The organism is Collinsella sp. OM04-5 (assembly GCF_003439125.1).
In the GTDB taxonomy this organism is placed as follows: domain Bacteria; phylum Actinomycetota; class Coriobacteriia; order Coriobacteriales; family Coriobacteriaceae; genus Collinsella.
In genome coordinates this window covers 114,946-172,616 of sequence record NZ_QSUU01000004.1, presented here as the reverse complement: position 1 = coordinate 172,616, position 57,671 = coordinate 114,946, and the positions used below count along the sequence as shown (strand labels likewise).

Sequence of the window (57,671 nt, the reverse complement as noted above, 5' to 3'; positions counted from 1 at the left end):
AGGGCTACGAGAGCGACCTGATTCCCGTCGAGATCAACGTGGGCGAAAACGTGACGGCGACCCTGCGCGGTAACGAGAACTTTGACTGGGTTGTCCTCAACGACCGCGATAAGGCGATTGAGGGCGTTAAGTCGGGCACATACTATGCCGCCGTCGTTATCCCCAAGACGTTTAGCGCCGACATGATGACGCTTTTCTCGACCAACGTGAAGCACGCCGACATCGAGTTCTACGAAAACCAGAAGGCTAACGCCATCGCCCAGATCGTGACCGAAAAGGGTTCGAGCGCCGTCCAGAGCCAGGTGAATGAGACCTTTACCAAGACCATCACGACCATCGGCCTTAAGACCGTGTCCAGCCTGCTCGATTACATGAGCACCGATCAGGTCAGCAGCTTTATCGCCAACCTGTCCTCGACACTGGGCGATTCGGTCGAGGACCTGCAGGACGTTCAAGCCAACGCGACTTCGCTGGCGGGCATTTTGAGCTCGACCTCCGATTCGTTGACGTCGGCGAGCGGTATGCTCCAGCAGACGGGTAAGGTCGATGAATCTACCAAGCAGTTGATGGAGCACGCCGAGAGCGGCATTAGTGATTCCAAGGAAGCACTCAAGGCCGCCAACGACGCCATCAACGCCGCGATTGACGGAAGTGCGGGCTCGTTTGACAACGTGTCCGCCGAGCTCGCGAAGGCTTTCGACGCCGCAAACCAGCATGTCAACGTTACGGTGACCCAGCTCAACGAAGCCGCGTCGGCACTCGAATCGCGCGCCAAGGAAATCGACGACACGGCCGACCAGCTCCGCAGCTTTGCCGATCAGGTGAGTGACGAAAAGCTCCAGGACAACCTCAAGTCTGTGGCTACATCGCTGGGCAGGATCGCGACGGAGTATCGTAACAATGCCAACGACCTGAGGGCAACCGCAAAGTCCCTTTCCGACAGCATGGCAGAGGTCAACAGCACGCGTGCCGAGGTCGACCAGGCCATCGCCGATGCCAAGGCGGGCATCTCGGGCGCTAAGTCCGACTACGATTCCACGTTCTCGGTCAAGGCCAAGGAGCTCAAGAAAACTATTTCGGGCGTTCTGGATTCGCTCGACGGCATCTCGGGCGACCTGGATAGCGCTGTTGCCGGCCTGACCGACGCATCCGGTTCGCTGGCAAAGGGTCTCTCCAAGGCCGCAAAGCTGGTCAACAAGGCTTCCGATCAGCTGGGCGAGGCGTCGGACAAGATCAGCGCGTTCAAGGACGAGCTCGACGGCGCCCTGATGTCGGGTGACCTGGCGACGATCAAGACGATGATCGGCAACGACCCCGAGGGCCTGGCCGTGTCGCTTTCCGGCCCCGTTGCGCTCGACCGCAAGCCGGTCTATCCGATCCGCAACTACGGTTCGGCCATGGCGCCGTTCTATACGATTCTGTCGCTGTGGGTCGGCTCGATCGTGCTGGCGGCCATGATGAAGGTATCGGTTGACGATGAGCTCATCAACGAGCTGATCCCCGTGCGCCTGCACGAGATCTACCTGGGCCGCTACCTGTTCTTTGGAGGTCTGGCCCTGCTGCAGGCGACACTCGTGTGCGCGGGCGACATCCTGTTCTTTGGCATCCAATGCGACAACCCGCTGCAGTTTGTGCTGGCGGGCTGGGTCGCGAGTCTCGTGTTCTCCAATATCGTCTACACGCTCACGGTTTCGTTTGGCGATATCGGCAAGGCGCTCGCTGTCGTGCTGTTGGTCATGCAGGTCGGCGGTTCAGGCGGTACGTTCCCCATCGAGATGACCGGCCCCGTGTTCCAGGCGATCTACCCGTTCCTGCCGTTTACCCACGGCATCAACGCCATGCACGCCGCCATGGCTGGCGCCTACCATATGGAGTACTGGATTGAGCTGGGTATCTTGGCGAGCTACCTGATTCCGTCGCTGGGCCTGGGCGTCGTCTTCCGCCGCCCGGTCATCAAGGCCAACGACTGGATCATCGAAAAGCTGGAGTCGACCAAATTGATTTAGCGCGACAATGTGGCGTTGACGGAACATCGAGGCCTTCCGGCTCGACGCTTTAGCGTAGTGAATTGCGTGGGTTGCTTGGTTGTTGCTACAGTAGCGGGGCGTACCGGGGGTCCGGTGCCCCCCGTTTTTATTTGACCATGAGGCGGCATGCGGTCACGCGCGTGCGGACACCACGCCCAGATTGAGCGCGAGGATGTTCCATGGCCCAATACGCTGCCAACGAAATCGAAAACATGCCCGATAGCCCTGTAGCCCGTGAGGATTTGGGCGCGGGTGGTATTCCCCGGGGTGCCGGCGCACGCTCGCCGTTGTTCTGGAAAGTTCTACTGCTTTCGGTGGCGATTATCTGGGGCTACTCCTTTACCACTATGAAAGACGCACTCGACACCATTCCGGTGTTTGAACTGCTCTACGTGCGCTTTCTGCCTGCGGCGTTGGTCATGTTTGTCATCTTCCACAAGCGCATCATCGCGCACCTCAACGCCCGCAATCTTATCGTCGGACTTGGAATGGGCACACTTATGTGGGCCGCCTACGTCCTGCAGACGGTCGGTCTGGCGCACACCACGGCGGGCAAGAACGCGTTTTTGACGGGTACGTACTGCATCCTCGTGCCCTTTGCGAGCTATTTTCTGAGCGGCGAAAAACTCACCCGCTATAATCTGGGCGCGGCACTGCTGTGCTTGGCGGGCATTGGCCTGGTGGCGCTTGATAGCGTCGAGTTCAACATCGGCGATGCCATTACGCTGGGCGGCGCGGTTTTCTTCGCCATCCAGATGGCGGTGACCGCCAAGTACGGTCGCAAAATGGACATCAACGTCATCACGTTTTGGATGTTTGTGGGCAATGGCGTGCTGAGCCTGATCTCGTCGCTGCTATTCGAGACCCAGGCGCCTCTGTCCGTGTGGACGCCGAATTTTATCTGTGTGATGGCGTTTCTCTCGGTGGGCTGCACATGCGTGGCTCTGCTCATCCAAAACGTCGGCCTGGCGCATGTCCCGGCTTCGACGGGCTCGCTGCTCCTTTCGATGGAGTCGCCTTCGGGCGTGTTGTTTTCGGTGCTGCTGATGGGGGAGGCGCTCACCTCGCGCCTGCTCGCCGGCTTTGTGCTTATCTTCCTGTCGATTATCTTGAGCGAGACTCACTTCGATTTTTTGCGTCGAAAGCCGCGCCCGCAATTGTAAACAACTTGTTGCGCCGCCCTCCTGGGGCGGCATTTTTTATACCTCGCCCTTAAAGTTGTACCTTGCGCTTTACGCTATCAAAGTGCTTACTGCAAAAACGTTACTGGAGGGCATTTATGGCACCAGCTCAGTCCGATCTTCAACCGCAATCAGCGCCCAAGGCCACCGCGGCGGCGCAGGCCGCTATCGGTGACGGTCTTGTTGCAGAAGCTCAGGCGTTTGCCAACGAGCTTGCCGCATGGCGCCATGATCTCCATCAAACGCCTGAGCTCGGTAACAACCTTCCGCAGACGTCCGCCTTTATCCAGGCGCGTCTGGACGAGATGGATATTCCCTATGCCGTGCTTGTTGACGGCACCTGTGTCGTTGGCCTAATCGGTGCCGGCGCGGCAGCTGCTGCTCGGGGTAACGGTACGTGCACGGACAAACAGGCCGGTACGGTCATCATGCTCCGTGGCGACATGGATGCCCTGCCTGTTGCTGAAGAGTCAGGCGAGCCTTTCGCCTCTACGAACGGCTGCATGCACGCATGCGGACACGATATGCACGCGACGGCGCTGCTTGGTGCGGCGCGCCTGCTCAAGGCCCGCGAGTCCGAGCTTGTCGACGCCAACGCCACGATTAAGTTGCTGTTCCAACCGGGCGAGGAAACCTTTGAGGGTGCCCGCGCCGCCATCGCCGACGGTCTGCTGCAGAACCCGCGTCCCCAGGCCGCCTTCGCCATACATGTCAATAGCCAGTCGCCGCTTGGCCTGGTGCTCTACGGCAGCCCGGCGCTCTCGGGCGTGTACGGTTTTCGCATCACGCTTCAGGGCAAGGGCGGCCATGGCTCGAGCCCCGAGATCTGCATCGACCCCATCACGGCCGGCGTCCATGTGCATCTGGCGCTTCAGGAGCTCATCTCCCGCGAGGTGCCGGCGGCCAAGGAGGTCGCGCTTACCATTGGCAAGTTCGCCGGCGGTCAGGCCGCAAATGTCATTCCCGACACTTGTGTGCTTGAGGGAACGCTGCGTGGCTTCGACGTCGAGCTCATGGAGCACCTCAAGACCCGCATCGCCGAGGTCGTCAACGGCGTGGCCGCAACGTATCGCACGCCGGCGACTATCGAGACGCTTTCGGATGTTCCGCCGCTGGTACTCGACGACGGCATGACGCAGGCGTCGCTTGGCTACGTGGGCGCGGTGCTGCCCAAGGCTGCCTTCCTGCCGCTGTTCCACGCCATGGCGAGCGAGGACTTCGCGTTGATCTCGAGCGAGATCCCGAGTGCGTACTTTACCGTGGGCGCTGCCGTGACTGATACGGACGAGCACTTTGCTCAGCATCATCCCAAGGCACGTTTTAGCGATGCCGAGCTTCCCCTTGGCGCCGCGGCTTATGCCGCCGTCGCTTTGGGCTACATCGCCGACCACCGGTAGCACCCAATCTTGCTACTCGTTCGTTAAAAAGGAGCAGTATGTCCCGGCAGCATAAATTCTTCCCCGGTTGGCTCGTCGTGGCCTCCGGCTTTGTCATCATGGCCACGTGCTACACGATTTTCGTTAACTGCATGAGTCTGTTCCAGCCGCTCATCGTCAGCGACTTGGGCATTTCTCTTGCGCAGTACAACATCTCCAACGCCATCTCCACCGTGGTGAGCGTTATCGGCTCACTTGTGATCGGTCATGTGGCCGATAAAGTGAGCGGTCGCGTTTTGGGCTCCCTCACTGTTATCGCCACCTCTGCCGTTCTTGCCGGCATGAGTTTTGTCGGTGAGCTGTGGCAGGTCTACGTGCTCTTTGCCGTCTCGGGCTGCTTTGCCGTCGCCTCGACCCGCCTGCTCATTAGCCTTGTGACCGCCAACTGGTTTACGGCCAAGCGAGGCCTTGCCATCTCCATCGCACTTTCGGGCTCGGGCTTTGGCGGCGCTATTCTGTCTCCCATCGTGAGCTCGCTTATCGTGAGCGTTGGCTGGCGTTCCGCCTTCCTAGTGCTCGCGGCTATCTGCATGGTGGCGGCGCTGCCCATCACGGCCTATTCCTTCCGCACCAAGCCTTCCGAGATCGGCCTTAAGCCGCTCGGCGAGAACCCGGGCGATCCGTCCGTCTCGACGGCTGGCGACAAGGATGAGCACACGGCGCCTGAGGTTAACGTTGGCTGGTCTCGCATCAAGAAGAGCCCGGCGTTTTGGCTGCTTGTCGTCGCCTTCCTCTTTATGGGACTCGTTAACGGCGCCATCTTGCCCAACCAGGTCACCAACATGACGAGCGTTACCGTCAACGGCGCCAAGATCGTTACGGGCGGCCACGACCCCATGTGGGCCGGTACGGTGCTTTCTGCCTACATGGTCACGGTTGTTATCGCCAAGATTTCGCTCGGCGCCATCTACGATCGCTTTGGTTTGCGCTTTGGCAACGTGCTGGGTTCCGTTGCGTGTATTGTCGCCTGTGTGGCGCTGTGCTTCCCGACGACGGACCTTGGTCCTATTGTGGCCGCTGTGAGCTTTGGTATCGGAACGTGCATGGGCACCATCACGCCCACCATTGCCGCGTCAAAGCAGTTTGGCATGGCCGACCTCGGCAAGGTCACGGGCACCATTACCTCGCTCGAGATGGTCGGCGGCACCGTGGGCGCCATCGTTTCGGGCGTGCTGTTCGATGCCACGGGCTCTTTTGCGAGCACCTGGATTGTGTGCCTGGCGTGCTCCGTGGTCATGCTCGTGTTCCTGCTGGCATCCGAGCCCATCGCCGCCAAGCTGCGCGCGAGCGTGGCGGGGGAGTAAGCACGCTGCCGCGTTTGCCGGCTCACCCTGCTCTGTCCGCGGCGGTCTTGGGAGCCGAATGGATGCTCGTACCATCATTCGGTTTCCAAGGTCGCCACGGGCCTACGAAATGATCCGTTTTCCTCCGTCCCCAACAGATCACGTGATCCGAAGGGGACGGAGGAAAACGGATCACAAACAGCGGCGGCGCGTCTGGCCGAACGAGTCCCCATACCCTCGTTCGGTCAGACGCGCCGCCGCGTTGCTGCTTTGTGCCGTATAATGTCCTGTACCTATGACGCGATACAAAAGAAAGGTGTTTGCCCATGCAGGCACAGAAGGCGGAGGGAACCCGCGACCTTATCGGCGCCGAGATGCGCGCTTGGCAAAAAATGCAGCAGATTGCGGCCGGCGTATTCGAGCCGTTTGGCTTTAAGCCCATCGAGACGCCCGCCATCGAGCAGGTGGACGTGTTTGTCCACGGCATCGGCCAGTCGACCGACGTCGTGCGCAAGGAGATGTTCCGCGTGTTTAGCGGCGCCAACCTGGAGCGCGTCTTTACCGAGGGTACCGATAGCAAGCTCAAGCCCAAGCAGCGCCTGGCGCTTCGTCCCGAGGGCACGGCCGGCGTGGTGCGCGCCGTCGTGGAGAACAACTTGGTGCCTCAGGGCTCCACGCCGTTTAAGGCCTACTATGCCGAGGCCATGTTCCGCGGCGAGCGTCCTCAGAAGGGTCGCCTGCGTCAGTTCCACCAGGTGGGCATCGAGTGGCTCGGTGCTCCCGATCCGGCGGCAGACGCCGAGTGCATCATTATGCTCATGGAGTTCTACAAGCGCCTGGGCTTCGATCTTTCCAAGCTCCGTCTGCTCATTAACTCGATGGGCGATGCCCAGTGCCGTCCGGCCTATCGCGAGCAGGTTAAGCAGTTCATTCTCGACCACGCCGACGAGATGTGCGACGAGTGCCGCGAGCGCGCCGAGCTTAATCCGCTGCGCGCCTTCGACTGCAAGAACGACCATTGCCGCGAGATCATGGCCGAGGCCCCGTTGATGGGTGACAACCTGTGCGACGAGTGTCGCGAGCACTACGAGCAGGTCAAGCGCTATCTGGATGCCGCTGGCATCGAGTATGTCGAGGACCCCACCCTGGTGCGCGGCCTGGACTACTACACCCGTACCGTCTTTGAGGTCGAGGCTCCCGGCGCCGGCGTCGGTTCCATCGGTGGCGGCGGTCGCTACGATGGTCTGGTTGAGCTCGAGGGCGGCAAGCCCACGGCCGGCGTCGGCTTCGCCGTCGGTTTTGAGCGCGCCCTGTTGGCCCTGCAGGCCTTTGGCAGCGACCTGGGCGCCGATGAGGCCCCGTGTGTCTACGTCGCCAATGCCGGCAAGGAACTGCGCCAGAACGTGTTTGCCATTACGCAGCAGCTTCGCGCCGCAGGTATCGTGACCGAGGCAGACTATCAGGGCCGTTCGCTCAAGGCCCAGTTTAAGCAGGCCGACAAGGTGGGCGCCAAGCTCATTTTGGTCTTGGGCGGCGACGAGCTTGCTGCCGGCAAGGTTAAGGTGCGCGACATGCAGAGCCATGACGAGGTTCTCGTCGATTTGGCCAATGTGGTCGAGGCGGTTCGCGAGCGCCTGTAGCGCATCTTTTTGAGCTGCGGGCCTGCTAACGTGCCCTGCTCATGGAGAACGATTGTTACGGGGGTGTTTCGCTTTTATGCGGAATGCCCCCGTTTGTATATGCCGCCTACCGAGAAATACGACCATTTAGGGCAAAAACCCTTGCAATGCAGAAAATACTTTTGTGTGGTAAAGCGCAATCAGCGTCGAAAGTTTTTGCCGAGTGCCTATAATGGATACCGCATGTTACGTGCATAGAAGGAGGAATGGGAGGAAACGTGGCTGAGAACCCAAGCAACCAGTCTGTACCCGAAGCCGCGGCGCGTGTCGCTGCCGTGGTCAACCGCCTCGTTAACCGAATCGGCTTGAATGCCGAGTCCAAGGAGCGTCTCGCCGAGATCGAGATCCCCGAGGAGCTGCGCGACAATCTGGCGCTGTTCTTGCGCCTGGAGCGCCGTGTGCTTAGCGAGTATGATCCCGAGATCGCGGACCTGTTCGACAAGATTTTGACAGCCGAGATTGTGGCCAATGCCGGCAACCCCGGTAGCCGTGCTGCCGACGAGTCCGTCGACGAGCAGGGCGTGCCCACTGCCGACGAGCCCACCGCCGTGGCGTTTCGCGAGGTTGTCGATATGATCGACAGCCTGCCGCTCGATAAACAGCAGGTTATCGTCCGCGCCTTTACGAGCTTCTTCCATCTGGCAAACCTGTCGGAGGAGAATTACCGTGTGGCGCAGCTGCGCGAGCGCGAGGCCGGCGCATCGACCGATACCGAGGTCGATCCTGCCAACGAACTCACCGTCGCCTATCACCAGTTGGTAAACGAGATGGGTGTCGAGGGCGCCAACGAGCTGCTCGGCAAGCTCGAGTTCCACCCTGTCTTTACCGCACATCCCACCGAGGCCCGTCGTAAGGCCGTCGAGGGCAAGATTCGCCGTATCTCCAACCTGCTGGAGGAGCGTCCGCGTCTGGGCGGTTCCGACCTGGTGGAGAACGAGCGCCATATGCTGCAGGAGATCGACGCCCTGGTGCGTACGAGCCCCATCGCGCTCAAGAAACCCACGCCGGTCGAGGAAGCCGATACCATCATCGACATCTTCGATAACACGCTGTTCGACGTTATTCCCGTCATCTATCGTCGTTTTGATGACTGGGTGCTGGGCGATAAGGCCGGCACCGTGCCGCCGCTGTGCCCGGCGTTCTTCCACCCCGGCAGCTGGATCGGTTCCGACCGCGACGGTAACCCCAACGTCACCGCCAAGGTGAGCCGCGAGGTCGCTGCCAAGTATTTCACCCATATGGTGCTCAAGCTCGAGGACAAGTGCCGCCGCATCGGCCGCAACCTCACGCTCGAGGCCACCTACAGCAAGCCGTCTGCCGAGCTCATCAACCTGTGGAACCATCAGGTCGAGATGAGCACTCAGTACACCGCACGTGCTGAACTAATCTCCGAGCACGAGCCGCATCGCGCCGTCATGCTCGTCATGGCCGACCGACTCAACGCCACCGTGCGTCGCATCACCGACACCATGTACCACAGCGCCGATGAGTTCCTGGAGGACCTGCGCGTCGTCCAGCGCTCGCTGGCCGCCTGCGGTGCCGTCCGTGCTGCCTACGGCCCGGTCCAGACCATCATCTGGCAGGTCGAGTCCTTCGGCTTCCACATGGTCGAGATGGAGTTCCGTCAGCACTCCGTGGTGCACGCCCGCGCCCTCAAGGATATCCACGAGAACGGTATCCATGGTGATCTGCAGCCCATGACGCGCGAGGTCATCGATACCTTCCGCGCTATCGGCTCCATCCAAAAGCGTTACGGCAAGAAGATGGCGCACCGCTACATCATCTCGTTCACCAAGAGCGCCCAGCATGTGGCCGACGTCTTTGAGCTTGCCCACCTGTCCTTTGCGCATGAGGAGGATGTCCCCGAGCTCGACGTGATCCCGCTGTTCGAGCAGCTCGAGGACCTCGAGGGCTGCGTCGACGTGCTCGACCAGATGCTTACGCTGCCCGTGGTGCAAAAGCGCCTTGCCCAGACCAACCGTCGCATGGAGGTCATGCTGGGCTATTCCGACTCCTCCAAGGATGCCGGTCCTACCACGGCTATGCTCGCGCTGCACTCCGCACAGGAGCGTATTGCCAAGTGGGCCGAGAAGAACGATATCGATCTGGTGCTCATGCACGGTCGCGGCGGTGCCGTGGGCCGTGGTGGCGGCCCGGCCAACAAGGCCGTGCTGGCGCAGCCCAAGGGTTCGGTCAACTGCTTCTTTAAGCTCACCGAGCAGGGCGAGGTCATCTTTGCCCGTTACGGTAACCGCACGCTGGCTCAGCGCCATGTTGAGTCCGTTGCCGCTGCAACGCTTTTGCAGTCGGCCCCGAGCGTCGAGAAGACCAACACCGAGACCACGCAGAAGTTCTGGGATATGGCCGAGAAGCTCAACGCTGCAAGCCACGAGCGCTATCTGGATCTGCTGAACACCGAGGACTTTACACCGTGGTTCTCGACCGTGACGCCGCTGACCGAGGTCGGTCTGCTGCCGATCGGCTCGCGCCCGGCCAAGCGCGGTCTGGGTGCCAAGTCGCTCGACGACCTGCGTACCATTCCGTGGATTTTCAGCTGGAGCCAGGCTCGCATTAACCTGGCCGCTTGGTACGGTCTGGGTACCGCCTGCGAGCAGCTGGGCGATCTTGACCAGCTCAAGGCTGCCTACCAGGAGTGGCCGTTCTTCCGCACGTTCATCGACAACATCGAGATGTCGATCGCTAAGACCGACCAGCGCATCGCCAAGATGTATCTGCACCTGGGCGATCGCCAGGATCTGTCCAAGAAGGTCTTCACCGAGATGCAGCTCACGCGTAAGTGGGTCCTTGCCATCGTCGGTGACGAGTGGCCGCTACAGCGCCGTCGCGTGCTTGGCTGCGCCGTTCGCGTGCGTAACCCCTATGTCGACGCCCTGTCCATCGCTCAGGTCCGCGCCCTTCGCGAGGTGCGTATGAACCAGGACGAGATGGCCGAGGAGAAGAAGGCCGAGTACATGAGCCTGATTCTTTCGACTGTGACCGGCGTCTCGGCAGGATTGCAGAACACGGGGTAATCGATAACCCTGTAGTCGTCCGGGTCCGCCATCAGTTTACTTTTAGGCACGTCCTCGGACATGCAAGAAGCCCTCGCTGCGCACTTCGTGCGGCGAGGGCTTCTTGCGTCCTGCGGAGTGTGCCTAAAAGTAAACTGATGGGGCCCTACGATGTCCGGTCTTCGGCGGATTACTGCTGGGGAAAAGATAGCGCGCTTCGCGCGTTTTGGATGGGGTCTGTCTCGGCGGCGCGTTTGGCGCTTCTCGCCTTGCGACTGTAGCGCCCGCGGTCCTCATTGGGACCACGGCCGTTTTGTTATGGGTCAAATATGAACGTTGTGTTAATGAGTCGGTGGACGGTGGTGTTTTTCGGTGAGCGGCGTATCCTTCCAACGGTTTGACTAGTGTGTCAGTTGAAAGGAAGAGGGCGCTCGTCAATGTTTGAATGTGAACTACCGTTTGACCACAAGACGTTGCATCTGGAGCTCGAGGACAAGAACTTCGCGGGTGTGATGGAAGGTCATCAAAACGAGTTTAAGACTACAAAATCGCAGGAAGAGCTGGTAGAGGAGTCGCTTGCCAACCCTTATGGCTCGCCTTCGCTCGAGGAGCTTTGTGCTGGCAAAAAGGATATCGTAATTATCAGCTCTGACCATACGCGTCCCGTTCCTTCGCGTGTGACGATGCCTATTCTGCTGCATCACATTCATGCCGCTGCGCCCGAGGCCCGTGTGCGTATTTTGGTTGCTACGGGTATGCACCGTCCGTCGACGCACGAGGAGCTCGTCAATAAGTATGGCGAGGACATCGTTGCCAACGAGGAAATCGTTATGCATGTCGCGACCGACGACAGCATGATGAAAAAGATCGGCACCCTGCCTTCTGGTGGCGAGTGCATCATCAACAAGATTGCGGCCGATTGCGATCTGCTGCTTGCCGAGGGCTTTATTGAGCCGCACTTCTTTGCCGGTTTCTCTGGTAGCCGCAAGTCCGTCCTGCCTGGCATCGCCAGCTACAAGACCATCATGTACAACCACAACGGTCAGTTTGTGAACGATTCCCACTCGCGTGCCGGCAACCTGTGCCACAACCACGTGAGCGAGGACATGTTTGCCGCCGCCGAGATGGCTCACCTTGCCTTTGTGCTCAACGTGGTGCTCAACGGCAAGCACGAGGTCATTGGCTCCTTTGCCGGCGACATCCACAAGGCGCACGAGGCTGGCTGCGAGTTCGTGAAGAGCCTTGCCGGCGTTGAGCCCGTCGAGTGCGAGATCGCCATTACCACTAACGGCGGCTACCCCCTCGATCAGAACATCTATCAGGCTGTGAAGGGCATGTGCGCTGCCGAGGCCACGCTTCCCGAGGGCGGCGTGATCATCGACGTCGCCGGTTGTGCCGACGGTCACGGCGGCGAGGGCTTCTATCACAACATCGCCGACAACGATCCGGCAGAGTTTGAGCGCGCCTGTATCGATCGTCCTAAGGACGAGACCCTGCCCGATCAGTGGACGAGCCAGATCTTTGCCCGCATCCTGGCGCATCACCCCGTGATCATGGTCACCGACCTGTGCGATCACCAGATGCTCAAGGATATGCACATGACGCCGGTCAACACCCTCGAGGAGGCGCTCAAGCTCGCCTTTGAGATGAAGGGTGCCGACGCCAAGGTCGCCGTCATCCCCGATGGCCTGGGTGTTGTCGTCGCGCAGCACTAGTGCGCGGCTTAAACGAATCGTTTATAACCGACAAGAAAGATAAGGTTTTATGCTTACCAAACTCCTCTGCGAATTCGGCGCGACGGCCCTCATGATCGTCTTTGGCGTGGGCGTGCACTGCGATACCGTGCTCAAAGGCACCAAGTATCAGGGCTCCGGCCATATGTTTGCCATCACCACCTGGTCTTTTGGCATCTCGGTCTGCCTGTTTGTCTTTGGCGGCGCCGTGTGCATGAACCCCGCTATGGTGCTTGCCCAGTGCATCGTCGGTCTGGTGCCGTGGGGCAACTGCATCCCCTTCATGCTTGCCGATATGCTCGGCGGCTTTGTGGGTGCCGTGATCGCTTGGTTTATGTATGCCGATGAGTTCAAGGCTTCCGAGGGTGTCGTCGATCCCATTGCCCAGCGCAACATCTTCTCGACCAACCCCACCACCGAGGGTACGAACTATGCCCGCAACTTCTTCTGCGAGGCAATCTGCACCTTTGTGTTCATTAGCGCCATCCTTGCTGCTGCTAGCCGTGCTGGTGAGGACGTTTTGATGCTCGCCATCTGCGTCGGCCTGATTGTCTGGGCCGTTGGCATGGGCATGGGCGGCATCACCGGCTTCGCTATGAACCAGGCACGTGACCTTGGTCCCCGCCTTGCTTATCAGGTGCTGCCGATTAAGAACAAGGCTGACAACAACTGGAAGTATGGTCTGCTTGTTCCTGGCATCGCGCCGTTTGTCGGTGCTATTGTGGCCGCGCTGTTTGTGCATGGCTTCTTGGGCATGTTCTAGTCCAAGGCTACATAGGTTGTCAGCCGTCCGCATGGGGTAACTTCCCAGCGCGTCCTCGGACATGCAAAAAGGCTCGCTGCGCACTTCGTGCGGCGAGCCTTTTTGCGTCCTGCGGAATGCGCTGGGAAGTTACCCCATGCGGACGGCTGTGGGATCTTTGCTGCGCTCGAGTAAGCAACCCAACATATATATCTGAATATGGATGGGAGGGGCTTGTTGCTGATAGGGGCGTTGAGCTGTTGTTGACACTTTGGGATGCGTGGCGCCCTGGGTTGGGGTGATGCTTTGGGATGAGCTTCTTACTTAGTTGAAGAGGGGCGCTATGGCTGAGAGGTAGTTTTTGGCTACGTTGGATTTGTTGGCTTGGAAGTTGTGCCAGGCCCACCATTGGACCATTCCTACGAAGCTTGAGGCTATGTGGTGTAGTAGGAAACTGCGGTCCATGGTGCCGGCGGGGCCTGCGGGGTCGACGGGGACGGTTTCGGCTGCGCGCGACATGATGGTCTTGCGGAGACAGTCGGCGAAGACGCGTGAGCCGGCGCCGGCTACGAGGGCTCGAACGCCCTGGCGGCGTTCCCAGAGATTGTTGAGGATATGCTCGACCTGCACGAGTGGGTCGTCGAGCGGTGTGCCATCGTCGTCAAGAGCGTGGGTGCAGATGTCGCTCACGAGTTCGGACAGTAGGTCGTCTTTGCTCTTAAAGAGACCGTAGAATGTCGCGCGGCCTACGTGAGCGCGAGCGATGATGTCGCCGACGGTGATCTTGCCGTAATCTTCCTCGCGCAGGAGCTCGGAGAACGCCGCAACGATGGCGGCGCGGCTTTTTGCCTTGCGGGCATCCATGGCTATGCGTCCGCGTGAACGAGCAGGCAGCGGAGCGTGCCGGAGCAACCCTCGTAGGGGCGTTTGCCGGCGCCGTAGCCGACAGCTTCGATGCGGTAGCGTGAGGGCAGTTGGTCGGACGTACGCAGGGCGGTGACGATGGCGGCGCCTGTGGGCGTTACGAGCTCGCCAGCGACCGGTGCAGGCGTGAGAGCGATATTGCCCGCCTGGCACAGGTTGACGACAGCGGGGACGGGAATGGGCATGAGGCCGTGTGCACAGCGGATGGTTCCGTGGCCCTCGGAGAGCGACTCGACCACGATGTCCTCAATGCCCAGGTCATCGAGGCAGATGGCGACAGAGCAGACGTCGACGATGGAGTCGATGGCGCCCACCTCGTGGAACATGACGGTCTCGGGCGTTTTGCCGTGAGCCTTGGCCTCGGCAGCGGCGAGTGCGGTAAAGATGGCGAGGGCGCGACGCTTGGCGCCATCGCTTAGCTGCGAGCCATCGATAATGGCGGTGACGTCCGCCAAAGACCGGTGGTGATGGTGGTGGGCGTGATGATGCCCCTCGTGGCCATGGCCGTGGATCTCATGGTCATGGTCGTGTGTGTGCTCGTGCTCATGCTCGTCATGGTCATGATGATGGTGGTGCTCATGCTCATGCATATGCTCGACAGCTGCTTCGTTGCCGTAGAGCCAGGCCATATCGTGGTCGTGGTTCTCGAGCTCCTCTGCCAGCTGAACGTCAAAGTCGCAGGCGTCGATGCCGTGCTTGTTTACGCGCGTGACGGCGATCGAAAAGCCATCGACCGGCAGCGTGGCGAGCTGTTCGCGCAGCTGCTCCTCACTGGCATCCAGGTCGAGCAGGGCCGCAACGGTCATATCGCCGCTGATGCCCGAGGTGCCGTCGATGATAAGCGTGTGCTGATGGTTGGACATGGGATGCTCCTTAGCGGGCGCAGGGCGTGCCGGCGCTCAGATGATTGATAAGACTTGCCTGGTAGGCGGCACCAAAGCCGTTGTCGATATTGACGACCGAGACGCCGCTGGCGCAGGAGTTGAGCATGGCGAGCAGCGCGGCCACGCCACCAAAGTTCGCGCCGTAGCCCACGCTGGTGGGAACGGCGATGACCGGGCAACTCACCAGGCCGCCGATGACGCTCGCCAGGGCGCCTTCCATGCCGGCGATGGCGATGACCACCTGCGCCTGGGCAAGTTCCTCGGCATGCGCAAGCAGGCGGTGCAGCCCGGCGACGCCCACGTCGTAAAGGCGATCGACTTCGTTGCCATAGAACTCGGCCGTCAACGCGGCTTCCTCGGCGACGGGCAGGTCGCTCGTGCCGGCGCAGGCGACAACGATGCGTCCGTTGCCGGTAGGGGAGGGCTTGCCGCCCACGAGGGCGAGCTGCGCGTCCGGGACATATCCCAGGTCGATGCCGTTGCCGAGAAGCTCCGAGGTGCGGGCGGCCTTTTTGGCGTCCAGGCGCGTGACCAGGATGCGCTCCTGGCCGGCATCGCGCAGCGCTTTGATAATGGCGGCAATCTGATCGGCGGTTTTACCGGCACCGTAGACAACCTCGCCGGCTCCCTGGCGCACCCCGCGCGAAAGATCGAGCTGCGCAAAGCCCAAATCGGCGGTCGGAGCCGTCTGGATGCGCGTGAGGGCGACGGCCGGGGTGACTGCCCCGCCGGCAACATCGCTCAGTAACTGCTCAAGATCTCGCTTATCCATATATGTTCCCTTCGACGGCGCAAAGTCTAGCACTCAAAGGGTATGTTTCCGAACATTAAGACAAAATTGTTCGGAAACTATAGGACAGACTGATTCAATTGTTAGACGGATCGACTAGTCACGCAGGATGATGTCCATGGCGAGCATCAGATTGCGCTCGTCGATGGCAAACGGGGCGGCCTCGCGCGTCTTGGGCTTGGCACAAAACGCGATGCCCGTGCCCGCGGCCTGAATCATGGGGATGTCGTTGGCACCGTCGCCGATCGCGACGGTGTGGGCCATGTCGACGCCGCACTCAACTGCCCAGTCCAGCAGCTGGATGAGCTTGGACTCCTTGGTCACAATGTCGGCAGCCAACTTACCGGTGAGCTTGCCGCCTACGACCTCCAGACGGTTGGCCAGGCAAAAGTCGATTCCCGCGGCGGCCACGATCTTGTCGGCAACCTCGTGGAAGCCGCCACTTACGACGCCGACCTTCCAGCCCTTGCTGTGCGCCGAGCGCACAAGCTCCAGCGCGCCGGGGGTAAACGTCACGCGCTCAAAGGTGCGCTCGAACACGCTCTCGTCCAAGCCGGCAAGCAGCCCCACGCGCTCCTCGAGCGCTTGCTTAAAGTCAAGCTCGCCGCGCATGGCGCGCTCGGTGATCTGCGCCACTTGCTTGCCCACGCCGGCTTCCTCGCCCAACAGGTCGATGACCTCCTGGTTGATGAGCGTGGAGTCGATATCCATAACGATGAGGCGTGCAGTCATGGCGGGCCTTTCCAAGTGCAGTTGTATTGGGGCACATTGTCGCACGTGACGAGCGCGGGCGGGTGTCACGGCGCGTCAATTGTTTCGTCTCCGTCAAGTCTTTGGGCAGGAGCCACTTTTTCGCGGCACATCGACGCGAGTGCGATAAGATAGAACGCCATGTCTGGCTGCGCGGTTTACGCAGGCTGGGCAAATCTGTACGACGCCGCCCGGAACGACACGGGGCGGCACAGATCCATAAAGGAGGATCACTGGTATGAGCCAGACCCGTCCCATCGATGAGCATTCCATGCACACCCGTACCTGCGGCGAGCTTCGCTTCGAGAACGTGGGCGAAGAGGTCACCCTCACCGGTTGGGTGAGCCGTCGCCGCGACCACGGCGGCCTTATCTTCTGCGACCTTCGCGACCGTGAGGGCATCACGCAGCTCACCTTCGACCCCGAGCACTCCGACGGCGACGCCTTTAAGATCGCCGAGACCATGCGTCCCGAGTGGCCCATCAAGATTCACGGCGTCGTGCGCGCCCGTGGCGAGGAGACCACCAACACCAAGCTCGCGACTGGCGAGATCGAGGTCCTGACCGACCACGCCGAGGTGCTCAACACGTCCGTCACCCCGCCGTTCCAGATCGAGGACGGCATCGAGACCAGCGAGGACACCCGCCTGCGCTATCGCTATCTGGACCTTCGTCGTCCCGAGATGATGGCCAACCTCAAGCTGCGCTCCGACTTTACCTTTGCCATTCGCGAGGCGCTGCACAACCGTGAGTTCATGGAGGTCGAGACGCCCTCCCTGTTCAAGTCCACGCCCGAGGGCGCCCGCGACTTCATCGTCCCCAGCCGCATCCAGCCGGGCAACTTCTACGCCCTGCCGCAGTCCCCGCAGCTCCTGAAGCAGCTGCTTATGGTCGGTGGCGTCGAGCGCTACTATCAGGTTGCCAAGTGCTTCCGCGACGAGGACTTGCGTGCCGACCGTCAGCCCGAGTTCACCCAGGTCGATATCGAGATGTCCTTCGTGGACCAGAACGACGTTATGAGCGCGCTCGAAGAGGTTCTTGCCGATGCCTTCGGCCGCATGGGTGTCGAGATGCCCACGCCGCTGCGTCGCATGAACTACTGGGAGGCCATGGACACCTATGGCTCCGACAAGCCCGATACCCGCTATGGCATGCACTTGGTCGACCTGACCGACATCTTCGCCAACTCCAAGTTCAAGGTCTTTGCGACTGCCGCGAACGAGGAGGGCTCTGTCGTCAAGGCCATCAACGCCAAGGGCGCCGGTGCCTGGGCTCGCGCCAAGATCGATAAGCTTGCCGGCGTGGCTTCCACGTTTGGCGCCAAGGGCCTTGCCTGGATCGCCTTCCGCGAGGACGGCTCCATCAACAGCCCCATCGTCAAGTTCTTCTCGGACGAGGAGATGGCTGCCCTGCGCGAGCGCATGGACGTCGAGCCCGGCGACCTTGTGATGTTCGCCGCCGGCCCGCGCCTGCTCTCCGACGAGATCCTGGGCGGCATGCGTTCCCACATGGCTAACGCGCTCGAGATCAAGCGCGAGGGCCACGACTTCTTGTGGGTCGTCAACTTCCCGCTGTTCCACTGGGACGAGGACCGCAAGGCTTACGCTGCCGAGCACCAGCCCTTCACCCTGCCGACCGAGACCGACATCGCCAAGATCGAGGCCGACCCGCTGGCAGCCGGTTCCTGCACCTACGACTTTGTCATGGACGGCTTTGAGGCCGGCGGCGGCGGTATGCGTATCCACAACGCCGAAATGCAGATGTCCATGCTCAAGCTCCTGGGCTTTACCGAGGAGCGCGCCGAGTCGCAGTTCGGCTTCCTCATGGAGGCTCTCAAGTTTGGTGCGCCCCCGATGGGCGGCTTCGCCCTGGGCCTGGACCGCGTGTGCATGCTGCTCACCGGCTCCGACTCCATCCGCGACGTCATGGCGTTCCCCAAGACGGCCAGCGGCTCCGACCTCATGTCGGGCGCCCCGAGTGCCGTTTCCGGCGCCCAGCTCAAGGACGTCAGCCTGCGCCTGATGTAGGCAAGCGGCTACATATTGCCCGTAACGAGGGAAGGACACGTGCCTTCCCTCGTTTTTTATACGTCGAGATTGTGAGGGCATGGGATGACCGGGCGTTGCGGAAAGTGCGTCCCGGAATCTGCGTCCAGAACGGGTCGCGCTTTCCCAAAGGGGGTCCTCTGGGAAAGCGCGACCCAGAATTCGGCAAAATAATGGGGCACAGTTTCCGCTTGAGCGGTCTAACGGAAACTGTGCCCCAGAATGAGCGCTCAAAACGGGGCAGGCTTTCCGCAACAACTGTCTGGCGAAAAGCCCGGCCCAGTTTCCTACAGCGAGTCTCTCTGAACGAGCTGCATGTGCATCACGGAGGTGGTGGGCTCGGCGCCCTTGATCATGTCGAGCGCAATGTTGGCGGCCATGTGGCCTTCTTCGCGCAGGGGCTGGCGGACGGTCGTGAGTGCGGGGACGCAGCGCGCCGCAATCTCGTGATCGTCGAAGCCGACGACAGAAACGTCCGCCGGAACGGATAGGCCTGCCTCGTTGAGTGCGGTGATGACGCCAGCCGCGATACGGTCCGATCCGCAGAGCACGCCATCGAAAGCAATCTCGCGCGCGAGGATCTGGTGCATGGCCTGATAGCCGTCTCCGCTGTTCCAGCCGGTATAGATAACGTTTGCGTCTGGGAGGTCTTCGCCCAAGACGGCGCGGTAGCCGCGCAGGCGGTCGACAACAGCGGGGTTGTCTTGCGGTCCCAACACGGCGACGATATCTTTGCGCCCGCGCTCCTTCATGGCGAGTGCCGCAAAGCGTCCGCCCTCTTCGTCGTCAGAGTAGACCGTCGAGAACACATCGCGATAGGGGTGACCCTCGAGCTGGCCGCACAACACGGTGGGCACGCCCAGCTCGCGCAGTACCTCGAGCAGTTCGCTGCCCTTGTAGGGGGAGACGTTGATTACGGCGTCGAACGAGCGGCGCTCAAAGTGCTCGCGTGCGCGGTTGCGCTCATGCGTAGAAGACGCCTGCAAGATAACGGGCAGATAGGATGACTCCGACAGTTCTTCGGTAATGCCGCTCAAAAACTCGCTATAGGTGGGGTCGCTGAAGAGTTCACTCAGGGGCTCGGTCACGAGCACGGCGATGATTTCCGTGCGTCCGACAGCGAGCGCTCGGCCACGAGCGTTGGGGACAAAATTGACTTCCTTGGCCGCTGCGCGGACGCGCTTTTTGGTTTCCTCGCTAATGCGGGGCGAATCGTTGAGGGCGCGCGATGCCGTGGAGCGCGACACGCCGGCAGCTGCGGCAACCTCGGCAAGCGTAGGTGCGGTGCGAACTGGTTGGGTCATGGCGTCTCCTGGAAAATGCGGTCGATGTTGTCATTGATACGGGCTGGTGCGGATACAGCTTACTATAGTGCGCCTGAACAGCGTTCATGATATCCGGCCACTGGTGGCATTTCACGTTCAAGCTGCTGTTGAACATGGCTTGCACGGGTGGGGCATAGATGGGCGCGGCCGTTGTCAGCCGCCTGGGAATGCTGTTTTGCGCTGAGTTTCGATACTCAGGGTGACATAAGTGTCGTGGTTGTACAACCGGTTGCACCGTTAATCCGACAAAATCGACCGTTCGGCGGACAACCGGTTGCACAGATTTTTGTACCGCCCGTAAGATAAGGACAACCGGTTGCACAAAGAAGCACTACGATGACGAAGGAGCATCACCATGGACGCCATTAACGATTGGGAAAACCAAGCGCTCACCCACAGGAACCGCCTGGCACCCCATGCGTACTTTATGGGTTATGAGGCCGCCGATCTCGCCGCTACGTACAGCCGCGAGCTGTCGCGCGGATTTGTCCAGCTGTCCGGCTCGTGGCAGTTCCGCCTTTTTGAGGGCCCCGCGGCCGTCTCCAACGAAGCACTTTGCACGTACAAGCCCGAGTGGGATCACGTGGAGGTTCCGCACCTGTGGCAGGTAGACGGCTATGGCAACCTTGCCTACACCGACGAGGGTTTTCCGTTCCCGGTGGATCAGCCGTTCGTTCCCTCCGACGACCCTACGGGCGTCTACCAGCGCATCGTCAAACTTCCCGCCGTGCCTGCCGGCGCTCGCGAGATTATTCGCTTCGACGGTATCGAGAGCTACGGCGAGCTGTATGTCAACGGCAAGTTTATCGGCATGACCAAGGGTTCGCGCCTGTCCGCCGAGTTTGACGTGACCGACGCGCTCGTCGAGGGCGACAACCTGTTTGCGGTCAAGGTTCTGCAGTACAGCGATGGTAGCTACATCGAGGACCAGGACATGTGGTGGGCATCGGGCATCTTCCGCGATGTGTACCTCATGCAGCGTCCCGCCGCGCATCTGGTCGACTTTAGGTTCCGCACGCACCGCGAGGGCGATGCCGCTCTGATCACGCTCGATACGGTTGCCGAGGGCGCAAGTCGCGTCGTGTATACGCTCAGCGATGGCCAGAATGTGGTCGCTACGGGCGAGTGCGTCGACGGCCATGCCGAGTGCAGCGTTGCCGATGCCCACTTCTGGAACCCCGAGGACCCCTTCCTCTATGACCTTACGCTTGAGGTCTACGACGGCGACGAGGTCAGCGAGTACGTTCCGCATCGCCAAGGCCTTGCCGAGGTGACGGTCGAGGGCAATCATATCTACCTCAACGGCACCTACTTTAAGATGCATGGCGTCAACCGCCACGACCACGACGATCACAAGGGCCGCGCCGTGGGTCTCGAGCGCATGCGCCGCGACCTGGAGCTCATGAAGCAGCACAACATCAACGCGGTGCGCACGTCCCACTACGCCAACGATCCGCGCTTCTACGAGCTGTGCGACGAGTACGGCATCATGCTGGTCGCCGAGACCGATATGGAGAGCCACGGCTTCGAGAATATCGGCAATATCGCCCTGGTCACCGACGACCCTGCCTGGGAGCCGGCTTACGTTGACCGTGTTGAGCGCCTGGTGATGCAGGAACGCAACCACGCGTGCATCATCATGTGGTCGATGGGCAACGAGAGCGGCTATGGCTGCAACATCCGCGCGATGTACGCCAAAGCTCACGAGCTCGACGGTCGTCCGGTCCACTACGAGGAGGATCGCAACGCCGATACCGTCGACGTCATTTCCACCATGTACTCCCGCGTGTCGCAGATGAACGACTTTGGCGAGCATCCGTTCCCCAAGCCGCGCATCAACTGCGAGTACGGCCACTCCATGGGTAATGGTCCCGGAGGCCTGTCCGAGTACCAGGAGGTCTTCGATCGCTGGGATTGCATCCAAGGCCAGTTTATTTGGGAATGGTGCGACCACGGTTTGGCTGCTGTGACCGAGGACGGCGTTGCCTACGACATGTATGGCGGCGACAACGGCGATTACCCCAACAACAGCAACTTCTGCATCGACGGCATGGTGTTCCCCTGGCAGCAGCCGAGCCCGGGCCTTACCGAGTACGGCCAGGTCATCTGCCCGGTTCGCATGGCCTACGATGCCGAGGCGGGCGAGCTGACCGTCACCAACAAGCGTTGGTTTACCACCCTCGAGGATGTCTGCCTGTCGGCGGAGACCCTGGTGGACGGCGACGTGGTCTGCCGCAAGACGCTCATGCCCGGTGCGGTTGCCCCCGGCGAGTCCGTCCAGCTTCCGCTGGTGATTCGCGAGGCCGCAGTGGGCGAGACCCTGCTGACCGTGCACGCCTACACCATGGCGGCTCACGCCTGGTGCGAGCCGATGTTCCAACTGGGTGCAAGCCAGTTTGCCATCGCAAACCATCCGGCGCCGGCAATTGCCGCCCCCACTCGTCCTGAGCTTACGGTCGAGGAGACCGAGCAGGAGATTCGTATTCGCTCCCTCAACGGCGAGCTGACCTTCAGCAAGGTCAACGGTACCGTGAGCGAGTGGAAGGCATCCGGTCGCGACGTCATGACCTCCGGTCCCCAGGTTGGTTTTTGGCATCCGCTCGTCGATAACCACGCCCAGGAGTACGACTCCCTGTGGAAGGATAACTTCATCGATGTGATGCAGACGTCTACCCGCAATGTTTCTTGGAAGCAGGACGACAATGCGGTTGTCGTTACCGTGAGCCAGCGTATCGCTCCTCCCGTCCGCGCGTTCGGCATGCGCGTCGAGCTCGTCTATACCGTGCTTCCGAGTGGCCGCGTCGACCTCAAGGTTTCCGGCGAGCCCTACGGCGACTATTCGGACATTATCCCGCGCATCGGCATCTCCTTCGAGGTCCCCGGTTGTGATCGTGCCGTCGAGTGGTATGGCCACGGCCCGGGCGAGAACTATCCGGACTCGCTGCGCGCCAACCCGGTCGGTCATTACCGCACTACGGTCGACGACATGTTCACGCCCTACGTTATGCCCCAGGACTGCGCCAACCGCGAGGGTACCCGCTGGGTCGCCCTGCGCTCCAGCCACGGTGACGGTCTGGTCGTGACGCGTCCGAGCGACGCCGCTTCCAATCCGTTCTCGTTCTCCGCATGGCCCTATAGCTGCGAGGCTATCGATAATGCCAAGCATGTCTACGATCTTGTCCCGGGCGACACGGTTACGGTCAACATCAACGACCAGCTGCTCGGCCTTGGCTCGAACTCTTGGGGTTCCGAGGTGCTCGATTCCTATCGCACCCGTTTTGAGAGCTTCAGCTTTGAGGTTTCCCTGCGACCGCTGACGTCTGCCGATCTGGCTCAGGCGCTGGCACCCATTAAGGAGGCATAAGTCATGCATATCTTTAACTCGCGTGCCGATTTCGACGCCCAGATGAAGTCCGTCAAGAAGTGGATGCGTACCGGTCAGGCACTCGACGGCGTTTCTGAACTGCAGCACGATGTGGCGTACTCTATCGGCGACTCGCTGGTGTATTGGTGGGTGAACGCCCACGAGGCGGCTACTGCCGATCTGGTCGGTCACCGTCGCTACCATGCCGTGCTCGCCCCGCTCGACGGCAATCTGACCGTTGAGGTGGCTTCCAAGGCCGATCTTACCTGTACGCGCGCCTACAGCGATATCGATGATCGCGAGCGCTTTGAGGGTACGGGGGAGACCGTGACGATTCCCACCGGCGGCGTTGCCGTCGTCGAAATTGACGAGGCCTACCGTGTCGTGGCCGATGCCGCGGATCCCCGCGTCGTGGTGCTGCACGTGACAGTCGAAGGTTATTCCTTCCCCAACAAGTAGTATTCGTCCGCCTGGACGTTTGCTTCGCGCCGTTAAGGGGGATGGCTTTGTTGACTCCCTTTTCCCCATTCCCCTTAGCAGGTGCGCCGTCCGTGTTTGCACTTGCAGCTCGGACGGTTTTAGATGACATTTAACAGATGATTGGGAGGGCTTATGAGCTCTGAAAAACGAGGAACGATTGGTTCGTTCGCTCTGCTGGGCATGACGGTCGCCGCCGTGTTCGGTATCAAGAACATCATCAACAACAACGCGGCCATCGGCTTGGCAGCTGCGCCGTCGTTCTTCTTCGCCACGCTTTTGTACTTTGTCCCCTATACCCTGGTTACCGCCGAGTTCGTCGGCCTCAACAAGGACTCCGAGTCTGGCGTGTACGCATGGGTTAAGACCTCGATGGGTGGTCGCTGGGCGTTCCTGACGGCATTTAGCTACTGGTTCGTTAACCTGTTCTTCTTTGCGTCCGTCCTGCCCAACGTCATCATCTACGCGAGCTACGTGTTCTTTGGTGCCAACGCCGAGCTTTCGCAGCTGTGGATCACCATTATCGAGATCGTCGTCTTTGCTATCGCCACGTGGGTTTCGACCAAGGGCGCTAAGTGGATCGGCTCCATTTCCTCCTTCGGTTCGACCGCGGCTCTCGGCCTGACCGCCGTGTTCATCCTGCTGTCCCTGGCTGCTGCCTTTGGCGGCGTTGAGTTCGCTACGGCTCCTACTCCCGCTAACATGGCTCCCGACATGAGCAACTTCGCAACTGCGTGGGGCTTCTTCGGTACGCTTGCCTGGATCATCCAGGGCGTTGGCGGCGCTGAGTCTGTCGGCGTGTTCCTTAACGACCTTAAGGGTGGCGTCAAGGCCTTCGTGCGCACCGTCGTTATCGCCGGCCTGACCATCGGCCTTCTGTATGCAGGCGCTTCGCTGCTGGTTAACCTGTTCATCCCCGAGGGCGGCGTTGCCATCTCCACCGGTATCTTCGACGTATTCGGCGCTGTCTTTGCCCACTTTGGCATTCCCATGGAAGTGTCTACGCGCGCCATCGGCTTGATCCTTCTCGCCGCCACGCTGGGCTCCCTCATGATGTGGACCTCTGCTCCCATCAAGGTTTTCTTCACCGAGATCCCCAAGGGCGTCTTTGGTAGCAAGATCGTCGAGCTCAACGAGCATGGCATTCCTGCCCGCGCTGCTTGGCTGCAGTTCGCCATCGTCGTCCCCATCCTGATCATTCCGGCCCTGGGCTCCGGTAACCTCGACGACCTGCTCATGATCGTTACCAACATGACTGCTGCCACCGCTCTGCTCCCACCGCTGCTGATTTTGCTTGCCTACTTTATGCTGCGCAAGAACTTTGACGCCGCTCCCCGTGGCTTCCGCATGGGTTCGCGCCGCTTTGGCCTGGTCGTTGCCGCATTCCTGCTTGTGGTCTTCTGCTTCGTGCTTATCTGCGGCACCATTCCGCTCGATCAGCCGCTGTGGCTGACGCTGGTCTACAACGTTGGCGGCGTGGTTGTCTTCTTGGGCCTTGCCGTGATGTGGTACAACCGCTACATCAACCGCCTGCGCGAGACCGATCCCGAGGCCGCCGAGAACGAGCTTCGCCCTTCCGTCCTCGATATGATGGAGTAGCGGCTAGGATTAATCTACGGCTGTGGAATAAATCGATTCCCTTTCCTAAGGAGGGGCCTTACGAGGCCCCTCCTTTTGTGTTTTGGGGCATGGTTTTGGCCCCCGTGGTCAAAAAATGCCAAATATGAGTACTGTTGCAAAAGAAGTGCCATATTTTTCGGCCTGCTCTGAGCGAAAATGGGCTCAAAATCGATTTATCTAACTCCCTTTAAAGGGCGTTTGACGGCTTTCAACCTCTTCGAATCGCTCAAGCTAGGCAATTTGCTCTCGATTTTGCTGCTACTAAATTTGTGACAGTACTCATATTTGCCACTTTTTGACCACGGGGTATCCGGAGGGGCCCTCGATAAGCATCTAACGCTACAATAACTACCACGTGGCTGGGTTTGCCGGCCGAATGTGTGATGTCGTGGGAGGGGACATGGTCGAGTTTACAAAGACGATTAAAGATCCGTTGGGACTACACGCCCGCCCGGTTGCGCTGCTCTATGACATCATTGCCAAGCACCGTAGCGACGTGTCGGTCAGCATCGGCGACCGCCATACCGACGGTCGCGATGTCATGGGCCTCATGGCTCTCTACGGCGAGTGCGGCGAGGACATCATCTTTCGCGTTTCGGGCGTAGACGAGGCTTCCTGCGTTACGTCGATCAGAAACCTCTCGCTCTAAGCATGACAGGGCGCGGCAAAGGACAGCTCTTTGCCGCGCCTTTTTGTTTCATATAGGAAACTTTTTCGAAATCTGAATAGGGACCCTTTCCAAAAAGTTAACCACGTGCTAGTTTACTAAAGCGAACATAGACGTGGTTAACTTTTATCGCGTCGATGTTGAGGACGAACTGACGTTAGGAGCCACTCATGTCTTGCGGACCGCAGATGCCGGCCATGCCGCTTTCGATGGTAAAAGCGGGCGAAACCGTGCGCGTGTCTCGTGTAAAGGGCAATGAGGACATGAAGCACCACCTCAAGGACCTCGGCTTTGTCGAGGGCAACGAAATCCACGTGGTGAGCTCGAGTGGCGCCAATATCATCGTCACGGTGCTGGGCGCACGCTTTGGCATCGATTCCAAGGTTGCCATGCACATCATGACCGTCGGTTAGTCCGCAGCATTTCATAAAAACTGAAAGGGGGACAAGAGGATGAAGACGTTGGGTGACGTTAAGGTGGGCGAGAGCTCTACCATCGTCAAGCTTCACGGTGAGGGTGCGCTTCGCCGTCACCTTATGGACCTGGGGCTCATCAAGGGCACTTCGTTCAAGGTCGTGAAGGTTGCACCGCTCGGTGATCCGGTCGAGATCAACGTGCGCGGCTACGAGCTTTCCATCCGCAAGGAGGAGGCTGCCGTCGTCGAGGTCCAGTAAGGGCTCGCGGCGCATATATCTGCAGATAAAGTTAGGTTTTTCTAACTTAATGCAGCATCTTTGAAGCACATTATCCAGCCTGCGCGGAGAAAGCAGCGCAGGCACACAAGGAAGAAGGATTGAATGGCGGATTCTCAGATCCATGTCGCGCTGGCGGGTAACCCCAACTGCGGCAAGACCACGCTTTTCAACCTGATCACCGGCGCCAACGGCTACGTTGGCAACTGGCCCGGCGTCACGGTTGAGAAAAAGGAGGCCAAGCTCCTAAGCGACAAGAACGTTACCATCACGGACCTCCCTGGCATCTACTCGCTTTCCCCCTACAGCCCTGAGGAGCAGTGCTCGCGCGATTACCTCATGAGCGGCGAGCCCGATGTCGTCGTCCAGGTGGTCGACGCCACCAACCTCGAGCGTAACCTGTACCTGGCGCTTCAGGTTATCGAGACCGGCCTGCCCGTGGTCGTTGCCCTCAACATGGCCGACCTGGTCGAGAAGAACGGCGATAAGATCGACACGGACAAGCTCTCCAAGAAGCTCGGTTGTCCGGTCATGATGATCTCGGCCCTTAAGAACAAGGGCATCAAGGAGCTGTTCGAGCAGGTCAAGAAGTCCGCTGCTTCCAAGGGCCAGGTGCCGGAGCACAAGTTCGATTCCTCCATCGAGGACGTTCTGGACCACATCGAGAACAATCTGCCGGCGAGCGTTCCCGCCAACAAGCGCCGCTACTACGCTGTCAAGCTGTTCGAGCGCGACGCGGACGCCTGCAAGCTCATCAACCTCTCTAAGGAGAAGGCCGCTCGCGTGGAGCAACTGGTCGCCCAGTGCGAGCAGGATTGCGATGACGACGCCGAGTCCATCATTACCGGGGAGCGTTACGGCGTCATCGCGCACATCATTGACGAGTGCCTCACTAAGGCTCCGGCCAAGATGAGCACCTCCGAGAGGATCGACCGCGTGGTTACCAACCGTATCCTGGGCCTGCCGATCTTTGTGGTCATCATGTTCTGCGTGTACTACATCGCCGTTTCCACCCTGGGCGGCACGGTGACCGACTTCACCAACGACCAGCTCTTCGGTACCGACGGTTGGTATGTGCTCGGTCAGGGTCGCGACGCCTACGACGCAGCTGTCGAGGCTGCGGGCGACAATGCCGACTCGGTCGACCCGGCGCAGTACGGCCCCTATGTCCCCGGCATCACCACCGTGGTGCACGACGCCCTTGTGGCAGGTGGCACCGAGGACGGTGGCCTGGTCGATTCGCTGGTCTGCGACGGTATCGTCGGCGGACTGGGTGCCATCTTCGGCTTCGTCCCGCAGATGTTCCTGCTCTTTGTGATGCTGTCCTTTCTGGAGGACTGCGGCTATATGGCCCGCGTCGCCTTCATCATGGACCGTGTGTTCCGCCGCTTTGGCCTGTCCGGTAAGTCGTTCATCCCCATGCTCGTATCCTCGGGCTGCGGCGTCCCCGGCGTCATGGCCACCAAGACCATCGAGAACGAGAAGGACCGCCGCATGACGGTCATGACCACCACGTTTATTCCCTGTGGCGCTAAGCTGCCGATCATCGCCCTGCTCATGGGTTCCATCATCGGCGATTCTTCCACCACCGCCGCGTGGATCAGCCCGCTCTTCTACTTCCTGGGCGTCTTTGCCGTCATCGCTTCGGGCCTCATGCTCAAGAAGACCAAGCTCTTCGCCGGCCGCCCGACGCCGTTCGTTATGGAGCTTCCCGCCTACCACTTCCCGGCGATCCGCTCTTGGGCGCTGCACGTGTGGGAGCGCTGCTGGGCCTTTATCAAGAAGGCCGGCACGGTCATCTTCGCGTCCACCGTCGTTGTTTGGTTCCTGTCCAACTTTGGTAGCTACAACGGCACGTTTGGCTTCCTGCCTGCTATGGAGGGCATCCCCGAGGAGTTCATGGACTACTCCGTGCTTGCCATGCTGGGCAACCTGGTCGCCTGGATCTTCGCCCCGCTCGGCTTTAGCACCTGGCAGGCAACTGCGCTGACCGTCTCGGGCCTTGTCGCTAAGGAGAACGTCGTCGCCACCGCCGGTTCGCTGCTGTCCGTCGCCGACGCCGGCGAGACCGACCCGAGCCTGTGGACCGCGTTCGCCGGCATGTTCCCGACTATGGGCGCTTGCGTTGCCTTTGGTGCGTTCAACCTGCTGTGCGCTCCGTGCTTTGCCGCCATGGGCACTATCCGCAACCAGATGGATTCCGGCAAGTGGACCGCCATCGCGATCGGTTACGAGTGCGCCTTTGCTTGGGTCATTGGTCTGTTCATCAACCAGTTCTACAACCTGTTCGTTCTTGGACAGTTTGGTATCTGGACGGTTGTGGCCATCGTGCTGCTGGTTGCGATGCTCTTCCAGATCTTCCGTCCCATGCCTAAACATGCTTGGACCGACGAGGACGAGACCAACACTGCTTCCGCCGCAGTTTCCGCTTAAGTCCGAATAAGGATTAGCCCCTTTCCATGAGCCCGGGTGTCCCAGCGACACTCGGGCTTTTTGGTGCAATGGGGGACAGATTGCTTTGCTCCAGAAGTAAGATGTGGCGTTTCCGCAGATAAAACCGACCAAAACAAACCTGTCCCTTTTTGGCAGGTGGAAGATGGGGTAAAGTAAGTGGTGGTTAACTAGAGGAGGCTTACTATGGCACCTATCGATATTGTTGTGTTGGCTGTTATCGGCATTGCGTTTGTCGCCGTGTGCGTGCGTATCTACCGAAAGGGCACCTGCGCCGACTGCGCCCAGGGTGGCGTTTGTACGGGGCATTGCTCCAACAAAAAGACCTGCGCCGCACTTAAGGGCGTAGACAAAATCGCCGAAGACTTGGGCCGCGGTATCAAATAAAGGTCCAGGCACCCAAGCGCCTCGCGAGCATCCGTTCGCGGGGCGCTTTGCACATTTGGGGGAGAGTGTGGCGAGTTGAAGAGTATTTTTGGGTATCGCTAACTATGTGGTCAACGGCCCGCTCACCGTGGTCCATGCCGTAGCGAGCGCCAATCTCGCCGTCGAAGGCATGACCAACTACCTGGGCCTCTAACTCCATCCCGCCCATCAGTTGCGGTGAAATACAGACTGTTTTGGCCGTCAAAGGCCTTATCTACTCCGTATTCCACCGCAACTTTTTTGTGGGGTGGGCTAGAGACGCTGCATGCGGTACCCGACACCCATGTGCGTCTGAATCATCTTGGGGTGAGAGGGGTCTGCCTCGATCTTCTTGCGCAGGGTGCGCATGAACACGCGCAGGCTCGCCAGATCGCTGTCCCAGCTCGTGCCCCATATCTCGCGGGTGATGAAGGTGTGGGTGAGCACCTTGTCGACGTTTTTCGCCAGAAGGACGAGCAATTTGTACTCGGTTGGGGTGAGCGAGAGCTCGCGTCCGTCTTTCGTCGCGTATCCCGCGGCGTAGTCGATATGCAGCGGACCGTTGTCGAACGTGCTCGCTTCTGTCGATTCGCTTGACGCCATCGAGGAGCGCCTCAAATTCGCACGGACGCGCGCGAGCAACTCATCCACAGAAAAGGGCTTGGTGAGGTAGTCGTCTGCCCCTGCGTCAAGTGCTGCAATCTTGTCGGAATCTTCGGTGCGCGCCGAAATGACGATAATGGGGACTGCCGACCAGCTTCGGATCTTCGTGATGACCTCGATACCGTCAATGTCGGGAAGGCCGAGGTCGAGCATGATGAGGCTGGGGCCGTGCGACACCGCATCCATGATGGCGGCCTGGCCGTTGCAAACCTTGCTCACGACATAGCCGTGGAGGTCAAGCGCGGTCGAAACGAGGTTTTGAACGGTCAGGTCATCTTCGACCAGGAGGATGCGTGGCTTAGCGGCATTATTCATGAATCTCGATCTCCTCGGCGGGCAGGGTAAAACGGAAGACGGCCCCATGGGGGTGGTTGTCGCGAGCTTCGATGACGCCGCCATGCGCCTCCACGATGGAGCGGCAGAGCGACAGCCCAAGGCCGATGCTTCGACGCGAATCCACGGGCCGCGTATTGCGTGAGGTGAAGAAGCGCTCAAAGATATGAGGCTTGTCGCAGTCTGCCACACCCGGCCCATCGTCTGCGACGTCCACCACGACGAACGCACCCTCGCGACGTGCGCTGATGGTGACAGTCGAGTCCTCGGGCGTGTATTTGAAGGCGTTCATGATGAGATTCGTAAGCACCTGCATGATGAGATGGACGTCGATGCGTACCAGCAGGATGTCGTCAGTGTGCTCGATGGTGACGGTACGTCCATGCGATGCTTGGGCGACATGGCTGAGGGCGGCCTCGATGACCTCGTCGATGAGCTCGGATGTGAAGTTGAGGCAAATGGTGCCATCCTCGACGCGTGTGATGGCGAGGAGGTTCTCCACGGTATCGATAAGCCAGAGGGAGTCGTCGTAGATGGCATCGGCAAGATCGCAGCGTTGTTCGAGGCTGAGCTTCTCGTCGCTCTTCCGAAGGATTGCCGCAGATCCGGATATAGCCGTGAGTGGTGTCCTCAAATCGTGGCCGATGGAGCGCAAAAGGTTGGCGCGCAGCTGCTCGTTTTTCGCCAAGACCGCAGCCTCTTCGCGCTCTTGCGCCGCCCGGTCGCTTTCGAGCGCCAAGGCGCATTCGCCTACGATAGATAGGACGATCGAATGCTCGAAGGCTTCGATCTCGCGCCCCTCCAGGTCGATGCCGATGACACCGAATACCTTGTCGCCGGTGCGAACCGCGAGGTAGAGGCAGCGCGCCTCGGGCAGGGTCCGCGTGCTTGCGCCCGCGCGTTTGTTGTTGGTGTAGGTCCAGGTTGCAACAGCGCGCTCGTAGTCGGTGAGCAGCGACGCGGATCGGTTTTCGGTGCCAGCGGACTCATAGAGCGTCTTGCCGAGCGTGCCGTGTTCGGCGGTGTAGAAGACCACGTCGAGTTTTAGCAGTTTGATGAGTTGGTTCATGGCGACGCGGGCACACTCCTCCGCGCTATGGGCTTGCTGCAAGAGCTGGTTCGTTTCGAGGAGTACGCGCGTTTTGAATGCGTTCTCGGCGGAGGTACGGGCGTTGTCGGCGATGCGCGCAGTTAACTCGCCGGCGACCATAGCGGTAGCGAACATGATGCCGAACGTGACCAGATAGCTTCGGTCGTAGCTGGCGAGCGAAAACAGAGGCGTTACGAAGCAGAAGTTGTAAAGCACTACAGAGAGCACGCTCGATACGATCGTGCAGATACGCCCCGTCGTGGTGACGGCGGTCAGCAGGGCCGTGAGGATATAGAGGGATATGATGCTGGAATCGGCAAATCCCAGATGGCGGAAAGCCGTGCCGATCGCTGTGGCGACAAGAGAGAGGGCCAGCGTGCGAAGCACGTTTCGGCTGCTGGGCGGCTGCAGGGCGAGCGCATGGCGGCGTCCTTTGGGTCGGGAGGGCGGAGTCGACTGGTCTGGAATGATGTAAATGTCGAGGTTCGGGGCGAATGTTATGAGCTGTTCTACGAGAGATTTGCGGCCAAAGAGGGCCTGACGGACGCTGCTGTGCTCGCCCGTGCGCCCCATGACGATCTTCGAAATACCCGACAGGCGTGCGAACTCGGAGATCTGAAACGCGACGTCGTCGCCATAGACGGTTTCCATATGTGCTCCGAGCTGCTCGGCTAGGGCGATATTGTCTGCAAGCTTGGCGCGCTCATCATCGCTCATGGCTTGCGTGCGCGGGCTCTCTACGAACAGGGCGACGAGCTCGCTGCGAAACGCTTTCGCCATGCGTGCGGCGGCACGGACGATGCGGGGATTGGTCGGCGCCGGGGAGACACAGACTAAGATACGCTCCCTGGTGTAGTAGTCACGGTTTCCCAGCACGCGTGCGGCGTCTGTGAGGTGGCCGGTGCGATCGGCGCAGCGGCGCAGCGCGATTTCTCGGAGTGCGGTGAGGTTCTCGACGGTAAAAAAATGCTGTTGCGCTCGCTCGGCTTGTGCGGGACGGTAGACGAGGCCGGCGCGAAGGCGCTCAAGTAGGTCTTCGGGCTCTATGTCAACGAGCTCGACCTGGTCGGCATCATCGAAGATGCGGTCGGGGATTCGTTCGCTCACGACAACGCCGGTGATGGATGCAACCATGTCGTTTAGGCTCTCGATATGCTGAACGTTCACAGTCGTATAGACGTCGATGCCTGCATGTAGAAGTTCCTCGACGTCTTGATAACGTTTGTCGTGGCGAGACCCCGGCGCATTCGTATGGGCGAGCTCGTCGACAAGGATGAGCTGAGGGGCGCGTTCGATAGCCGCATCTAGATCGAACTCGCTGAGCGCAATGCCGTTGTGCTCAGCGAGTTTACAGGGCACGTTCTCAAGCCCTTGTGCAAGATGGGCAGTTGCCGGACGTTCGTGCGGCTCGATGTATCCCGCGACGACGTCGACACCTCGCCGCTTGGCGGCGTGGGCGGCTTGAAGCATCGCATAGGTTTTGCCTGCACCAGCAGCGTAGCCAAAGAAAATCTTGAGGTGTCCCCGGCTGGTTCGAGCGTCATCGGCGGCCTCGTCTTTCTCAATTGCCTTGAGGATGAGGTCTGGATTGACGCGAGTGTCCGATGCGTCGCGCTGCATAGCGTAGCCTTTCTGAAACGTTGCCCATGCGTGCATACGCGGTGAGGACGCCACTGTATGCTCGCGAGGTCGAGTATAGGCGCACTGCAGCCGCAATAGTGCTTTCTACCTGCATCTTTACGGCATCTTAAGGTCGTGAGCCCCGGCCCTCACGCCTCTTTAATCTCTAGAAGCGTTTACTGTCCCCAGGCGCTTGCGAGAGCAGGCGTCCGAGACATCGGACCGCGCGTGAAAGGGGCGGTAAATGAACATCCTCATTCCCATCATCGGAGTCGTCTGCATTGGACTCCTTATCTATTACATCTACATTCTGATGAGGAGTGATTCGTAAACTATGGACGCTGCGATTCAGTACATCTTGTACTTTGCCGTGCTCGTCGTCCTGGCCGTTCCGCTCGGTCGGTTCATGGCCCATATCATGGATGGTGAGCATACGTTCCTGTCGCCTGTGATTGCTCCTGTGGAGCGTGGCGTCTATCGTCTGCTTCGCATCGACGCGGCAGAGCAGATGGGGTGTAGGCGCTACCTGGCGAGCGTGCTGGTCTTTTCGGGGATCGGCCTCGTGGTCCTTGTGGCACTTCAAGCGCTTCAGTCCTTCTTGCCAGGCAATCCCCAGCACCTGCCGGGTGTGCCATGGGACCTGTCGTTCAATACGGCTGCTTCCTTCATAACCAACACCAACTGGCAGTCCTACTCCGGCGAGACCACCCTGTCCTACCTTGTGCAGTTCATGGGTCTCACCGTGCAGAACTTCGTTTCCGCTGGCGCCGGTATCGCGGTCATGTTCGCGCTGATTCGTGGCTTCCGTCAGGTCAAGGAGCAGAGCTTGGGTTCCTTCTGGGTCGACCTCACCCGCACCGTCCTGTATGTGCTCATCCCGCTGAACCTCGTGTTCGGCATCTGCCTGGCTGCCGGTGGCGTCATCTCCAACTTCCAGCCGGCTCAGAAGGCTGAGCTCGTAGAGCCCGTCGCCGTCCAGCCTAATGCAGACGGCGGCTGGAGCGTCCTCGACGGCGCCCAGATCGAGGGCGACACGGTCAAGGTCGACGGCAAGGTTGTCGAGGGCGCGCGCGTGGTCACCGAGCAGTTCCTGCCCCAGGGTCCTGCGGCTCCTCAGGTCGCCATCAAGCAGTCCGGAACCAACGGCGGCGGCTTCTTCGGCGTGAACTCCGCCCATCCGTATGAGAACCCCAGTGCCTTCACCAACATCATCGAGATGACCAGCCTGCTGCTGATCCCGGCTGCCTGCTGCTTCACCTTCGGTATCGGCGTCAAGAACACCAAGCAGGGCAAGGCCATCTTTGCCGCCATGTTCATCCTGCTGGTGATCTTCACCGGCATCATCGCCGTCAACGAGCATGCGGGCACCCCGCAGCTGGCCGATGGCGGAGCGGTCAATATCGAGATGACCGACGGCCAAGCCGGCGGCAACATGGAGGGCAAGGAGAGCCGCTTCGGTATCGTCACCTCCTCCACGTGGTCGGCTTACACCACCGCCGCTTCCAACGGCTCGGTTAACTCCATGCACGACTCCTACACCCCGCTGGGCGGTTTTGTCCAGATGCTCCAGATGGCTCTGGGCGAGGTTGTCTTCGGCGGCGTGGGCTGCGGCCTGTACGGCATGATCGGCTTCGCCATCCTCACAGTGTTCATCGCCGGCCTTATGGTCGGCCGCACGCCCGAGTTCCTGGGCAAGAAGATCGAGCCGGGCGAGATGCGCTGGGCAGTTGTCCTGTGCCTGGCAACTCCGTTTGCCATTCTGGTGTGCTCGGCCATCGCCTGCATGGTGCCCGGTCTTGCCGACCAGCTCAACAATGGTGGCGCGCACGGCTTCTCCGAGGTGCTGTATGCCTTCACCTCATGCGGCGGCAACAACGGCTCGGCGTTTGCAGGTATGAACTGCAACATTCCCTGGATCAACGTCATGCTCGGCCTCGAGATGCTGTTCGCCCGCTTCATGCCCATCATCGGTACGCTGGCTATCGCCGGCTCGCTGGCCAAGAAGGGTAAGGTCGCCGAGAGCGCCGGTACCCTGTCTACCACCAACGGCATGTTCGTATTCCTGCTCGTGTTCATCGTTCTGCTGATCGGTGCCCTGAGCTTCTTCCCGGCCCTGGCGCTTGGCCCCGTTGCCGAGTTCTTCCAGATGATTGCGTAAAGGAGGGCGCAGATTTATGACTATGCAAAAAGACATGATGGGCCGCGCGGTCCGCGACTCGTTTGCCAAGCTGGACCCTCGCGTCCAGATTCAAAACCCGGTCATGTTCCTGGTGTGGCTTTCAGCCGTCATGACCTCCGTCCTGGTCGTCGCTTCCATCTTCGGTGTGCGGGACGCGGGTGTGCCCACCTACTATGTGGTCGCCATCGCGGTCATCCTGTGGCTCACCGACCTGTTCTCGAACTTCGCCGAGGCGCTTGCCGAGGGCCGCGGTAAGGCTCAGGCTGATTCTCTGCGTGCGGCCAAGAAGGATGTCGAGGCCCATCGCATCGAGTCCGTTGAGGACAAGGAGCACTTCACCGTCGTTCCCGGCACCGAGCTCACGCGCGGCGACCTGGTGATTGTACGCGCCGGCGAGCAGATTCCCGGCGACGGCGACGTCATCGAGGGCGCTGCCTCCGTTGACGAGTCCGCCATCACCGGCGAGTCCGCCCCCGTGGTCCGCGAGGCCGGCGGCGACCGCTCTGCCGTTACCGGCGGTACCACGGTGCTGTCCGACTGGATCATCGTCAAGATCTCCAGTGAGCCCGGCCAGAGCTTCCTGGACAAGATGATCGCGATGGTCGAGGGTGCCGCGCGCAAGAAGACCCCTAACGAGATCGCTCTGGAGATCTTCCTGGTGGCCCTTTCCATCGTCTTTATTCTGGTCACGCTGGCCCTGTATTGTTACTCCTGCTTCTCGGTCGGTCTTAACGACATGGTCAACCCCACGGCCGTGACCACGCTCGTGGCGCTGCTCGTGTGCCTGGCTCCCACTACCATCGGCGCCCTTCTGTCCGCCATCGGCATCGCCGGCATGAGCCGTCTGAACGAGGCCAACGTGCTGGCCATGTCCGGCCGCGCCATCGAGGCCGCCGGCGACGTCGACATCCTCATGCTCGACAAGACCGGCACCATCACCCTGGGTAACCGCCAAGCCGCCGAGTTCATCCCGGTCGACGGCGTCGATCCCGCGGAGCTGGCCGATGCCGCCCAGCTTTCCTCGCTGGCCGACGAGACCCCCGAGGGCCGTTCCATCGTCGTGCTCGCCAAGGAGCAGTTCGGTCTGCGCGGCCGCACGCTCGAGGATAAGGGCATGGAGTTCATCCCGTTCACCGCGGCAACGCGTATGTCCGGCGTGAACTACGAGGGCAATGAGATCCGCAAGGGCGCTGCCGATTCCGTGCGCACCTATCTGGAGGCAGCCGGCGGCGTGTTCTCCCAGGAGTGCGAAGAGGCCGTCGAACGCATCGCCAAGGCCGGCGGCACCCCGCTGGTCGTGACCAAGAACTGCCGCGTGCTGGGCGTTGTGTACCTCAAGGACATCATCAAGTCCGGCGTTAAGGAGAAGTTCGCCGACCTGCGCAAGATGGGCATCAAGACCATCATGGTGACGGGCGACAATCCGCTCACCGCCGCGGCAATCGCCGCCGAGGCCGGCGTTGACGACTTCCTGGCCGAGGCCACCCCTGAAGGCAAACTCGAGAAGATCCGCGAGTTCCAGCGTGAGGGTCACCTGGTCGCCATGACCGGCGACGGCACCAACGACGCGCCCGCTCTGGCCCAGGCCGACGTCGCCGTGGCCATGAACACGGGCACCCAGGCTGCCAAGGAGGCCGGCAACATGGTCGACCTCGACTCCAGCCCCACCAAGCTCATCGAGGTCGTGCGTATTGGCAAGCAGCTGCTCATGACCCGCGGCTCGCTCACGACCTTCTCGGTGGCCAACGACGTGGCGAAGTACTTCGCTATCATCCCGGCCCTGTTCTCGCCGATCTATTCGGGACTGGGCGCCCTCAACATCCTGAGCCTCACCAACCCGTTGACGGCCGTGCTGTCCGCCATCATCTACAACGCGCTGGTCATCGTCGCGCTAATTCCGGCGGCTCTCAAGGGCGTCAAGTACCGCGAGGTTCCATCCGGCCAGCTGTTGACCCATAACCTGCTGGTGTGGGGTCTGGGCGGCATCGTGGCGCCGTTCGTATTCATCAAGATTATCGACATGCTGCTGGCCTTGTTCGGCATTGGCATGATGTAGACGGAGGTTTGTATGTTCAAAGGTATCGCATCGCGCGCACTTGGCGTGTTCGCGCTGTTTACCATCGTCTGCGGCCTGGGATACACGCTCGTGGTGACCGGCGTCGTGCAGCTTGCGTTTCCGTACCAGGCGAACGGATCGCTTATTACGGTCGACGGCAAGGTTGTGGGTTCCGAGCTCATCGGCCAGAACTTCGATGACGAAGCCCACATGTGGGGTCGTATCCAGAACGTGTCAATTGTCGAAGGCGAAGACGGCGAGCTCATGGCGTATGGTGCCCCGTCCAACCTGTCCCCGGCGAGTGAGAAGTATCGGCAGCTTGTGGATGCGCGCGTGAAGAAGATTCGCGCCGCCAACTCCGATGCCGATATGGACGCTGTGCCCGTCGACCTGGTGACGTGTTCGGGGTCCGGCCTCGACCCGGAGATCTCTCCGGATGCCGCCGAGTACCAGGTCCCGCGCCTTGCCAAGGCCACGGGCAAGAGCGAAGACGAGGTGCGCGAGATCATCGCCCAGTGCACCAAGGGCCGTTTCCTCGGCGTGTTCGGCGAGCCCACGGTTAACGTGCTCAAGGTGAACCTTATGCTGGACGGCGCGCTGTAAGTGAGGGAGTGGCGGATGAGGGCATGACTGACTATCTGAGCCCTCAATTCCACCCCGCCCATCGGTTGCGGTGAAATACGGACTGTTTTGGCTGTCAAAAGTCTCATCTACTCCGTATTCCACCGCAACTTTTTTGTGAGGGTCGGGATTGAAGGTGGGGAGTGCGAGCGAGTGCGAATGCGGCGGATACTGATACGATAAGTACGTTAGTAACTGCCGCCGAGCGGCTCAAACGAAAGGAAGCCTGCATGGAGTCTTCTGCCTATCCAATGCTCTTTAGCCCGATCAAGGTCGGTACGACCGAGGTCAAGAACCGCGTCTTTATGCCGCCAGTGTCAACCAACCTGGCCGATCATGGCTATGTGACCGACGACTTGGTCGATCATTACCGCGCCCGCGCCAAGGGCGGCGTGGGCCTCATCATCACCGAGGTCGTGACGGTCGAGCCCACCTATACCTATCTGCCGGGTGACATGTGCTGCTACGACGACACGTTTATCCCCGGCTGGGAAAAGCTCGCCGCGGCCGTCCACGAGTACGGCTGCAAGATCATGCCGCAGCTCTTCCACCCCGCCTACATGGCCTTTAACATTCCAGGCACGCCGCGCCTGATCGCCCCGTCCTTTGTGGGCCCGTCCTATGCCCGCGAGGCACCGCGTCCCATCACGGTTGACGAGATCCACGAGCTCACGCATCAGTTCGGCGACGCTGCCGTGCGTATGCAGAAGGCCGGCGTCGATGGCGTCGAGGTCCATGCGGCGCACGCCCACGGTATGCTCGGCGGCTTTTTGACTCCGCTCTACAACAAGCGTACCGACGAGTACGGCGGCTCGCTCGACGCCCGCATGCGCTTCCTGCTCGAGGTCATCGCCGAGATTCGCGAGCGCTGCGGCAAGGACTTCATTATCGACGTCCGTATCTCGGGCGACGAGTACACCGATGGCGGCCTGACCCTCAACGACATGATCTACGTCTCGCGTCGCCTGGAGAAGGCCGGCGTCGACATGATTCATGTGTCGGGCGGCACCACCATCAAGCGTGGCTCCGCAATTCCCGCCGCCGGTACGCAGCAGGCCTCGCATGCCGCCTGCTCGCGCGAGATTAAGAAGCACGTCAACATTCCCGTTGCCACGGTCGGCCGCATCAACGAGGCCTGGATCGCCGAGGAGCTGATCGAGGACGGCGCCGCCGACATCTGCATGATGGGCCGCGCCAATCTGTGCGATGCCGAGTTCTGCAATAAGGCGGCTGCCGGCAACGCCGACGAGATCCGTCCCTGCATCGGCTGCCTGCGCTGCCTGAACGGCATCATGTTTGGCAAGCGCATCTCCTGCACCGTCAACCCGGACGTCGAGCGCGACGAGGCCGGCTACGAGCCTGCCGCCGAGGCCAAGAACGTGCTCGTCGTGGGCGCCGGTCCCGCTGGCATGGAGGCGGCCTACATTGCCGCCAAGCGCGGCCATAACGTGGTGCTCGTGGATAAGCAGGACGAACCGGGCGGCGAGATGCGCATCGCGGCCGTTCCGCCGGCAAAGCAGGAGCTCACTCGTGTGATCAAGTACCAGTACCGTCGCCTGGCCGAGGCCGGCGTCACGTGCGTATTTGGCACTGAGCTTACTGCCGAGGACATTCAGCGTGACTACGCCGGCTACGAGGTCGTCCTAGCTTATGGCGCCGAGCCCATCGCTCCGGCCTTCATGCAGGGCTTTAAGCAGGTTATGACGGCTGACGACCTGTTGGGCGGCAAGGCTTTTCCGGGCAAGAAGATCGTCATCGTGGGCGGCGGCACCGTCGGCTGCGAGACGGCCGATTACCTGGCCCCGTTGGTCAACGACCTGTCGCCGGCCAATCGCGATGTCACCGTCATCGAGATGACCAAGACGCTCGCCGCCAACGAGGGCGGTGCCGGCCGCGCGGTGCTCATCACGCGCATGCTCTCCAAGGGTGTCCACGTGCTGACTGAGGCCAAGGTGACCGAGATTACCGAGGATGCTATCAGCTACGAGAAGGACGGCGAGGTCCACACCATCACCGGTGCCGATACGCTGGTGCTTGCCATGGGCTATCGTCCCAATACCAAGCTGGCAGACGACCTGGCTGCAGCCGGTGTTGCCACCCACGTGCTGGGCGATGCCAACAAGTGCGGTAACATTCGCGACGCCATCGGCGATGGCTACAAGGTTGCCTGTGAGCTCTAGTTAACCCTTTGTTGCGTGGGGGCCAGGTTACTTTGCGCTAAGTTGATGCATGTAAACCTGACCCCATTGCACCATTTGATAAAACGCAAGCGCTCGCTGCCTGCGTTTTATCAAAGAAAGATTATTGTCGAGCCTTAAATGCCTTTTGTTTGTGTGCCTTCCGCAATCATATTGCGGTTGTAGACCAGGTGCAGATACATCGCATCGTGAGCGGCGGTGGGGTTGCGCGTCTCAATGGCGTCGGCCACACCGTGGTGCGTGCGGATGGTCTCCTCGACGAACTTTTTTGCCCGTTACGTCGATAAAGAGGGGAACGGATGCCTTGAGCACACCCATCAGACGGGTAACGGCGAGGTTGCCGCCATCCCAGGGCGGCTTCATGGGGTAGCGCCCGTACGCATCGAATTTTTCCTCTCATAGATGTGCGGCACAAAGAGCCCCGAGTTCATACGAGCTCGGGGCTCTTTTCGTTTGGATTTCAGACGTATTGACAGACGAAAACAGTCTGCGTCCGGTATTGAGCCATACGAAAGCGAAATTATGCGTCTTAATTCCGTACGCAAATCAAGACGAAAACAGTTTGCGTCTTATATAAATCAGTACGCAAACGGTTTTCGTCTTATAATACGGTTATGAATGGTACGAAACGAGGGGGTTGTGCATATGGTTGTTAGAGAGAGCCCTACAGTCGAATACAAGGAAAGCGTTACGCCGACGTTTCTTAAAACGGTGAGCGCCTATGCAAACTATGGGACGGGCAAGATTGAGTTTGGCGTTGATGACGAGGGCGTGGTTGTCGGCCTTGCAGATCCGGTCGCAGAGTGTCTCCGCATCGAGAACATGATTAATGACAGCTTGGACCCCGCTCCCCGTTACACGCTCGAGCCCGATGAGAAACACGGGACCGTAATCCTTACGGTTTATGAGGGACAGGACAAACCCTATCGAAGCAAGGGAAAGGCCTACAGGCGAAACGATTCGGCAACGGTGGAGGTCGACCGGTTTGAGTATGGCAGGCTGACGCTCGAAGGCAGCAACGTAACGTTCGACGCGCTCACGTCGGCTCGCCAGGACTTGAGCTTTCATACGCTCGAGCATAAGTGTGTTGAACACCTCGGCATTTCCGAGCTAACGTCGGATATCTTGCGTACGCTCCGCTTGCTCGGCAAGGATGGCTATACCAATGCCGCGGCGATTTTAGCGGATAAGAATGATTTTCCAGGCATCGACTGCGTCCGTTTTGGCGATACCGAGGATGTGATCTTGGATCGCGAGGCGGCGACAAATGTATCCGCAATTGAGCAGGCGGACAGGGCGGTGGCTATGTTTGCACGCTACTACCGTTATGAGCGTATCGAAGGGATGGAGCGCGTCCAAACCGATCGAATTCCTCTTGAGGCATTCCGCGAAGCTGTTGCAAACGCTTTAGTGCATCGGACGTGGGACGTTCGAGCGAACGTTCAAATTGCCCTGTACGATGATCGCGTCGTTGTGACCTCCCCCGGATCGCTGCCCGCCGGTTTGACGACGGAACAATACCTGTATGGGCAGATATCCGTGCTCAGAAACCCCATCGTTGCAGAGGCCTTCTTAAAGCTGGATTACATCGAGAAATTTGGTACGGGAATTGCGCGCATTAGACGTGCCTATCGCGATTCGATCAATCAACCAATTTTTGATGTTCGCGGCGGCATGGTGGCCGTCACATTGCCCGTTACCGATGCCTTTGAAGGGTCCGAGGAAGAGGTCCAGGTTCTCAAGGCCTTGTCGGGCGGGCGAATTATGTCGCGAAGCGAGATTGAAAAACAGACGGGGCTGAGCCGCATGCGGACGTTGGCGGCACTCGAATCTCTGCTTGAACGGAATGCAATCGTAAGGCAGGGAACCGGGCGGGCCACGAAATACGAGCGCTCATAGTCCAAAAGAGCCATGGTACAAGACGGACCCCAAGCCAGCGTTGGCTTGGGGTCCGTTATATCCCGGATGGTAATGGGCCGATTATTGTCAAGTTATAGCAAAGTACAGCGACGTACAGCAAAGTATAGTGAGATATAGCAAGCCGTATAGCGCGCCTTGATTTTCAACCCTTGATTATCAACCGTCCGTATTTCACAGCAACTTATAACAGGCTCGGGGTGCCAATTTGGGGTGCAGTAGTGCTGCGCCACGAAAAGGGCCTATCTACTACGTTTAAGCCGCAGGGGTCAACCATAGTCGGTTTTTTCGAAAATCGACAAGCTGTCTACCTGCGGTTTTGTTTTCACGGTTTTCGGTATGGCCGAGGCTATCCGTGTTAACGTAATAGATGGGCCACTTTTGTGGCAAGGGGGGCCGATCTGCGGGCCAGGGTAGCTAAAAGAGCCCCGTCCCAAAAAGACTGATTGGGAGCTGGGGCGTGTCGATGCGATAGTATTACGTGGTGAAATTCGACAAACCGTGAGCTTCATCCGAGGGCTTTATGGAACAACACCAGCATAATCAGAGCCTGCAAGATCAGGCATACAACGCATTGCGCTCCAAGATCATCTATGCCGAGCTCAAGCCCGGCACGCGCCTTTCGGCGATTGGTCTGGAAAAGGAGACGGGAATCGGGCGCACGCCCATTCGCGAGTCTTTTGTGCGCTTGCGTGAGCAGGAGCTGGTGGAAACGCGTCCCAAAAGCGGCACCTATGTCTCAAAAATCAGCATGGAGCGCGCCGAGAACGCCTGTTTCTTGCGCGAGAAACTCGAGAGAAGCGTGCTCATTAAATGCTGCTCTGCCGTCACGCCCGAGCAAAAGCAGCGGCTCGAGCGGATTCTTGCCGAGTCCGAGTCGCTCGACCATAGCGAAACGCGTCGCTTTTTCGATCTGGACAACCTGTTCCATGAGACGTGTTTTGAGATTGCCGGCCGCCACATGTTGTGGGATTGGATGAAGAGCGTCAACACACATTTTGAGCGATACAACTGGTTGCGTATGGTGTCGCAGGATCTGGATTGGGAGCCGATTCGTCGGCAGCATCGCCGAATTCTCGAGGCCATTAAGAAGGGCGATACCGACGCGGCGAGCTACCTGGCAGAGACGCACCTGCATCTGATGCCCGAGGAACAGGGCCCGGTTATCGCCTTGCATCCCGACTACTTTGAGCTGTCGAAAGACTCGTCAATCTAGCCCATCGCCGCATCTGCTCGAGACACAAAAACGATGCTGCTCACCTACAGCGTTTTGCAACCGAGATTTTTAAAAAATGCCTAAAATGGCTCAGATTGCTGACAATTGGGAAACGGGGTGCGCTATGGCGCAGATGAGGATTAAGGACATTGCCGCCGAGGCGGGCGTGAGCCCGGCCACGGTCTCGCGCTATCTCAATAACCGCCCCGGGCAGATGACCGAGGAGACCCGCGCCCGCATCGCGGCGGTTATCGAGCGCACCGGCTATCGCCCACGTGCCGCCGCACGCAATCTGCGCAGCTCGCGCGCCAACCTCATCGGCGTAATCTTGGCCGACATCGCCAACCCGTTCTCCAGCGCCATGCTCGAAGGGCTTTCCGCCAGCGCCGCCGCGCGCGGCTGCTCGCTCATGACGGCCATTAGCGGCAACGACCCCGCCAAGGAAGCGGAGTCGCTCACCAGACTTATCGATGCCGGCGTGGACGGCCTGGTCGTCAACACCTGCGGAGGCAATGACGAGGCGATCGCCGCGGCAGCGGGACGCCTACCCGTTGTGCTGCTCGACCGCGATGTTGCCGATGGCGGCATCGATCTGGTGACATCTAACAACCGTGAGCTGGTCGCCGGCCTGGTAGACGCCTTGGCTGCTGCGGGCAGCGAGCGTCTGTGCCTGCTTACCGAGGCAAGCGATGACAGCCCCGTGCGTCGTGAGCGCGCTGAGGCGTTTGCCGACGAGCTCTCGCGCCGCGGCCTGGCCGGCGAGGTCGTCACCTTGGCGGACGGTGGTGCCGAGGGTGTCAGTCGCCTGGACGAGACCATCCGCGGCTATGCGGGTAAAAAGCTCGGCCTCATTGCCGTCAACGGCCTGGTCTTCCTGCGCCTGACCGAGGCACTGGCGCAGCTGGGTCCCTCGCTGCCGGCGGGCCTTAAGATCGCAACGTTTGACGATTACCCCTGGAACCACGTGCTCTTTGGCGGTGTGACCACGGCCGCGCAAGACACCCACACCATCGCCGAGCGCGTAATCGAGCGTCTGTCCGAGCGCATCGACGTCGTTACCACTACGGTGGGCGACGCCGCAAAGCTCGCCCCCAAGCGCATCGAGATCCCCGGTCACATCGAACACCGCGCTTCGACCTCGCGCTAGTCTGTGTGATATTATATAGACAATGTCATACAGGAGGTATCCATGGCTGCGTCTGTGCTGAGTGTTCGAGTGGACTCGTCAATTAAAGATTCATTTGCCGAGCTGTGCGAAGAACTCGGCATGACTTCGTCCGTTGCGGTCAATATGTTCATGAGGCAGATGTTGCGCGAGCGCTCGCTGCCGTTTGTGCCTTCACTCGGTAAAAGCTCTGCGAGCGAAAGCGCCGCAGCGGGCATTTTGGATACCGCTCAGATTGAGTCCGCCGTCCGCGAGGCAGCCAGCCCGATTCCCGCCATCAAAACCGTGATCCTATTTGGATCGTATGCCCGTGGCGAGGCGCGTGCAGATAGTGATATCGACTTGCGCCTCGAAGTCGATCGCGAGCAGGGCTTTGGTCTTTTTGCGTTGTCGGCGTTTGGCGAGGCAGTGCGCAAGGAAACCGGAAGGCAGGTGGACCTTGTCTCGAGCGATTATCTTGATGACGATCTTGCCGCGGTAATCGAGCGCGAAGGAGTGATCCTTTATGATCGCGCGTAAGTCAGACGGCCTCCGCGCCCAAGAGGTCTTGGAGGCCATCGCTGAAACGAACGAGCGCATCAAGGCTTTTGATATCACCGAGGACCAGTTTCTGCATGCGAATGACGTGCGGACGAGGGCGTTGGCGGACTCCCTTTTGATGTGCGCGCTTAGGGTGACGGAAGAAGCGGGCAAGTTGTCGGAACGCTCGCAGCGGCTTCATCCCGAAATTGAGTGGCGTGGAATTATCGGCATGAGAAATTACCTCGCGCATGATTACGGCAATGTCGACCGATCGGTTGTTTGGGATGCGGTGACGATGGAGTTTCCGGCGCTGGAACGAGCGTGTAGGCGAATTGTTTCCGAATCCGAGCGATAATCACTTGTCATACCAGCCTGTTCACACACGTTTTTTGAGCGCTTGATACGCTTTAACCCTGCGGAAACATTTTTCTGCGATAGTATCTGCGATATAGACCAGTCGAAACCCGCCCGAAAGAAAGGGGAGCGACATGAACCAGCAGAACATCGATTACGTACTCCGCTCCGTAGAGCAGCGTGATATCCGCTTTGTGCGTCTGTGGTTTGTCGACATTCTCGGCCGCCTCAAAAACTTTGCTATTAGCCCCGAGGACCTCGAGGTCGCATTTGAGGAGGGCATTGGCTTTGACGGCTCGGCCATCGAGGGCTTTGCCACGCCCGAGGAAGCCGATATGCTGGCGTTCCCCGATGCCTCGACCTTCCAGATTCTGCCGTGGCGCCCGAGCCACAACGGCGTCGCCCGCGTGTTCTGCGACGTGTGCACTCCCGATCGCAAGCCGTTTGCCGGCGACCCGCGCGATGCCCTGCGCCGCATGTTCCGCAAGGCCGAGAAGGCTGGCTATCTGCTCAACGTGGGCGCTGAGCTGGAGTATTACTACTTCCCCGACGAGCACACGCCCGAGCCGCTCGACAACGTGGGCTACTTCGATCTTTCGGTGAGCGATGCCGCTCGCGACCTGCGTCGTAACACGGTCCTCACGCTCGAGAAGATGTCCGTGCCCGTGGAGTACACCTTCCACGCCGCCGGTCGCTCACAGCACGGCATGAGCCTGCGCCACGCCGAGGCCCTGAGCATGTCCGACGCCATTACCACGGCCAAGCTCATCATTAAGCAGCAGGCTTACGAGAGCGGCTGCCACGCCTCCTTTATGCCCAAGCCGCTGGCGGGCGAGGACGGCAGCGCCATGTTTTTGCATCAGTCGCTGTTCGACCATGACGGCAACAACGTCTTTTGGGGCGAGGGCGACGAGAAGTACCATCTCTCCGACGTCGCCAAGCACTATATGGCCGGTATCTTGGCGCACGCGCGCGAGATTAGCGCCATCACCAACCCCACGGTCAATTCGTACAAGCGCATCACCACGGGCGGCGACTCCGTGCCGCAGTACGCCACGTGGGGCCTGCGCAACCGCGCAAGCATGATCCGCATCCCGGTCTACAAGCCCGGCAAGCAGCTTTCCACACGCATTGAGCTTCGCAGCCCCGATCCCATGGCTAACCCGTATCTGGTCAACGCCGTCACGCTGGCGGCTGGTCTCGACGGCATCGAGCGCAAGCTGGAGCTCCCGCCCGAGGCAACGGCCGAGACGCTCAAGCTCACCGGCCGTCAGATGCTCGAGGCCGGTTACGCGCCGCTGCCGCGCTCGCTCAAAGAGGCGCTCGACGTGTTTGAGGACTCGCAGTTTATGAAGGATGCCCTCGGCGAGCACATCCATAGCTTCTTCCTCAAAAAGAAGCGCGACGAGTGGCATAAGTTTGAGTCCACGATCACCGAATGGGAGATCAAGCACTACCTGGCGAACTCCTAATCGCGCTGGCTTGTCCCAGTACGATTGAGCTCATTTCTTTGGAGGCCGATATGTCCGAAAAGAGTGCCCTGTTCATGGCGCGCACGACGCGCTTCCACGAGTTTGCCCGCAGCTTGACGACCACCCTGGGTGTCGAGGTGAGTCTGGCCACCCCCGATTCGCCAACTGCGGCGCACGACTTTGACCTGCTGATCCTCGATTCCGATGGCATCCGCAGCGACCGCATCGATCAGATTGCCAAGTGGCTCGACGATCGCGGCGGTGTTCCCATGCTGGTGATCGTCGACGACGAGGCGCTCGGCACCCTGCGCCTGCCGAATCATGCGCATGCCGACTTTGTATGTCCCACGGCGACGCCCAACGAGCTCAAGGCTCGTGCACAGCGTCTGATGGGCGAGGAGGAGCCCGTCGCCTCCGATGATGTGCTCAACATCGATAACCTTGAGATCAACCTGGCCACCTACCAGGTGACACTCGATAGCGAGCCCATTGACCTGACGCTGATGGAGTACTCGCTGCTGAGTTTTTTGGCGACGCATCCCAACCGCGCCTACAGCCGCGAGGTACTGCTGCACCGCGTGTGGGGCTTTGAGTACTGCGGCGGTACGCGCACCGTCGACGTGCATATCCGACGCATCCGCTCCAAGGTGGGCCCGCAGATCGCGGCGCACATCACCACCGTCCGCGGCGTGGGCTATCTGTTTAAGGACTAGCAAGTAAATAGAGGGCAATGTGAGGGTACCGGAGATTTCTCCAGTACCCTTTTCTCGTTTAGGGCGAAAAGAAGACCTTTCACCGATTAAAAGTGTGTCAGTAAAAACAATATCAAACGTATAACACTATCTAGAGAATATCATTTAGTTACCGTATCTCCCTACTACACGGATGGAGGAAGAAATGCGTTATTCGAGAAAGGTGATTGTCGGATTCATAGTGTTGCTTGCCGCCCTGATGTCTCCAAGGTTGGTTTTTGGAGACGACGACTTGGTCCGTGTCACACCGCAAATAGCTGTGGAGCAAGCGCAGGCTTTCTTTGATGATGTATCGGATGAGCCGGTGACCGCTTGTGACCCAGTAAAAATGGTGAATTCCGATGGGGAATCAATCGGGTATATCGTTCGTGCGAAGCGGGATGACGTTAACTATGGCTACGTCGTATTTGATTCAGAGCGATCTTGGTGGATCAGCGAATACTGCTTGGCTCCGAACGCTCTTTTACCTATCGAGAGTGCAAGCGAAGAAATTGCACTCCTCGCATCCTCGGATAACGTCGTTGCGTTAAAGATTGACGAGCTAACTGTTGGCGTTGCCGACTTAGATAAAAACATTGTTTTAGACGCAAGTGGAAAAAAAGTACCAAATAAATTGTCCTCGGGAGGCAATCGCAGCGGATCGCCGGAACATTTCGATGACGTTTTTGTATCTGCCAAGGATTTGTATAAACAGGGATATGTTGTTGATGCGAGCAAAACGGTTTCGGGAATAATAACGCCAACGCAAACAGAAGTTATCAAAGAAACGGGGACTTATGCTTGCGCTGTTTCGGCAATGTTTGCAGTTAGCAGTCACTATGTGACTTTGAACCGCCTTAAATTGTCCGATTTATACTCGGAGCTTTGGAGGCTGTCGGGGACATGGGAAGAAGAAGAAAAGAAATATGATCAAGCGACTGGTCTGTACTTTACTCAAGGCAAGACTTCTCCTGATAAACCCGCTCCGGCCTTAAAGGAGTTTTGTGCAAGACGAGGCAAGGAGCTTGAGACGTCATTCGTTTGGTATCCGTCATGGGATTCCTTTAGGGTGAATACCGACTCGGGGAATCTGAGTATTTTCTCTGGAAGGCTCCGGTCAAATGGCAGCGGGCACGCAATGGCAGTTGTGGGCTACGTGGCAATGCATAACACATACTCGAATGCCAAGAAGTACCTGCTTGTTGTTTGGAATGGATGGACAAACCAGCTACAGTTTCTTCCATATGACGTATCAATTTACACGTCTCACGATGGCACATATTGCAAGGGTTGATTGTACTCGTGAACGGCGACAAGTTCATTCGAAGGGCAATGCTCCTATTGGTGCTTTCCTTTGCTTTGCTCACCGCAGCGAGCTTCTTTCTGTTAAGGGCGACTAATGGGGGAGAAAACGACACGGTTGTTGCAGTCGAGGTGCGCGCTCTATCGGATGTTCATAACGGGCAATTTGAGGCGCTTATGCCAAGTGGTTGCCGTAAGAGAATCGATATGCGCCGTAAGTCAAGTTCCGGATATGTCTCAGGGTTGAAAGCAGGTGATAAATGGATTCTAGTTTTTGTGGAAGATAAGGAACTTGACGGGACTGTTCTGTATCCCCATTCAGCTGAGAAAGTCAAATCAAGTAGACAAGGGGAATGAAGAATGATTGATAGAAAGCAGTTCTTAGGTCTGATGGCGGGGGCTCCTATTTTGATGCGAGCCGGGATGGCAGAAGCCGTGGAGTTGCCGGACGCTCAGAAGCGATTGACGCTCGTGGTCGACACGGTGGTCAGAGATGAAAATGGCAATGAAAAAACGCGAACAAGAAGCAGAGAGACTATTTTCACGCCAGAGAGCAAAACTGTGTCTGCCGACGCTATGGCCGGTGATGTCATAACAATCCAGAGGGAATCAGATGAAACGTTGCCGCTGCTTGCCAAGATTGAGCTCACAGTCGCTTATTATAACGATAAAACAGAAATTGAGATTCGTTCCGGAAAGTACTCGATAGTCCAAATCGATCCGCTTGTGATGTATGCAAACGCTTGGTATGCGCTCATGCAGAAAGATAAATATGTGATGAACTACTTCGCAGAAGGCGAAGCATCATATGGAACGGGGTGGGGGCCAACGCCATACGACGCGGAGAAGGATAAGTGGACGTGCGGATCAGGCATGGGCGCGACGATTACGGACTTCATTAACGATTCAACATATAGCTTTGCTATCGACTGTTATATCGAATAGACATGACGGCATAAAACGAATTGGCCTATAAGCATGTCATTACTTAAGCAAAGCTGAAATCTTGGCATCTAGTGCTCGGGACTGCCCAGCTTGGGGTACAACTCAACGTGAACAATGATGGCCCGCCACATGTTTGGCGGGCCTTTGGTTATTTGACGAAAGGATCGCAGCTATGAGCGAGTACGATTCCCAGCGTCCCCAGGATGCGGGCAACGCCGGCGAGACCCAGCAGCAGCCGCGCGTGCAGGTGGAGTCGACGCCTGCCGATGGCAGTAACATTCCTTACGTGCAGGCCTACGACACGCAGACCGGAAAGCCGCTGGGCAGCCAGCAGGTTGTAAACAAGCACACCGTGGTCAAGACTAAGACCAAAAAGCTGCCGATCTTTATTACGGCGCTCGCCGGCTGTGCATGCGGCGCCCTGCTGGTCATTGCGCTCATTATGAGTGGCACGCTCAACATTGGCAGCGGAAAGAATGCCGTGACGGCGGGTGCTTCGGGTTCATCGACGCAAAAGATTACGATCGACTCCGAGGACACCACGCTGGCCGAGGCCGTCTCTGCCAAGGCGCTGCCCTCCGTGGTTTCCATTACCGCCACTTCGAGCGGCGGCCAGAATGGCTCGCTTTCGCAGTCTGCCGACGAGTCGGACGGCTCGGGCAGCGTCGGTTCGGGCGTTGTGCTCGATACCGAGGGCCACATCCTCACCAACAACCACGTGGTCGATGGCTATGACCAGTACGTGGTGACCATGGACGACGGCACCACCTACGAGGCCGAGTTCGTGGGCAACGATGCTTCGAGCGACCTAGCCGTCATCAAGCTCAAGGATGCTGACGCCTCTAAGCTCACGCCGATCGAGATCGGCGACTCTTCCAAGCTCAACGTGGGCGAGTGGGTCATGGCGATCGGCTCGCCGTTCGGCAACGAGCAGTCTGTCTCCACGGGTATCGTGTCGGCGCTGTATCGCTCCACGGCCATGAGCTCTACCAACGGTAACACCATCTATGCCAACATGATCCAGACCGATGCCGCCATCAACCCGGGCAACTCCGGCGGCGCGCTCGTTAACGACAACGGTGAGCTGGTGGGTATCAACTCGCTCATCGAGAGCTATTCGGGCTCCAGCTCGGGCGTGGGCTTTGCTATTCCCGTTAACTACGCCAAGAACATTGCCGACCAGATCATCGACGGCAAGACGCCGGTGCATCCGTACCTGGGCGCCACGCTTTCGAGCGTCAACGCGCTCAACGCCCGCACCAACAAGCTGAGCACCGATAGTGGCGCGTATGTGGCGAGCGTCGTCGAGGACGGCCCCGCCGCCAAGGCCGGTATCCAGGAGGGCGACGTCATCACCAAGCTGGGCGATGACGAGATTACGAGCGCCGATGGCCTGATCATCGCGCTGCGCAGCCACGAGGTGGGTGAGAAGGTCGAGATCACGCTCATGCGCGGCAAGGAAGAGAAAAAGGTTACCGTCGAGCTGGGTTCCGATGAGAAGCTGCAGAATCAGCAGCAGGACGACAGCGCGACCGACACCGGCAACGGCGGTATTACCGACGAGCAGCTGCGCCAGTATCTGGAGGAACTGCTGGGCAAGCAAGGGCAGGGCCAGAGTCAAGGCTACGGCCAGGGTTACTAACGAGCCACTCCACACATACCGATGCCAGAGGGGGCTGTCCCATCAACGTGGGACAGCCCTTTTTTCTTATTGATCCGTTGGGGACGGAGGAAAACGGATCATTTGGAACTGACAGGGGCATGGTTTGATCGCGCGATCCACCCCAGTCTGGCGGCTGCCGATTCGGTGCGGTTCGAGACCGCTATTCGGCCTCATTGCGACCGGTGGTACTCTAGTATCCGTTTGAAATCGAGCGAAGGAGTGCCGCTATGGAGCAATCGAGCCTGTTTGGTGACGGCGTGGACATCGATACCGAAACGCCCGCGAGCACGGATACCGCCGTACCGGCCGATGCCCGTGCCCAGGCGGCAGCGCGTGCGGCCGAGCTGCGCCACGAGCTCGATTACCACGCCTATCGCTACTACATGCTCGATGCGCCCGAGATCACGGACGCCGCCTTTGACAAGATGCTCGTTGAGCTGCAGGAAATTGAGGCCACCTACCCCGACCTGGTGACGCCCGACAGCTATACCCAGCGCGTGGGCGGGTACGTGAGCGAGCAGTTTACGCCGGTCACGCATATGGCGCGCATGTATTCCATGGACGATGCCATGGATCTGGACGAACTCGACGCGTGGCTCCAGCGCACCGAGGATGCGCTCGGTGCCGGCAGCGTCACCTATACCTGCGAGCTTAAGATCGACGGCCTGGGCGTGGCGCTTACCTACCAAAACGGCACCTTCGTACGCGCAGCCACACGCGGCGATGGCACCACGGGCGAGGACGTGTCGCTCAACGTCCGTACCATCAAGGATGTGCCCATGCACCTGTCCGAGCCGGCGCTCGCCCACATGGGCGCCGACCGCGAGCGCACCATCGAGGTCCGTGGCGAGGTCTATATGCCCAAGGGCAGCTTTGTGCGCCTGAACGACGAGGCCGATGCCGAGGGGCGCGACCCCTTCGCCAACCCGCGCAACGCTGCCGCCGGCAGCCTGCGCCAAAAGGACCCCAAGGTCACGGCGCGCCGCGATCTCGCTACCTTTATCTATGCCATCGCCGATACCGATCCGCTGCACGTCCACAGCCAGCGCGAGTTCCTCGATTGGCTGCGTAGCGCCGGCTTTAGCGTCAACCCTAACGTGGCTCGCTGTGCCACACCCGCCGAGGTCCACGAGTTCTGTGCCCAGGCGCTCGAACACCGCGGTGACCTGGACTACGACATCGACGGCGTGGTCGTAAAGGTCGACAGCTTCCAGCAGCAGCTCGACCTGGGCTTTACCGCCCGCGCACCGCGCTGGGCCATCGCCTTTAAGTTCCCGCCCGAGGAAAAGCAGACCGTCCTGCGCGAGATTCGCATCCAGGTGGGCCGCACCGGTGTGCTCACACCGGTCGCCGAGTTCGACCCGGTGACGGTTGCCGGCTCCACCATCGCGCGCGCCACGCTGCACAACATCGACGAGATCCGTCGCAAAAACGTGCGCGAGGGCGACACTATCATCGTGCACAAGGCGGGCGACGTGATTCCCGAGGTCGTAGGTCCGGTGCTCGATAAACGCCCGGCCGATTCGGTCGACTGGCACATGCCCGAGGTCTGCCCCGTGTGCGGTAGCCCCGTGGTCCACGAGGATGGCGAGGTTGCCTACCGCTGCGTGTCCATCGACTGTCCCGCACAGCTCAAGGAGCGCCTGCTTCACTGGGTAAGCCGCGGCTGCATGGACGTCGACGGCCTGGGCGACGAGATCGTCGACAAGATGATCGCTGCCGGCCTGATCCACGATGTCGCGGACTTCTACCAGCTCACGGTCGACGACATCGCAGGCCTGGACACAGGGCGCGTGTACGCTAGCTCCAACAGCAAAAAGGGCGTCAAGAAGGGCGACCCCATCCCGGTGGGCCTCAAGACGGCCGAGAAAATCATCGCCGAGCTCAACAAGTCCAAGAGCCAGCCGCTCGGTCGCGTGCTGTTTGCCCTGGGCATCCGCCACGTGGGCAAGAGCGTGGGCGAGGTCATCGCCGAGCGATTCCTGTCGATTGATAAGCTCATCTTGGCGAGTGAAGAGGACATCGCCGAGTGCGAGGGCATCGGTCCCAAGATTGCGGCGAGCGTCAAGCAGTTCCTGGCCGTGCCCGAAAACCTTGCCGTGCTGGAGCGTTTGCGCCAGGCGGGTCTGTCGCTCGAGGTCGACTTGGGCGCCGCGCATGCACAAGCCGCAGCCGACGCGGGCGTGGCGGGCGAGCTCGCCGATGCACAACCGCTCGCGGGTCTGACCTTCGTGCTCACCGGCACGCTCGTCAACCGCACCCGCGACGAGGCAGGCGCGGCGCTCAAGGTGCTCGGCGCCAAGGTCTCGGGCAGCGTGTCCAAGAAGACGAGCTATCTGGTTGCCGGCCCCAAAGCGGGCTCCAAGCTCACCAAAGCCGAGCAGCTGGGCGTACCCGTGCTGGACGAGGACGCCCTCGAGCAGATCCTGGCGACTGGTCAGGTGCCGGAGGCTTAAGGCGTCGATAACCAAATTGAAGAACCGCCCGGAAGCACGATGCCTTCCGGGCGGTTCTTACTTTGCTGGGGCAACCGGCACCGTGATCTGCGTCACGTAGGTTGCCGGGTCGTCGCTGATGATGTCATCGATCAGGGCAATCTCGCGTTGCCCCGCTACGCCACCAACTTGTCAAAAGCCCCGCGGCGGTTGAGTACGGTAAATGCAATCACGCAAATGACCGCCGACAGAATGGACCCGCACGGCGAAGCGATGCCCATGGGAAACAACGTATCGGAATAGGCGTTCGACAGCAGCCACGCGCCCGGCACGCGAATGAGCGCCACCGCCAGCACGTTGTGCGCAAAGCCGATGTAGCTCTTGCCGTATGCAGCGAAAAAGCCGCTAAAGCAAATGTGGATGCCGGCAAAAATCGCGTCGAAAATGTAGCTGCGCATATAGCCGGTGCCGGCGGCGACTACTGCAGCGTCCTTGGCAAAAAAGCCGATAAACGCCGGCGCCACCAGCCACATCAGCACCGTGATCAGGCAGCCGTACACTACCGAGATCGTCATGGCGTCCTTGAGCACCTGACGCGCGCGGTCGCCCTTGCCCGCGCCGGCGTTTTGCGCCGTGAGTGCGCTGACGGTGGCGCCCATGGAACTCGGCACAATGAATAAAAAGCTGATCATCTTCTCGACCAGGCCCACGGCGGCGGCGTCGACGAGCCCTCGGTGGTTGGCGATGACGGTGATAAACATAAACGCCACCTGGATGCAGCCGTCCTGTACGGCCACGGGCACGCCGATCTTAAGAATGCTGCCGAGCACCTCGGGCTGGGGACGCAGGTCGCTGCGCTTAACGTGAATGTTCGTGCGGCGGCTCTTGAGCCACACGAGCGCAAGGGCAACGCTTGCCGTCTGGGCGGTTACCGTGCCGAGTGCCGCGCCTACGGGACCGAGTCCCATGTGGCCGATAAACAGAAAATCGAGTGCGATGTTGATGATGCATGCCACGCCGATCACGTACATGGGCGAGCGCGAATCGCCCAGGCCGCGAAAGATGGCCGAGAGGATGTTGTATGCGGCGATAAACGGAATGCCGACAAAGCAGATGCGCAGGTAGGCGGCAGTGCCTTCGACCGCTTCGACTGGCGTGCCAATGAGTGCCACGATCTGCGGGCACAGTGCGAGCAGGACAGCGGCCAGCACCACCGAGACGCCCATAAAGAGCGTGATGGTGTTGCCGATGGCAGCCTCGGCGCGGTCAAAGCGGCGCGAACCCACGGCGTGGCCGACGATGACCGTCGTTCCCATGGCCAGGCCCACAAGCGCCACGGTAATGATATAGAGCGTCTGCGCGCCATTGCCCACGGCGGTGATGCCGGCAGCGCCGCTAAACTGCCCCATCATGTACAGATCGGCCATGCCGTAGAGCATCTGCAAAAAGTACGAGAGCATATAGGGCAGGGCAAAGACCGCGATGGTCTTGAGGACATTGCCGCGTGTGAGGTCGTGTTCCATGGGCGGGGCTTTCTGGCTGGGTTTGTTTACGTACCAGTGTAGTGAAAACCCTACAACGATTGTAGAGTCAAGGTTTGTGCTGGCATCGGGGTGAAAAAGTCACGCTCCGAGCACAATGCTTTGACCTCTTCGTGCCCCTCACCTCGCCTCAAACCATCACAACATTCGACGTTTTTTGCCAAAAACGGGAAAAGCATCGAATGTTGTGATGGTTTTTCTACCACTCGACCGGGTGGAATCGCTTTCTTGCGCACGAAGGTGTGCGGACCCGTGGGCAGGGGAATAAGGTTGGTTATCCGACTCCATTGGAGGGCTCATGGACCTGCCGATCGTCCTGTCCCATAAGACTGCCTGGCTGTACCACAACGTGGCGCGCCCGTCCGAGCCGCTCTCGCGAGCAAGCAGTCTATACGATGAGGACTCGCTTGCTAACGAGGCGGAGCCGACCGCGAGCCTGCCCAAATTGGGACTCGATGCCAAGGGGCTGAGGGCTTCGACGGCAGTTGGGATCGCTACTGACTATCTGGTTTCGCTTGGTATTCCACGAGAAGAGCTCAATCATATCGATACGCTCGTCAACTTCGATTTTGAGCGCTCGACGCCGGCTGGATTTAGGTGCCATGTGTTTGGGGCGCCGGTACCTCCAGGGCATCTTATCGAGGTGGCAGAGGGCCTTCTGGTGGTTGATGAGGTCATGTGCTTTGTCCAGGCGGGTTCGTGGATGAGCGAGCCCGAGCAGTTGGAATATGGCTACGAAATCTGTGCCCGATACCATCTGAATCATCTGTCGACAGGCGATTATATCGAGATGGGGCAGAGGTATACCGTTGCCGACTTGATTGCCTATTGCAATGAGAACCGATCTCGTCAGGGGGCCATACGCGCGGCCGCCGTGCTCAAGCGCGTGCACGATGGCGCGCGATCGCCCATGGAGACGGCTACCACAATCATGGTCGTAGCAAAACGTTCCCAGGGCGGGCTAGGATACGTCAAGGTTGAGCTCAACCATCGGGTCGATGTTCCCAACGAGTTCAAGTATCTCGCAAAGGCCGGGTTTTTCGAGATCGACGTATATGCGCCTGCGAGCGGTACGGGGATTGAATACAACGGTTCGGACCATCTTGATAAACAGCGCAGCGCGTCGGATGCGGAGCGCATGACCGTGCTGAGCGCGCTGGGCTTTAGGATGATCGTTCTCACCGGGACTCAGTTTGCCCATCAGCTGCAATTGCACCGGGCGATGAACGCCATCGCACTCGCGATAGGCCTTAAGTGCGACCGAAGCGAAGCGTTCCAAAAGCGGCAGAACGACCTGCGAGAATTCGTGATTCGGCACTGGGACAGCGGTCTTTAGGGGCGCTTTGGTCCTTCTGCGGGGCGCTGCGGGTAGGCGTACCATCACAACATTCGACGTTTTTTGCCAAAATCGGGAAAAGCATCGAATGTTGTGATGGTTTGCGTGCTGAGGATGGGCTTGGGAAGCCGGTCTTGCTCGAAGCGACCTGTCCTGTCGTACGGGTGTCGGCAGGATTCTCCCGTGGGGTATTATGTTTTCCGAAGAATAAAACGCCGCGTGAGGGGAGGGCTGCGTGGACGGGCACGTGCAACATGACGGCTTTGGCCGCGATATCAACTACCTGCGCATTGCCGTTACCGACAAGTGCAATTTCCGTTGCATTTACTGCATGCCGGCCGATGGCGTGGCACCCCGCGCACACGATGAGCTTCTCAGCGCCGAGGAGATTGCCCGCTTTGTGCGCTTGGTGGCGGGGGAGGGCATTCGCCGCGTGCGCCTGACGGGCGGCGAGCCGCTGGTCAGCCGCCGTATCATCCCGCTTATTCGCGACATCCGCGCGATCCCGCAGATCGAGGACATCTCGCTTACCACCAACGGCGCCTTGCTGCCCAAGCTGGCGCCGCAGCTCAAAGACGCGGGGCTTAACCGCGTCAACATCTCGCTCGACACGCTCGACCCTACGCTTTTTGGAAAGATCACGCGCCTGGGTCGACTCGAGCAGACCGTGGCTGGCATCGACGCGGCGCTGGCTTGGGGCTTTGAGCCCGTTAAGGTCAACTGCGTTGTGGTGCGCCGACTCAACCAGGATGTGGCGGCTCTCGCGCGTCTGACTATCGACCGTCCCATTCACCTGCGCTTTATCGAATACATGCCTATTGGCGACG

43 protein-coding genes (2 of these 43 only partly in view) are annotated in these 57,671 nt (G+C 59.8%); 35 read left to right on the top strand and 8 right to left on the bottom strand.

Translation table 11 applies throughout. The features are described from left to right. The 8 genes from DXB53_RS03865 to larD all read left to right on the top strand — a co-directional run. Positions 1-2,006: the 3' portion of a YhgE/Pip domain-containing protein gene (locus DXB53_RS03865; RefSeq protein ID WP_117583390.1), read on the top strand. 184 nt of this gene lie to the left of the window's left edge; the window shows 2,006 of its 2,190 coding nt (coding positions 185-2,190); its start codon lies beyond the left edge, outside the window; the stop codon is at positions 2,004-2,006. Between the two features lie 200 nt (positions 2,007-2,206). Then, positions 2,207-3,190 (top strand): DMT family transporter, encoded by a 984-nt coding sequence (locus tag DXB53_RS03860; RefSeq protein ID WP_117583389.1) that lies wholly within the window; start codon positions 2,207-2,209, stop codon positions 3,188-3,190. Positions 3,191-3,306: 116 nt separating this feature from the next. Beyond that, a complete protein-coding gene (locus DXB53_RS03855; protein WP_199409675.1) occupies positions 3,307-4,605 on the top strand; it encodes a M20 family metallopeptidase in 1,299 nt (432 codons plus the stop codon). A gap of 38 nt (positions 4,606-4,643) precedes the next feature. Continuing rightward, positions 4,644-5,948 carry an MFS transporter gene (locus DXB53_RS03850; RefSeq protein WP_117583388.1) on the top strand — a complete coding sequence of 435 codons (1,305 nt, stop codon included), beginning with the start codon at positions 4,644-4,646 and terminating at the stop codon, positions 5,946-5,948. Between the two features lie 305 nt (positions 5,949-6,253). Next, positions 6,254-7,567: a histidine--tRNA ligase gene (hisS, locus tag DXB53_RS03845; protein WP_117583387.1), complete on the top strand. Its 1,314-nt coding sequence runs from the start codon at positions 6,254-6,256 to the stop codon at positions 7,565-7,567. Between the two features lie 314 nt (positions 7,568-7,881). Next, entirely contained in the window at positions 7,882-10,638 is a 2,757-nt protein-coding gene (locus DXB53_RS03840; RefSeq protein WP_369831552.1) for a phosphoenolpyruvate carboxylase, read from the top strand. A gap of 416 nt (positions 10,639-11,054) precedes the next feature. Beyond that, on the top strand, positions 11,055-12,332 hold the full coding sequence (gene larA, locus DXB53_RS03835) for a nickel-dependent lactate racemase (protein WP_117583385.1): 1,278 nt from the start codon (positions 11,055-11,057) through the stop codon (positions 12,330-12,332). 49 nt (positions 12,333-12,381) lie between these two features. After that, positions 12,382-13,113, top strand: coding sequence for a D/L-lactic acid transporter LarD (gene larD, locus DXB53_RS03830; protein WP_117583384.1), 732 nt, complete (start codon positions 12,382-12,384; stop codon positions 13,111-13,113). A gap of 303 nt (positions 13,114-13,416) precedes the next feature. Here the strand turns inward: larD and DXB53_RS03825 are convergent, their stop codons facing one another. The 4 genes from DXB53_RS03825 to serB all read right to left on the bottom strand — a co-directional run bounded on the left by DXB53_RS03825 (position 13,417) and on the right by serB (position 16,422). After that, entirely contained in the window at positions 13,417-13,956 is a 540-nt protein-coding gene (locus tag DXB53_RS03825; RefSeq protein WP_117583383.1) for a TetR/AcrR family transcriptional regulator, read from the bottom strand. A 2-nt stretch (positions 13,957-13,958) separates the two neighbouring features. After that, positions 13,959-14,879, bottom strand: coding sequence for a LarC family nickel insertion protein (locus tag DXB53_RS03820; protein WP_117583382.1), 921 nt, complete (start codon positions 14,877-14,879; stop codon positions 13,959-13,961). A 10-nt stretch (positions 14,880-14,889) separates the two neighbouring features. Continuing rightward, on the bottom strand, positions 14,890-15,672 hold the full coding sequence (gene larB, locus DXB53_RS03815; protein ID WP_117583381.1) for a nickel pincer cofactor biosynthesis protein LarB: 783 nt from the start codon (positions 15,670-15,672) through the stop codon (positions 14,890-14,892). 114 nt (positions 15,673-15,786) lie between these two features. After that, positions 15,787-16,422 (bottom strand): phosphoserine phosphatase SerB, encoded by a 636-nt coding sequence (serB, locus tag DXB53_RS03810; RefSeq protein ID WP_117583380.1) that lies wholly within the window; start codon positions 16,420-16,422, stop codon positions 15,787-15,789. A 256-nt stretch (positions 16,423-16,678) separates the two neighbouring features. Here serB and aspS point away from each other — a divergent pair, with 256 nt between their 5' ends. Beyond that, on the top strand, positions 16,679-18,466 hold the full coding sequence (gene aspS, locus DXB53_RS03805; protein WP_117583379.1) for an aspartate--tRNA ligase: 1,788 nt from the start codon (positions 16,679-16,681) through the stop codon (positions 18,464-18,466). Positions 18,467-18,771: 305 nt separating this feature from the next. On the opposite strand, the gene DXB53_RS03800 is transcribed toward aspS, so the two are convergent. After that, positions 18,772-19,788 carry a LacI family DNA-binding transcriptional regulator gene (locus tag DXB53_RS03800; RefSeq protein WP_117583378.1) on the bottom strand — a complete coding sequence of 339 codons (1,017 nt, stop codon included), beginning with the start codon at positions 19,786-19,788 and terminating at the stop codon, positions 18,772-18,774. Positions 19,789-20,164: 376 nt separating this feature from the next. Between DXB53_RS03800 and DXB53_RS03795 the strand changes: the two genes are divergently transcribed. The 8 genes from DXB53_RS03795 to DXB53_RS03760 all read left to right on the top strand — a co-directional run bounded on the left by DXB53_RS03795 (position 20,165) and on the right by DXB53_RS03760 (position 29,467). Beyond that, positions 20,165-23,173, top strand: coding sequence for a glycoside hydrolase family 2 TIM barrel-domain containing protein (locus tag DXB53_RS03795; protein ID WP_117583377.1), 3,009 nt, complete (start codon positions 20,165-20,167; stop codon positions 23,171-23,173). A gap of 3 nt (positions 23,174-23,176) precedes the next feature. Further along, complete coding sequence (locus tag DXB53_RS03790) at positions 23,177-23,632, top strand: hypothetical protein (protein ID WP_117563669.1); 456 nt, start codon at positions 23,177-23,179, stop codon at positions 23,630-23,632. Positions 23,633-23,785: 153 nt separating this feature from the next. After that, positions 23,786-25,249 (top strand): amino acid permease, encoded by a 1,464-nt coding sequence (locus DXB53_RS03785; protein WP_117583376.1) that lies wholly within the window; start codon positions 23,786-23,788, stop codon positions 25,247-25,249. Positions 25,250-25,670: 421 nt separating this feature from the next. Continuing rightward, positions 25,671-25,919 carry an HPr family phosphocarrier protein gene (locus DXB53_RS03780; protein ID WP_022094361.1) on the top strand — a complete coding sequence of 83 codons (249 nt, stop codon included), beginning with the start codon at positions 25,671-25,673 and terminating at the stop codon, positions 25,917-25,919. Between the two features lie 188 nt (positions 25,920-26,107). Further along, positions 26,108-26,350 carry a FeoA family protein gene (locus DXB53_RS03775; RefSeq protein ID WP_022094360.1) on the top strand — a complete coding sequence of 81 codons (243 nt, stop codon included), beginning with the start codon at positions 26,108-26,110 and terminating at the stop codon, positions 26,348-26,350. 39 nt (positions 26,351-26,389) lie between these two features. Next, on the top strand, positions 26,390-26,611 hold the full coding sequence (locus DXB53_RS03770) for a FeoA family protein (RefSeq protein ID WP_006234774.1): 222 nt from the start codon (positions 26,390-26,392) through the stop codon (positions 26,609-26,611). Between the two features lie 123 nt (positions 26,612-26,734). Then, complete coding sequence (locus tag DXB53_RS03765) at positions 26,735-29,062, top strand: ferrous iron transporter B (protein ID WP_117583374.1); 2,328 nt, start codon at positions 26,735-26,737, stop codon at positions 29,060-29,062. A gap of 204 nt (positions 29,063-29,266) precedes the next feature. Continuing rightward, positions 29,267-29,467 carry a hypothetical protein gene (locus tag DXB53_RS03760; RefSeq protein WP_035136858.1) on the top strand — a complete coding sequence of 67 codons (201 nt, stop codon included), beginning with the start codon at positions 29,267-29,269 and terminating at the stop codon, positions 29,465-29,467. A 291-nt stretch (positions 29,468-29,758) separates the two neighbouring features. On the opposite strand, the gene DXB53_RS03755 is transcribed toward DXB53_RS03760, so the two are convergent. Next, a complete protein-coding gene (locus DXB53_RS03755; RefSeq protein WP_117583373.1) occupies positions 29,759-30,463 on the bottom strand; it encodes a response regulator in 705 nt (234 codons plus the stop codon). Then, entirely contained in the window at positions 30,456-33,191 is a 2,736-nt protein-coding gene (locus DXB53_RS03750) for a sensor histidine kinase KdpD (protein WP_117583372.1), read from the bottom strand. Before DXB53_RS03750 ends, DXB53_RS03755 begins: the two co-directional genes overlap by 8 nt. Before the next feature lie 334 nt (positions 33,192-33,525). Here DXB53_RS03750 and kdpA point away from each other — a divergent pair, with 334 nt between their 5' ends. From kdpA to ligA, 16 genes are all read left to right on the top strand, one after another. Next, positions 33,526-35,349, top strand: coding sequence for a potassium-transporting ATPase subunit KdpA (gene kdpA / locus DXB53_RS03745; RefSeq protein ID WP_117583371.1), 1,824 nt, complete (start codon positions 33,526-33,528; stop codon positions 35,347-35,349). Positions 35,350-35,365: 16 nt separating this feature from the next. Continuing rightward, positions 35,366-37,426, top strand: a complete 2,061-nt coding sequence (kdpB, locus tag DXB53_RS03740) for a potassium-transporting ATPase subunit KdpB (RefSeq protein ID WP_117583370.1) — start codon at positions 35,366-35,368, stop codon at positions 37,424-37,426. Positions 37,427-37,438: 12 nt separating this feature from the next. After that, positions 37,439-38,029 carry a potassium-transporting ATPase subunit KdpC gene (kdpC, locus tag DXB53_RS03735; RefSeq protein WP_117583369.1) on the top strand — a complete coding sequence of 197 codons (591 nt, stop codon included), beginning with the start codon at positions 37,439-37,441 and terminating at the stop codon, positions 38,027-38,029. Between the two features lie 248 nt (positions 38,030-38,277). Further along, positions 38,278-40,227 carry an NAD(P)/FAD-dependent oxidoreductase gene (locus tag DXB53_RS03730; RefSeq protein ID WP_117583368.1) on the top strand — a complete coding sequence of 650 codons (1,950 nt, stop codon included), beginning with the start codon at positions 38,278-38,280 and terminating at the stop codon, positions 40,225-40,227. Positions 40,228-40,890: 663 nt separating this feature from the next. Further along, positions 40,891-42,144, top strand: a complete 1,254-nt coding sequence (locus DXB53_RS03725) for an ATP-binding protein (protein WP_117583367.1) — start codon at positions 40,891-40,893, stop codon at positions 42,142-42,144. Between the two features lie 541 nt (positions 42,145-42,685). Then, on the top strand, positions 42,686-43,378 hold the full coding sequence (locus DXB53_RS03720; RefSeq protein ID WP_117583366.1) for a GntR family transcriptional regulator: 693 nt from the start codon (positions 42,686-42,688) through the stop codon (positions 43,376-43,378). 124 nt (positions 43,379-43,502) lie between these two features. Further along, positions 43,503-44,525: a LacI family DNA-binding transcriptional regulator gene (locus DXB53_RS03715; protein ID WP_158549297.1), complete on the top strand. Its 1,023-nt coding sequence runs from the start codon at positions 43,503-43,505 to the stop codon at positions 44,523-44,525. Positions 44,526-44,567: 42 nt separating this feature from the next. Further along, the gene (locus DXB53_RS03710; protein ID WP_117583364.1) at positions 44,568-45,062 is read left to right on the top strand and encodes a type II toxin-antitoxin system RelB/DinJ family antitoxin; all 495 of its coding nucleotides are present in this window, start codon (positions 44,568-44,570) and stop codon (positions 45,060-45,062) included. Then, positions 45,049-45,420, top strand: a complete 372-nt coding sequence (locus DXB53_RS03705; protein ID WP_117583363.1) for a DUF86 domain-containing protein — start codon at positions 45,049-45,051, stop codon at positions 45,418-45,420. The genes DXB53_RS03710 and DXB53_RS03705 overlap by 14 nt, the downstream gene beginning before the upstream one ends. A 133-nt stretch (positions 45,421-45,553) precedes the next feature. Continuing rightward, entirely contained in the window at positions 45,554-46,891 is a 1,338-nt protein-coding gene (locus DXB53_RS03700; protein ID WP_117583362.1) for a glutamine synthetase family protein, read from the top strand. 50 nt (positions 46,892-46,941) lie between these two features. Further along, positions 46,942-47,604: a response regulator transcription factor gene (locus DXB53_RS03695; protein WP_117583361.1), complete on the top strand. Its 663-nt coding sequence runs from the start codon at positions 46,942-46,944 to the stop codon at positions 47,602-47,604. Positions 47,605-47,788: 184 nt separating this feature from the next. After that, positions 47,789-48,916 carry a hypothetical protein gene (locus tag DXB53_RS03690; protein WP_117583360.1) on the top strand — a complete coding sequence of 376 codons (1,128 nt, stop codon included), beginning with the start codon at positions 47,789-47,791 and terminating at the stop codon, positions 48,914-48,916. A gap of 8 nt (positions 48,917-48,924) precedes the next feature. Further along, complete coding sequence (locus DXB53_RS09880; RefSeq protein WP_117648531.1) at positions 48,925-49,281, top strand: hypothetical protein; 357 nt, start codon at positions 48,925-48,927, stop codon at positions 49,279-49,281. A gap of 3 nt (positions 49,282-49,284) precedes the next feature. Further along, positions 49,285-49,869, top strand: a complete 585-nt coding sequence (locus DXB53_RS03685) for a hypothetical protein (RefSeq protein ID WP_117583359.1) — start codon at positions 49,285-49,287, stop codon at positions 49,867-49,869. A gap of 172 nt (positions 49,870-50,041) precedes the next feature. Beyond that, on the top strand, positions 50,042-51,511 hold the full coding sequence (locus DXB53_RS03680; protein WP_117583358.1) for a S1C family serine protease: 1,470 nt from the start codon (positions 50,042-50,044) through the stop codon (positions 51,509-51,511). A gap of 248 nt (positions 51,512-51,759) precedes the next feature. Then, on the top strand, positions 51,760-53,988 hold the full coding sequence (ligA, locus tag DXB53_RS03675) for an NAD-dependent DNA ligase LigA (RefSeq protein ID WP_117583357.1): 2,229 nt from the start codon (positions 51,760-51,762) through the stop codon (positions 53,986-53,988). Positions 53,989-54,143: 155 nt separating this feature from the next. On the opposite strand, the gene DXB53_RS03670 is transcribed toward ligA, so the two are convergent. Beyond that, entirely contained in the window at positions 54,144-55,490 is a 1,347-nt protein-coding gene (locus tag DXB53_RS03670; RefSeq protein ID WP_117583356.1) for an MATE family efflux transporter, read from the bottom strand. A gap of 316 nt (positions 55,491-55,806) precedes the next feature. Between DXB53_RS03670 and DXB53_RS03665 the strand changes: the two genes are divergently transcribed. Together DXB53_RS03665 and moaA are read left to right on the top strand one after the other, a co-directional pair. Continuing rightward, on the top strand, positions 55,807-56,844 hold the full coding sequence (locus tag DXB53_RS03665; protein ID WP_117583355.1) for a hypothetical protein: 1,038 nt from the start codon (positions 55,807-55,809) through the stop codon (positions 56,842-56,844). Between the two features lie 235 nt (positions 56,845-57,079). Beyond that, positions 57,080-57,671 carry the 5' portion of a GTP 3',8-cyclase MoaA gene (gene moaA / locus DXB53_RS03660; protein ID WP_233503793.1) on the top strand. 464 nt of this gene lie beyond the right edge of the window, so 592 of the gene's 1,056 nt are visible here — the first part of the coding sequence; the start codon lies at positions 57,080-57,082; its stop codon lies beyond the right edge, outside the window.

Bases quoted from the DNA above. Each gene is read 5' to 3' on its own strand.
- ligA (WP_117583357.1), top strand. From the start codon at position 51,760: ATGGAGCAATCGAGCCTGTTTGGTGACGGCGTGGACATCGATACCGAA.
- larA (WP_117583385.1), top strand. From the start codon at position 11,055: ATGTTTGAATGTGAACTACCGTTTGACCACAAGACGTTGCATCTGGAG.
- DXB53_RS03775 (WP_022094360.1), top strand. From the start codon at position 26,108: ATGTCTTGCGGACCGCAGATGCCGGCCATGCCGCTTTCGATGGTAAAA.
- DXB53_RS03790 (WP_117563669.1), top strand. From the start codon at position 23,177: ATGCATATCTTTAACTCGCGTGCCGATTTCGACGCCCAGATGAAGTCC.
- DXB53_RS03820 (WP_117583382.1), bottom strand. From the start codon at position 14,879: ATGTCCAACCATCAGCACACGCTTATCATCGACGGCACCTCGGGCATC.
- serB (WP_117583380.1), bottom strand. From the start codon at position 16,422: ATGACTGCACGCCTCATCGTTATGGATATCGACTCCACGCTCATCAAC.
- DXB53_RS03850 (WP_117583388.1), top strand. From the start codon at position 4,644: ATGTCCCGGCAGCATAAATTCTTCCCCGGTTGGCTCGTCGTGGCCTCC.
- kdpB (WP_117583370.1), top strand. From the start codon at position 35,366: ATGACTATGCAAAAAGACATGATGGGCCGCGCGGTCCGCGACTCGTTT.
- DXB53_RS03780 (WP_022094361.1), top strand. From the start codon at position 25,671: ATGGTCGAGTTTACAAAGACGATTAAAGATCCGTTGGGACTACACGCC.
- DXB53_RS03690 (WP_117583360.1), top strand. From the start codon at position 47,789: ATGCGTTATTCGAGAAAGGTGATTGTCGGATTCATAGTGTTGCTTGCC.
- larD (WP_117583384.1), top strand. From the start codon at position 12,382: ATGCTTACCAAACTCCTCTGCGAATTCGGCGCGACGGCCCTCATGATC.
- DXB53_RS03755 (WP_117583373.1), bottom strand. From the start codon at position 30,463: ATGAATAATGCCGCTAAGCCACGCATCCTCCTGGTCGAAGATGACCTG.
- kdpA (WP_117583371.1), top strand. From the start codon at position 33,526: ATGGACGCTGCGATTCAGTACATCTTGTACTTTGCCGTGCTCGTCGTC.
- DXB53_RS03715 (WP_158549297.1), top strand. From the start codon at position 43,503: ATGGCGCAGATGAGGATTAAGGACATTGCCGCCGAGGCGGGCGTGAGC.
- DXB53_RS03860 (WP_117583389.1), top strand. From the start codon at position 2,207: ATGGCCCAATACGCTGCCAACGAAATCGAAAACATGCCCGATAGCCCT.
- DXB53_RS03825 (WP_117583383.1), bottom strand. From the start codon at position 13,956: ATGGATGCCCGCAAGGCAAAAAGCCGCGCCGCCATCGTTGCGGCGTTC.
- DXB53_RS03695 (WP_117583361.1), top strand. From the start codon at position 46,942: ATGTCCGAAAAGAGTGCCCTGTTCATGGCGCGCACGACGCGCTTCCAC.
- DXB53_RS03770 (WP_006234774.1), top strand. From the start codon at position 26,390: ATGAAGACGTTGGGTGACGTTAAGGTGGGCGAGAGCTCTACCATCGTC.
- DXB53_RS03710 (WP_117583364.1), top strand. From the start codon at position 44,568: ATGGCTGCGTCTGTGCTGAGTGTTCGAGTGGACTCGTCAATTAAAGAT.
- DXB53_RS03785 (WP_117583376.1), top strand. From the start codon at position 23,786: ATGAGCTCTGAAAAACGAGGAACGATTGGTTCGTTCGCTCTGCTGGGC.
- DXB53_RS03855 (WP_199409675.1), top strand. From the start codon at position 3,307: ATGGCACCAGCTCAGTCCGATCTTCAACCGCAATCAGCGCCCAAGGCC.
- DXB53_RS03750 (WP_117583372.1), bottom strand. From the start codon at position 33,191: ATGCAGCGCGACGCATCGGACACTCGCGTCAATCCAGACCTCATCCTC.
- DXB53_RS03730 (WP_117583368.1), top strand. From the start codon at position 38,278: ATGGAGTCTTCTGCCTATCCAATGCTCTTTAGCCCGATCAAGGTCGGT.
- larB (WP_117583381.1), bottom strand. From the start codon at position 15,672: ATGGATAAGCGAGATCTTGAGCAGTTACTGAGCGATGTTGCCGGCGGG.
- DXB53_RS03665 (WP_117583355.1), top strand. From the start codon at position 55,807: ATGGACCTGCCGATCGTCCTGTCCCATAAGACTGCCTGGCTGTACCAC.
- kdpC (WP_117583369.1), top strand. From the start codon at position 37,439: ATGTTCAAAGGTATCGCATCGCGCGCACTTGGCGTGTTCGCGCTGTTT.
- DXB53_RS03800 (WP_117583378.1), bottom strand. From the start codon at position 19,788: ATGACCCAACCAGTTCGCACCGCACCTACGCTTGCCGAGGTTGCCGCA.
- DXB53_RS03670 (WP_117583356.1), bottom strand. From the start codon at position 55,490: ATGGAACACGACCTCACACGCGGCAATGTCCTCAAGACCATCGCGGTC.
- DXB53_RS03795 (WP_117583377.1), top strand. From the start codon at position 20,165: ATGGACGCCATTAACGATTGGGAAAACCAAGCGCTCACCCACAGGAAC.
- aspS (WP_117583379.1), top strand. From the start codon at position 16,679: ATGAGCCAGACCCGTCCCATCGATGAGCATTCCATGCACACCCGTACC.
- DXB53_RS03760 (WP_035136858.1), top strand. From the start codon at position 29,267: ATGGCACCTATCGATATTGTTGTGTTGGCTGTTATCGGCATTGCGTTT.
- DXB53_RS03720 (WP_117583366.1), top strand. From the start codon at position 42,686: ATGGAACAACACCAGCATAATCAGAGCCTGCAAGATCAGGCATACAAC.
- DXB53_RS03765 (WP_117583374.1), top strand. From the start codon at position 26,735: ATGGCGGATTCTCAGATCCATGTCGCGCTGGCGGGTAACCCCAACTGC.
- DXB53_RS03700 (WP_117583362.1), top strand. From the start codon at position 45,554: ATGAACCAGCAGAACATCGATTACGTACTCCGCTCCGTAGAGCAGCGT.
- hisS (WP_117583387.1), top strand. From the start codon at position 6,254: ATGCAGGCACAGAAGGCGGAGGGAACCCGCGACCTTATCGGCGCCGAG.
- DXB53_RS03685 (WP_117583359.1), top strand. From the start codon at position 49,285: ATGATTGATAGAAAGCAGTTCTTAGGTCTGATGGCGGGGGCTCCTATT.
- DXB53_RS03680 (WP_117583358.1), top strand. From the start codon at position 50,042: ATGAGCGAGTACGATTCCCAGCGTCCCCAGGATGCGGGCAACGCCGGC.
- DXB53_RS03725 (WP_117583367.1), top strand. From the start codon at position 40,891: ATGGTTGTTAGAGAGAGCCCTACAGTCGAATACAAGGAAAGCGTTACG.
- DXB53_RS03705 (WP_117583363.1), top strand. From the start codon at position 45,049: ATGATCGCGCGTAAGTCAGACGGCCTCCGCGCCCAAGAGGTCTTGGAG.